This is a genomic window from Pseudonocardia sp., assembly GCF_025465255.1.
Taxonomy (GTDB): domain Bacteria; phylum Actinomycetota; class Actinomycetes; order Mycobacteriales; family Pseudonocardiaceae; genus Pseudonocardia.
Window position 1 is genome coordinate 1 of sequence record NZ_JAODNI010000014.1, and the last position, 53833, is coordinate 53833.

Consider the following 53833-nt stretch of genomic DNA (forward strand, 5'->3'; position numbering starts at 1 on the left):
ATCTGAAGCGGGCCACCGCAGCAGGCATCGTCACCGCCGTAGACCTCGGCGTCGCACCACTCCTGATTCCGACGTCGGAAACCGCTCCTGCCGCGTCGGCGGCCGTCCGAATTCGTACGACCCCTCCGCTCGACCGCCGATCCCTACCCGCTGACGCCACGGGCGACCCTCGGCTCGACGCCTACCTCGACCTCCTGGAAGGCGTGCTGGCCGATCACGTGGTCACCGCGGACGAGGAGCGCCAGCTCGCCGAATTGGTGATCGCGTCCGGCCTCGATCCGAGGCGAGTCGCTGCCTGTCGCCATGCCGTCTCGCTGTCCCCGCACGCAGAACAGCGCCCTGAGAGGCTCGTCCCGCCGACAGGGTCAAGATCGTTGTCACCGAACGTCACACACAGCGCCCTAAAACTGATCAACCGGAGCATTTCGGCAGGTCAGAGGCTTACGAGGGACGAGCCGGCCTGTAAGCCGGATTCTGTTCCCGGGCGCCTTGCGGCGCACCGTTCGGCGACCATCCATCTAGGCCTGCCGTCGCCGGCAGGCTCCAGCGGCCTACCCGCAGGCTCGGGCGGGCAGCCCTCGAACGCCTGCGCAGCGGCCGTGCTGCCGTTGCCGGCAGCGGCGGACGCCTTTTTGCCTTGCTCCGGGTGGGGTTTACCGAGCCACCCCGGTCACCCGGGGTGCTGGTGGTCTCTTACACCACCGTTTCACCCTTACCCCGTGCTCGCGCACGGGGCGGTCTGTTCTCTGTGGCACTGTCCCGCGGGTCGCCCCGGGTTGCCGTTGACAACCACCCTGCCGTATGGAGTCCGGACTTTCCTCGGCGGTGGACCCCGTCGATCACTCGGCAGGGCCACCGACGCGGCCGCCCGGCCGACTCGTCCAGCGGTCATCCTAGCGGTGGCCCCGGGGGCCGGCGCACGGGCCTTCACCCCGCGTTCCCGGCGCCCGGCGGGTTACGGTTCCCGCCGTGGTCGACGCGTCGCCGTGGCAGCTGGTGTTCCTGATCGCCGCGGGGCTGGTCGCGGGCGCGGTCAACGCCGTCGCCGGCGGCGGCTCGCTGCTGGTGTTCCCGGCGCTGCTCGCGGTCGGGTTGCCGCCGCTGTCGGCGAACGTCACGAACTCGGTCGCGCAGTGGCCCGGCTACGTGGGGATCGTCGCCGGGGCGCGTACGGAGCTGCAGGGCCAGCGGCGGCGGATCCTGGTGACGTCCGCGGTGGCGGCCGTCGGGTCGGCCGTCGGCTGTGTGCTGCTCCTGATCCTTCCCGGGACGGTGTTCGACGCCGTCGTGCCGGTCCTGGTCATCCTGGCCAGCCTGATGATGGCGATCGGCCCGTGGCTGAAGAAGTGGATCGGCGACCCGGAGCCGGAGGCGCCGGACCGTCTGCCCTGGCTGCTGCCCGCGGTGTTCCTGGCCGCGGTCTACGGCGGGTACTTCGGTGGGGCGCTGGGTGTCATCCTGGTCTCGACGCTGTCCCTGCTGGCCAACGACAAGCTCGTCCGCCTCAACGCACTCAAGGGTCTGCTGTCGCTGGTCGTGGCCTCGGTGACGGTCGTGATCTTCGCGATCGGCGCGCCCGTCGAGTGGAAGGCGGTCGCGATCCTGGCCCCGACGACGCTGGTCGGCGGCTACCTCGGCGCGAAGATCGCGAAGAAGCTGCCGGAGAACGTGCTGCGCTGGGCGGTCGTGCTGCTGGGTCTCGCGGTCGGCGTCTACCTCATCGTCTCCTGATGGACCTGGCGGTCGCGATCGTCCTGCTGGCGGTCGTCCTCGTCGTCGCGACCGTCCGGCCGAAGGGGCTGCCCGAGGCGGCGGCCGCGGTGCCCGCCGCGCTTCTCGTCGTCGGGCTGGGGGTGTTGCCGTGGCGGGACGCGCTGGCGGAGGTCGGCGAGCTCGGCCCGACCGTCGGGTTCCTGGCCGCGATCCTGTTGCTCGGGCGGCTCGCCGACGCCGAGGGCGTCTTCCGGTGGCTCGGCGGCCGGCTCGCCGGCGCCTCCCGCGGGCGCCCGGACCGCCTCTTCGCGCTCGTGTTCACCGCGGCGACCGCGACGACGGTGGTGCTCAGCCTCGACGCCACGGTCGTCCTGCTCACCCCGGTCGTGCTCGCGACGACGACGCGGCTGCGGCTGCCCGCACCCCCGCACGCCTACGCGTGCGCGCACCTCGCCAACTCCGGGTCCCTGCTGCTGCCGATCTCCAACCTGACGAATCTGCTGGTCCTGAGCGCGTCGGGGCTGTCGTTCCTGGGGTTCGCCGGGCTGATGGCCGTGCCGTGGCTCGCCGCGCTCACCGTCGAGTACCTCGTGCTGCGCCTGTTCTTCCGCGCGGATCTACGGCGCGAGCCCGCGACGGACGTCCCGGAGGAGACCCTCGACATGCCCCGGTTCGCGCTGGCCGTGCTCGCGCTGACGCTGGTGGGGTTCGGGGTCTCGTCGCCGCTCGGGGTGGAGCCGGTGTGGGTCGCGGCGGCGGGTGCCGTGGTGCTGGCGGCCCGGGCGCTGGTGCGGTGGGAGATGACACCGGCCGGGGTGGTCCACGGCGCCGCTCCCCTGTTCTGCGTCTTCGTGCTGGCCCTGGGCGTGGTGGTGGCCGCGGTCAGCGCGAACGGGCTGTCCGCGGGGCTCGCCGCGCTGCTCCCGGGGGAAGCGACGTTCGCCGGGCTGCTGGCCGTCGCGGGGATCGCGGCGGTGCTGGCGAACCTGGTCAACAACCTCCCCGCGGCGTTGGTCCTGCTCGCCGCACTCGGCCCGGCCCCGCAGCCCGCGCTGGTGCTCGCGGTGCTCATCGGGGTGAACATCGGGCCGAACCTCACCTATGTCGGCTCGCTCGCGACCCTGCTGTGGCGGCAGGTGCTGACCGAGCGCGCCGCCCCGCCCGGGTTCGCGCAGTTCACCGCCCTGGGCGCCCTGACCGTCCCGCTCGCGCTGGTCGCGTCGACCGCCGCGTTGTGGATCGCGGTGTAGGACGGCTCCGCCGCTCGTGCGCGATCGTCGCGCTGGCAAGCCTTCCCCTCACGAGCACGTCAGGCCAGATGTGAGGTGTCGTTGACCAGCCGGACCGAGGCTCCGCCGTCCGGGTAGAAGTCCGCGATCCCGATCGACGCGAGGTCCAGGTGCAGCCGGTAGAGGATCGAGGATCCCGCGGCCAGCGCCTCCTGCAGGATCAGCTTGATCGGCGTCACGTGGCTGACCACGACGACCGTCGCGCCGGGGTACTCCGCGGTGATCTTCGCGCGCTCGGCGGTGACCCGTGCGCCGGCGGCGTCGAAGCTCTCGCCGTTCGGCGGCGCGACGTCCGTGGCGCCGAGCCAACGGCCGTGCAGCTCCGGGTCCCGCTCGCGGGCCTCCAGGAACGTCAGGCCCTCCCAGTCCCCGAAGTCCGTCTCGATCAGGCCGTCCCTGACCTGCAGCGGGACCTCCGCCGCGTCGGCGACGGCCGCGGCGGTCTGCCGGGCACGGCGCAGCGGCGACGTCAGGACCGCGGTGATCCCCTCCATCCCGCCCAGCCGCAGCGCGGCGGCCGCGGCCTGGGCCTGCCCGAGCTCGGTGAGCTCGGGGTCGCCGAGGCCGGAGTAGCGCCGGTCCACCGACAGCGCGGTCTGGCCGTGGCGGAGCAGGACCATCCGGGTCGGCCTGCCCGTCTGCCCCGTCCACGCCGCGGAGGCTGAGGCCGTCACAGGGCTGCCTGGGCGTCCATCGCGCGGTTCGCCAGCGCGTCCGCCCGCGCGTTGCGAGCCCGCGGGATCCACTCGAACGTCACCCTGCGCAGCTCGCGCGCCGACGACGCGGCCTCGGCGGCGAGCGGGCGCAGCATCGGGTGCTTGACCTGCCAACGCCCGGACATCTGCTCGACGATGAGCTTGGAGTCCATCCGGACCTCCACCTCGTCCGCGCCGAGCTCGATCGCCGCCCGGAGCCCGGCGATCAGCCCGGCGTACTCGGCGACGTTGTTCGTCGCGACGCCCAGCCCGGCGGACCGCTCGGCGAGCACCTCGCCGGTGGCCGGGTCCAGCACGACGGCGCCGTACCCCGCGTTGCCGGGGTTCCCGCGCGAACCGCCGTCCGCCTCGACGATCGCCTTCACCGACCCGACTCGGACGTCCGCACGAGGATCGCCCCGCACTCCTCGCAGTGGACGACGTCGTCCTTCTCGGCGGTCCGCAGGCGCCCCACGAACGTCCGGTCCAGCTCCAGGCGGCACGCCCCGCAGCGACGCTCGCGCAGCAGCCCGGCGCCCACCTTGCCCTGGTCCACGCGTCGCTGGTAAGCCGCAAGCAGGTCCTCGGGCAGGCCGGGGACGATCGCGTCGCGATCCCGACGGCGACCCGCCTCCGCGGCGTCGAGGTCCGCGATGGCCGTGTCCCGCCGCTCCGTCACCTCGGTCTGCCGCTGCTCGGCCTCGGCCAGGACGCGGCGCGCGTGGTCCAGGCCCATGCCCAGCGCCTCGCGCTGCTCCATGATCTCGAGCTGCTCGTCCTCGAGCACACCCTGCCGGCGCGCGAGGGTGTCCAGCTCGTGCTGCAGGTCCGTGGCCTGCTTGGCACCGATCCCGGAACCCGCCAGCAGGGACCTGTCCTTCTCCGTGCGCGCCCGCACGCCCTCGACGTCCCGCTCGATCCGGCGGATGTCCCGGTCCAGGTCACCGGCGGCCGTCTCGGTCTCGACGAGCTTGTCCTTGCCCGCCCGGACCTGGGCCTCGGCCTCGGCCAGCTCGGCGTGCTCGGGCAGCGTCCGGCGCCGGTGGGCGAGCCGGGAGAGCTCCGCGTCGGCCGCCGCCAGGTCCAGGAGCCGCTGCTGCGCGGCGGGGGTGGCCTTCACGAAGTCCTCCGTGCCGTTCGACGAGAGGTGATCACGCAGGCGTCCTTCCGGTGGTGCTCGAGCTCGTCGTGCCCAGGGTCCAGGGATCCGTGCGGAGCCGGGACACGTGGACGTCGACGCTACCCCCCAGCGCCGCGCGCACGACGCCCGCCGCCTGCTCGCACCACGGCCACTCCGACGCCCAGTGGGCGACGTCGACGAGCGCCGGTGTCGGCCGGCCCGGCAGGCTTCCCGCCAGCAGGTGCTCCGACGCCGGGTGATGCCGCAGGTCCGCGGTCACGTAGACGTCGACGCCCGCCGCGACCGCCGAGGCCAGCGCCGAGTCCCCCGCCCCGCCGCACACCGCGACGCGCCGCACCGTCCGCTCCGGGTCCCCCGCCGCTCGCACGCCCCAGGCCGTCTCCGGCAACGCCGCGGCCACCCGCTCGGTGAAGGCCGCGAGCGGCTCGGCCTCCGGCAGCACGCCGACGCGGCCCAGCCCGAGCGACGACGGCAGCTCCGCCAGCTCGAACACGTCGAACGCCGGTTCCTCGTAGGGGTGCGCCGCCAGCAACGCCTCGACGACCGCGCGCCGCTTCCCGCGCGGCAGCACCATCTCCAGCCGGGTCTCGGCCACCCGCTCCAGCTTGCCGACCTGCCCGATCGTCGGATCGGCGCCGTCGAGCGGGAGGAACTGGCCGGTCCCGGCCGAGGCGAAGGAACAGTGGCTGTAGTTCCCGATGCTGCCGGCACCCGCGGCCGAGAGGGCCTGGTGCACGGCGGTGATCGCCGGGCCGACCGGGACGAACGCGACGATCTTGTCCAGCGGCGGGACGGGGGCGGGCTGCAGCGAGGCCTCGACCACCAGGCCGAGCGCCGCGGCCAGCGCGTCCGACACACCCGGGTCGGCGGAGTCCGCGTTCGTGTGAGCGGTGAACAGGCCGACGCCGCCGCGGATCAGCCGGTGCAGCAGCGCCCCCTTGGGGGTGTCCGCGCCGACGCCGTGGACGCCACGCAGCAGCAGCGGATGGTGCGTGACCAGCAGCTGGGCGCCCGTGTCGAGGGCCTCGTCGACGGTCTCGGCGACGGCATCGACGGCGAGGAGGACGCGGCTCACCGGCTCGGCGGGATCACCGCACACCAGACCGACGGCGTCCCACTCCTGGGCGAGCGCGGGCGGGTAGGCGGCCTCCAGGGCCGCGGTGACATCACCGAGCGTCGCGCCAGTCATGCCGCTACTCCTACCAGCGCCCGCCCGAGCGCCCGGACCAGGCTCGCCACCTGCGCCGGATCCCGGACCGCGATCCGGACGTGGTCCGGCCCGAGGCCGGGGAAGGTGTCCCCGCGGCGCACGGCGATCCCGTCGTCCCGCAGCGACCTGCGCACCCGCACGCCGGTACCGGTGGGCAGCCGGACCAGCAGGTAGGGCGCCCGGCCGGGCAGCACGGTGACCCCCGGGATCGCGCCGATCGCCGCCGCCTGCGCGCGCCGGAGGCCGACGAGGAGCTCCGCGGCCCGCGCCGCCTCGGCCACCGCAGGGGGCTCCGAGCAGGCGATCACGGCCTCCAGCCCGAGCGTCCCGACCGGCCAGTGCGGGCGCGGGGCTGCGAGCCGCCCCAGCAGCCCCGGCTCCCCAAGCGCGTACCCGGCGCGCAGCCCGGCCAGCGCCCACGTCTTCGTCAGGGAGCGGAACACCAGCAGGCCGGGCACGTCCCGGGCGCCGGCGAGGCTCTCCGGCTCCCCCGGGATCGCGTCCTGGAACGCCTCGTCGACGACGAGCACCCGGCCGGGCCGGGCCAGCGACCGCAGGTCGGCGGCGGGGTGCAGCACCCCGGTGGGATTGGTCGGGTTGCCGACGACGACCAGGTCGGCGTCCTCGGGGACGGCCGCCGGGTCGAGCCGGTGCCGGTCCGCGGGGCTCGTGAACACTCGGGTGACGTCCAGCCCGGCGTCCCGCAGCGCGGCCTCCGGCTCGGTGAACCCCGGATGCACGACGACCGGGCGCCGCGGCCGCAGGGCCGGGAGCAGCGCGAACCCCTCCGCGCTGCCCGCCAGGACCAGCACCTCGGCCGGCTCCCGGCCGTGCCGGGCGGCGACGGACGCCCGGGCCCGGGCGTCGTGGGCGGCCGACGGGTAGCGGGCCAGGTCGTCCAGCGCCGCGACGAGCCGGGCCCGGAGCCAGGCCGGGGGCGCCGTCCCCTGCACGTTCACGGCGAAGTCCAGGAGGGCACCACCGACCTCGACGTCCCCGTGGTGACGGAGCGGGTCCGGGACGGAACGGGACGTGGCCGACCTGGCGTCGACCGCCGTGTTCTCGATCTCCTCGGCGGTCTCCGGATCTCCGTCCATGGTCGAGCACCCTACGGTGGCGGGGTGCATGTCAGTTTCGTCTGTACCGGGAACATCTGCCGCTCCCCCATGGCCGAGAAGGTGTTCGCCGCCGCCCTCGCCGAGGCCGGCCTCGACGGTCGCGTGACCGTCTCCAGCGCGGGCACGGGCGGCTGGCACGTGGGTGAGCCGATGGACGAGCGGGCCGCCAAGACATTGCGGGCCAACGGGTACGACGACGCGCACGTGGCTCGGCAGGTGGACTCCGGGATCCTGTCCGCGGACCTGCTGGTCGCGCTGGACACCGGGCACCTCCGCAGCCTGCGCGGCAACGTCCCCGAGCCGGAGCGGGTGCGGCTGCTGCGCTCCTTCGATCCGGCGTCCGCCGACGACGCGGAGGTCCCGGACCCGTACTACGGCGGGCCGGACGGGTTCGACGAGGTCCTGGCGATGATCGAGGCGGCGATGCCGGGGCTGGTCGAGCAGGTCGAGAAGGGCCTGTGAGCAGGGCGTCCGACGCCGCGGCCCGGCTGCTCGGCACCGGCGCCAGGCGCGGTGACCACCGGGGCGGCGGCGGACGGGTCGACCACGTCGAGCTCGACGACGGGCGCACCGTGGTGGTGAAGCGGGACCCGTCGGTCCGCGCCGAGGCCGCGGGCCTGCGCTGGCTGCGGGTCGAGGGCGGGCCGGCCGTGCCGGAGGTCCTGGCCGTGGACGACGAGTGGCTGGTCAGCACCGAGGTCCCGGCCGGGCGCCCCACGTGGGAGACCGCCGTCGAGTTCGGGATCCGGCTGGGCACCCTGCACGCCGCAGGTGCGGACGCGTTCGGGTCTCCGCCCCCCGGAGGGCCCGCCGAGGCGTGGATCGGCGGCGCCGGGATGCGCAACGAGCCCCGGTCGAGCTGGCCGGAGTGGTACGCCGAGCAGCGGATCCTGCCGTATGTGCGGTGCGCGAAGGGCCTGGACACGGGCCTGTTCGACCAGGTCTGCGCCCGGCTCCCCGAGCTCGCGGGCCCGGCGGAGCCGCCCGCGAGGCTGCACGGCGATCTCTGGTCGGGCAACGTGCTCTGGGCCCCGGACAACGCGTGGATCATCGACCCGGCCGCGCACGGCGGGCACCGCGAGACGGACCTCGCGATGCTGGCGCTGTTCGGCTGCCCGCACCTCGGCGCGGTGCTCGGCGCGTACGACGACACCGCCCCGCTGGCCGACGGCTGGCAGGAGCGGGTGCCGCTGCACCAGCTGTTCCCGCTGCTCGTGCACACGGTACTGTTCGGCGGCGGATACGCCGCGCAGGCGACCGAGGCGGCCCGGCGGGCGCTCGCGGCGTGAGCCCTCAGCGCCAGTCGTCGAGGACGTAGGAGTCCGGGCGGTCGTAGCCCGCCGCGTTCCCGTGGTGCATCGTCACGCCCGGGACGTCCGTGCGGAACCCGATCTCGCCGAGGTGCCGGTAGGCCTCGTGCCGGGCGGTGTTGACCCCCACGACCAACAACCGCGCGCCGACTGCCGCCGCGTGCTCGCGGCAGGCCCGGACCAGCGCGACGAACGCGTGGTGGTCCCCCGGACGGGCCGCGCCGAACTTCACGTAGGCCTTGCCGGCACCTGCCTCGGTGCCCGGGCCGTCGTGACAGATCGCGAAGGCGTCCGGGCGGGCCGGGTCGCCGACGAGCACGACGTCGCCCAGCTTCTGCGCCTGCAGCGCGGTGATCTCCGCGGTCAGGTCGAGCCCGGGGTACACCGCGTCGGCGAGCTCCGCGCAGGCCGCGACGGCCGCCCGCCCGTCCGCCTGCGCGGAGAGCACGGACCACCCCGTGCCCCGCGGCAGCTCGGCCGGGACCTCGCTGGACATCAACGCCGTCAGGAACCGCGGCCAGTACCCGAAGTGCTGGTAGAGGGCATGGTGGCGGGGGCTGTGGGCGAAGGTGAACAGGCCTCGGTGGGTGACCCCCCAGCCGTCGAGGATCTCGCCGACGGCGCCGAGCAGCCGCGACCCGACGCCGCGGCCCCACAGGGGCGGCTCCACGGACAGCGGGCCGACGAAGCCGACGCTCCCCCAGCGCGTCACCAGCGCCGAGCCGACGAGCACGCTGCCCAGGAACGCGCCGACGCCGCGGACGTGCCCGGCGGCCAGCCGGGTGCGCAACGGGTCCGTGTCGCCGAGCGTGTCCTCGCCGAGCATCGCCCCGAACGCGTCCCGCAACACCCGGTTCGCGTCCCCGAGATCACCGCGCTCCAGCGGACGGAGGTCGACGTGCATGATCGAGAGGATGCACCCTCTGCCCCGTCCGCCCGACGGCGGTTGGTGCGTTCGCGCGAAACCTTCCTACGGGGAGTCGCGGAGCTCGGCCAGGGACTCGTCGAGCGCCGCCGCGAGCACGCCGACGTCCGGCATCGCGTCCCGGTCCGCGTTGAGCCCGTAGCAGACCGTGCCGTCGTAGGAGGTCACGCCGATCGCGACCGTCTGCCCGTGTGCCAGCGGCACCACCGGGTAGATGTCCCGCATCCGCGCGCCCATCGCGTACAACGGCCGCGGCGGCCCGGGCACGTGCGTGACCAGCACGTCGAACAGCCTGCCGGAGAGCCGGTTGGACAGCCGCGCGCCCATCTCGTGCATCGCGGGCGTGGCGAGCCCGGCGAGACCGACGACCGCGGACGTGCCGGCCGAGCGGCCGCGCTTCTTGCCCGCCGCCATCTCCTCCGAGATCAGCCGCAGCCGCTCCCCGGGGTCCGCCTCGCCGACCGGCAGCTCCACGAAGACCGCCGAGATCCGGTTGCCGGACACCGCCGGGCCGCCTCGGCCGCGCACGCTCACCGGCACCATCGCCCGGACCGTGCTGCCCTCCAGCAGCGGCTCCCCGCGGCTGATCAGCCAGCGCCGCAACGCCCCCGCGACGACGGCGAGGACCACGTCCGTCACCGTCCCGCCCGGTCCGCACTGCTCCCGCCGGATGGTGCGGTGCTCGGCGAGCGACGTCCGGGCCATCCCGAACCGGCGCTGCTCCCCGGTCCTGCCGTGCAGCGGGCCGAGCGGGTCACGCCGGCCGGCCCCACGCACCGCGTCGAAGACCCCGCCGACGCCGCGCACCACGCCGGCCGCGACCTGGCGCATGTCGGAACCCGCCCGGACCATCGCCTCGAACGCGCTGCGCGGCCGGAGCATGTTCTCCACGACGGCGGACGCCGCCAGCCTCAGCCCGCTCGGTTCGCGACGGGGTTGCCAGTCGTCCGCCACCACCGTGCGCGGCTCGGACGTGCGGTCCAGCAGGACGGCGCCGACGTCCATGGAGGCCAGGCCGTCGACCATCGCGTGGTGGGTCTTGGTGACGACCGCGAGCCGGTCGGACTCGAAGCCCTCGACCAGGTAGATCTCCCACAGCGGCCGGGAGCGGTCGAGCTGGCGGGACAGCAGGCGGCCGACCAGCTCGCGCAGCGCCTCGTCCGTCCCGGGCGCGGGCAGCGCGGAGCGCCGGACGTGGAAGTCCAGGTCGAAGTCCTGGTCGTCCACCCAGATCGGGAGGCCGAGCCGCCCCGGCACCTCGCGGACCTTCTGCCGGTAGCGGGGCACGAGGGCGAGGCGTTCACCGATGAGCGCGGTGAACGCCTCGGTGTCGAAGTCCCCGCCGGGCGGCGGGTCGAACGTCATCACCCCGCCGACCGTCATCGCGGTCGTGCGTTCCTCCATGAACAGGAAGGACGCGTCGAGCGGGGAGAGCCGATCCTGGACCACGGAGCCGTGTCTACCAGCCGCCCGGCTACCAGCCCCGCAGCGGCATCCCGGACCGGCCCTGTGCGCCGAGCTTCACGCCGAGCATCTGGTGCAGCTGGATGTTGTCCCGCTCGAAGCCGAGCGCGCACGCGGCCATGTACAGCCGCCACACCCGGGCCCGGCCCAGCCCGACCTCGGCGACGGCCTCGTCCCAGTGCTCCTCGAGGTTGGCGCCCCACGCGTGCAGGGTCAGCGCGTAGTGCTCGCGCAGGTTCTCCTCGTGCCGGATCTCGAACCCGGCGTCGTTCATCTCGGTCATCAGCAGGCCGGGTGACTCCAGCTGGCCGTCCGGGAAGACGTAGCGGCCGATGAACGGGTCGACCTTGCGGTTGCTCGTGGTGCGCGGCTGGGTGATGCAGTGGTTGAGCAGCCGGCCCTCGGCGCGCAGCTTGCCGTGCAGGAACCCGAAGTACGACGGCAGCTGAGACTTGCCGATGTGCTCGGTGAGCCCGATGGAGCTGACGGCGTCGAAGTTCGTCTCCGGGACGTCCCGGTAGTCCAGGTGGCGGACCTCGGCGAGGTCACCGAGGCCGCGCCGCTCGATGGCCGCCTGCGCCCACGCGGCCTGCTCACGGGACAGCGTGACGCCCAGTGCCTTGACGCCGTGCTCGGCGGCGGCGTGCATGACCATGCCGCCCCAGCCGCAGCCGACGTCCAGCAGCCGCATGCCGGGCTGCAGGTCCAGCTTGTTCGCGACCAGCTCGTACTTGGTGGCCTGGGCCTCCTCGAGCGTGGACGTCGCGCTCGGGTAGACCGCGCAGGTGTAGGTCATCGACGGGCCGAGCACCCACTCGTAGAAGGTGTTCGAGACGTCGTAGTGGTGCGAGATGGCCTGGCTGTCCCGGCGCTTGGAGTGCAGCCGCCCTCGCGGGCGGGCCTCCAGGTCCGGTGGGGACGGGCGGTGCTTGAGCCACAGAGGGAGGAGCCGACGGACCATCCTCGCCGCCTCGGCCCTGGAGACCGAGTGCAGCGTGACGTCCGCGAGTGCGGAGAGCGCGACGAACAGGTCGCCCTCGACCTCGATCTCGCCCGTCACGTACGCCCGGGCCAGGCCCAGGGAGCCGGGAGCCGACACCAGCCGGGCCAGCGCCCGCGGCGACTCGACGCGCAGCGCCACCTCGGCGTCGTCCGGCCCGGTCTTGCTGCCGTCGTAGCCGATCACCCGCACGGGCGCGTTCTCGCCGATCACCCCGGCGAACACGTCGGCGACTCTCATCTTCTGACTCATCTGCTCGTTCCCCCCGCCCCGGAGACCTTCGTGTACAGATCCGGCAGCCGACCGTCCGGGTCGTACCGCTGTTTGACGGCACGGTACGCCGCGCCGTTGTACCGTTCCCAGAACTCATGCTGGTCGTAATGCACTGTGGAGTACAGCGACTTGTGCCCGTCGAGGCTCCCGACCAGCTCCTCGACGAACCGGTTGTGCGCGTCCGGCTTCCCGGCGATCGCCACGGACGACCAGAAACCGACGTTGACGTAGAGCCGGTCCGGCTCCATCGGGTAGAGCTGCCAGACCTTCTGCCCGCGCAGCCGCAGCGGGCACAGCCAGACCGGGGAGATCCCGACCTCCCGGTCGAACGCCTCCAGGAACTCCGGCAGCCGCTCCACCGGGATCTCGACGTCCTGGACGACCATCTCCTCCTCGGGACGGCCCAGAGCCCGGCGGACCGCGTTGCTGGCCCCGTGCCTCTGGTCCAGCGCGACGAGCCGGCGGTAGACGTCCGAGCGCCGGTAGCGGCCCGGCCACACCCGGCGGACCAGCGGGTTCTGCACGCCGAAGGCCCGCGAGCACCAGAACCAGTCCGTGTCCCAGCGCCACAGGTAGTCGTGCGTGGTCAGGTGGTCGACCGGGCGGCGCTGCAGCGAGCGGTAGTAGATGTGCCGGCCGGTGTAGTCCGAGACCTGCGCGCCGGGCATCGGCTCGTCGACGAACTCCCCGACGGTCAGGTACTGCTCGCCGGCGTCGAAGACGGTCCCGTCCAGGAAGTCGATCGGGCCTTCGGGGTCCGCGAGGGCGACGATGCCGGCGGTGGTGGCCGCGGAGTCCCCGTAGCGGTGGTGCGTCAGCTTCACGTACGGCGCGACGGGCTGCAGCTCGATCCGCAGCCGCAGCGCGTAGCCGAGGGTGCCGTATGAGTTGGCGAAGGCGTCGTAGAGATCGGCGTGTTCGCCGCCCGGAGCGGCCGTGACCAGCTCGCCCGACGGCGTCAGCACGTCCATCTCCAGGACGGACTCGTGCGGCAGGCCGTGGCGGAACGACGTCGACTCGATGCCGAGCCCGGTCACGGCCCCGCCGAGGGTGATCGTCTTCAGCTGCGGGACGACGAGCGGCATCAGCCCGTGCGCCAGCGTCGCGTCGACGAGGGTCTCGTAGGTGCACATGCCCTGCACGTCCGCGGTCCGGGCCACGGGATCCACCGAGACGACGCCGGTCAGGGCCGAGGTGTCCAGGAGGACGACGTCCGTGGAAGGGGCGTCGCCGAAGCGGAAGAGGTTCGACGTCCGCTTGCCGAGCCGGACGCGGATGCCCCGGGGTACCTCGCGGTAGCGGCGGACCAGGTCCGCCACGACGGCGTCATGGGTAGCCCGAGCACCGTCCTGTCTGTTCGTCACGACCGAGCTCACGGATCAACGCTAGACCTGCGAGCCGCGTCCCGTCAGTCCCTGATGGACAGGCGTACGTCACTCCGTTGCGTCACGAAAAGCGCCTTACCCGGCATTCCGGGCACTCAGGACCGCCGGCGGGCCGCTACCAGCTTGGGGATGGCCGGGAAGCCGGTGACCGGTTGGAACGCCTCCGCGGCGGCCGTCAGGGCGGTCACCTCGTCGTCCGTCAGCCGGATGTCCCCCGCCGCGGCGTTGCTCTCCAGCTGCGCGACGCTCGACGCCCCGGGGATCGCGACGACGTTCGGGAAGCTCACCGTCCAGGCCAGCGCGATCTGCGACGGCGACGCGTCGTGCGCCGAGCCGATGTCCCGCAGGGTGTCCAACATGGGCCTGGCCGCGTCCAGGTTCTCCGGCAGGAACATCGCGTTGGTGGTGCGGACGCCGTTGGTCGGGCGGTGGTCCGCGTCGTAGCGCCCGGACAGCAGGCCCTGGCCGAGCGGGCTGTAGGCGATCACGACGTGGCCGGTCCGCTGCGCCCACGGCAGCATCTCCGCCATCGGCGCGCGGGAGACCATCGAGAACTGCACCTGGTTGGACAGCAGCCGCGAGCCGAGCTTGACCTCGGCCGACTTCCAGCGCTTCAAGGAGTAGTTGGAGACGCCGACCTCCCGGATCAGGCCGACGTCGCGGAGCGCCCGCATGCCGCGCATCGTCGTGCCGTCGGAGACCAGCGGGTTGGGCTGGTGCACCTGGTAGAGGTCGATGGTCCGCACCCCGAGCCGCTGGGCGCTGGCGATCGCCCGCTGCTGCACCACCGCCGCCGTCGGCAGGACCGGGAAGATCTTCGTCGCGACAACGAGCCCGTCCGTCCCGCCGGTCTCCTTCAGGGCCTTGCCGAGGATTCGCTCGCTGCGCCCGAAGCCGTAGATCTCGGCGGTGTCGAACACGGTGACGCCCAGCTCGCGGGCCCGGGCCACGATCCGGCCCGCCTCCGCCTCGAAGTCGTCCCCGTAGCCCCACTCCCGGGACCCGAACTGCCAGGTGCCGAGGCCGATGACGGAGTAGGGGGACGCGGTGCCGAGGTCCTCGAGATGACGCATGGCCCCAGTGTGCCCATCAATGCGAGTCCAGGAACGCGTCCAGCGCGGGCCAGGTCGTCGTGCGGGCCTTCCGGCCGGTCAGGACCCCGAGATGGCCGCCCGGGGCGGTCTCGAACCGGACCTCGGGAGAACCGCTGAGGAGCTCGACGGTCCGGTGCACCGCCTTCAGCGGCGCGATCACGTCGTTCCGCCCCGCGACGACCAGGGCCGGGACGTCGACCGCCGAGAGCTTCACCGTGCGGCCTGCGAGGTCGAGGCTGCCGGCGGCGAGGTCGTTGCTGCGCAGCAGCAGGTGGTACAGCTGCCCGAACACCCGACCCGGGTAACCGTGCATGTTGTTCATCATGTGGTCGACGGCCTCGATCTGGGCGAGGGTGTCCCGGTCGTCCAGGCGGGAGAGCACGACCAGCGGTTTCGTGAACAGCCGGTCGACCGTGGCCAGGTGGAACGCCCAGCTCACGATCGGGGCGGGGAAGCTGCCGGCGGCCTGGTAGAGCGCCGAGACGAGCCGCCCCCCGGCCACCTCGGCGAGCGGGCGCAGCGGCGCCACCAGCGGGACCGCCGCGATGTCGACGGGGCTGCCGATCGTCGTCACCGACCGGACGGGCAGCGGTTCCCCCGCCTCGCTCGCCGCCGCCAGCGCGAGCATCGCGAAGATCCCGCCGAGCGACCACGCGACGACGTGGACCGGCTCTCCCACCTCGTCGGAGACCCGGCGGAGCGTCCGGGGCACCACGCCGTCGACCCAGTGCTCGAGGCCCAGGCCGCGCTCGGCGAAGGAGATGGGACCGTAGTCCACGAGGTACACCCGGCGCCCGCCGAGCAGCAGGTGCTCCACGAGGGAGCAGCCGCGGCGCAGGTCGTAGGCGAAGTCCGGAGCCCCCAGCGGCGGGATCAGGACCACCGGCGGGCCGCGCTCGCCCGCGCCGGGGACCGGGTCGTAGCGGTACAGGACCCCGCCCGGCTCCCGCGCGATCTCGGTGCGCGGCATCCGGCGCAGGTCCGCGACCCCGCCCGCGACGGTGGAGTCCCACACGTTCGCGGCGACCGTGGGGACGCCGCCGAGGACGCGGCCGATCAGAGCTCGGCGCTGCATCGGTGCAGCGTAGCGGCCTGCTCAGGCCACGGCTGGCCCGCGAGTCCCGATCGAAGTTACTCACGGGTATGTGACACTGCGGCCATGCAGCGCGACATCTTCGATGCCGATCACGACGCGTTTCGTGACCTGGCCCGGACCTTCACCGCCAAGGAGATCGTCCCGTTCCACGACCAGTGGGAGGAGGACGGCCAGGTCGACCGTGAGGTCTGGCGCGCGGCCGGGAAGGCGGGCCTCCTGGGGATGGACGTCCCCGAGGAGTTCGGCGGGGGCGGCAGCACGGACTTCCGCTACAACGCGATCCTCACCGAGGAGCTGGTCGCCGCGGGCGCCAGCGGCATCGGCTTCCCGCTGCAGAACGACGTCGTCGCGCCCTACCTCCTGCGGCTCGCGAACGACGAGCAGAAGAAGCGCTGGCTGCCGGGCTTCTGCTCCGGGGACATCGTCACCGCCATCGCGATGACGGAGCCCGGCACCGGCTCGGACCTGCAGGGCATCCAGACCAACGCCCGCCTCGAGGGCGACGAGTGGATCCTCAACGGCGCCAAGACCTTCATCACCAACGGCATCCTCGCGGACCTGGTCGTCGTCGTCGCCCGGACCGACCCGGAGGCGGGCGCACGCGGGTTCAGCCTGCTCGTCGTCGAGCGCGGGATGCCCGGGTTCGAGCGCGGGCGCCGGCTGAAGAAGGTCGGGATGAAGGCGCAGGACACGGCGGAGCTCAGCTTCACCGACGTCCGGGTCCCGGCCGCCAACGTCCTCGGTGACATCGGCCAGGGCTTCATCTACCTGATGCAGAACCTCGCCCAGGAACGGCTCTCGATCGCCGTGGCGTCCGTGGCCGGCGCCGAGGCGGCCCTGCGGCACACCCTGGAGTACACGAAGGAGCGCACGGCGTTCGGCCGCAGCGTGGCGAAGTTCCAGAACACCCGCTTCGAGCTGGCCGAGATGGACACCGAGATCACGATCGCCCGGGTGTTCGTCGACCGCTGCCTCACCGAGCACGTCGCCGGGGAGCTCTCCGTACCGGACGCCGCCAAGGCCAAGTGGTGGACGTCGGACCTGCTCAAGCGGGTCGTCGACCGCTGCGTGCAGCTGCACGGCGGCTACGGCTACATGCTCGAGTACCCGATCGCCAAGGCCTTCGTGGACTCGCGCGTGCAGGCGATCTACGGCGGCACCAACGAGATCATGAAGGAGATCATCGGCCGGTCGCTCATCGGATGACGCCCGCTGCGCGCGGCGGAACGGTGAACGGGTAGAAACTCCCGCATGGCCTTCAGGTTGACGCCGCACGAACGTGGCTTCTACCCGCTCTTCACCCGCGCCGCCGAGAACATCGTCGTCGCCGCGGACGAGCTGGCGAAGCTCGTCGCCGCCGAACCGGAGGCGCGCGTCGAGCTCGCGCGCCGGATCAAGGACGCCGAGAACGCGGGTGACGACGTCACCCACGAGATCATGGTGAAGCTGAACTCGGTGTTCGTGACGCCCTTCGACCGGGAGGACATCTACCGTCTCGCCTCTTCCCTCGACGACGTCATCGACGCGATCGAGGAGGCCGCGGACCGGATCGTGCTCTACCGGCTCGGGGCCCTCCCGCCGGGCATGGCCACCCAGGTCGACGTGCTGCAGCGCGCCGCCGCGGCCACGGCCGAGGCGATGCCCAAGCTGGAGAAGGTGGACCAGCTGCACGAGTACACGATCCACGTCAACTCCCTGGAGGACGAGGGGGACCGGGCCTACCACCAGGTCCTCTCCGCCCTGCTCTCCCCCGAGCAGCCGATCACCGACCCGTCGGCGGTGCTCGAGGTGATCAAGCTCAAGGAGGTCGTGGACACCCTCGAGGACGCGGCGGACGCGTTCGAGACGGTGGCCAATACGGTCGAGAGCATCGCCGTCAAGGAAGCGTGATGAGTGGAGAGCTCATCGCCGTCCTGGTGGTGATCGTCGTCGCCGTCGGGTTCGACTACACCAACGGCTTCCACGACGCCGCGAACGCGATCGCCACCTCCGTTTCCACCCGGGCGCTGTCCCCCAAGGCCGCGCTGCTGATGGCGGCGGTGATGAACCTGTTCGGCGCGTTCCTCGGGACGTCGGTCGCGTCGACGGTCGGCAGCGGGATCATCCAGGCCCCACAGGGCCTCTCCGGCCTGATCGTGGTGCTCTGCGCGCTGATCGGGGCGATCATCTGGAACCTGATCACCTGGTACTTCGGGCTGCCCTCCTCCTCGTCGCACGCGCTCATCGGCGGCCTGGTCGGCGCGGCGCTGGCCTCGGCCAACACCGTGAAGTGGGGCGGGGTGCTGGAGAAGGTGATCATCCCGATGCTGGTCTCCCCCGTCGTCGGCTTCCTGCTGGCGGGCATCGTGATGATCGCGCTGCTCTGGATCTTCAAGGACAGCCGGCCGACGAAGGTCAACCGCGGCTTCCGGACCGCGCAGACGGTCTCCGCCGCCGCGATGGCGCTGGGCCACGGCCTGCAGGACGCCCAGAAGACGATGGGCGTGATCGTGCTGGCGCTCGTCGTGGGCGGTTTCCACCAGGGCACCGACGTGCCGTGGTGGGTCATCCTGATCTCCGCCGGCGCCCTGTCCGCGGGCACCTACTCGGGCGGCTGGCGGATCATGCGGACGCTGGGCCGGCGGATCATCGACCTGGACCCGCCGCGCGGGTTCGCGGCCGAGGCGACGGCGTCGTCCATCCTGTACACGACGGCGTTCGTCTTCGCGGCGCCGATCTCCACGACCCAGACGATCACCTCCGCGATCCTCGGCGTGGGGGCCACCAAGCGGCTCTCGGCGGTGCGCTGGGGCGTCGCGGGGAACATCGCCGTCGCCTGGGTACTGACGCTGCCGGCCGCCGGGCTCTGCGCCGCCGTCTCGTTCTGGATCCTGCACCCGCTCCTGACGTAGGGCCTACCTCCCGGCGCACGCCGCGTCGGCGGCGTCGAGGGCCGCGATGGTCCGGGTCGGGTCCAGGGCGACCTTGCTCGTCGCGACGTCCCCGCCGGGCGGGAGCTTCGCGTGTCCCTGCCGGTCCAGGTCGTCGATGGCGGCCCCGACCTCCTGCAGCGCCGCGGTGAGCGAGGGGTCCGTCGAACCGGGTGTCCCGTAGCCGGACCGGCTGCCCACCAGGATGATCGCGACCCCCGCCGGCAGCACGGGGCCCTTCTCGATCTCGGCGACGACCCGGCGGACCAGGGCGCCGGACTCGGCGTGCCGGGCGCAGGCGACCCTGTCGGGATCGGCGTCGGCCGGGCCGGCCACGGTCGTGGGCGGCAGCGGGGCGACCGGAGCGGATTCACCGCTCGAGCACCCCGCGAGAACGACTACGAGCGCAGCACCGGACAGGAGGACCGCGACCCGACGGGGGAGGCGCCGCGGCTCGCGGGCGTGGGAGATCACGACCCAGGGTTCGTGAGCCGGAGCAGTCGGGTTCGTTCCGTCGCCACGTCGTAGTCCGGGGGCGGGGAGACGGGCGCCATCTCGTCCAGGGTCTCGGCGAGGATCGCCGCGACCGCCCAGTTGCGGTACCACTTGCGGTCCGACGGCACGACGTACCAGGGGGCGACGTCGGAGTCGCACAGTTCCAGGGCCGCGGCGTACGCCTCCTGGTACGCCGGCCACTTCGCGCGGGCGTCGAGGTCCCCCGGGTTGTACTTCCAGCGCTTCTGCGGGTCCTCCAGGCGGGCCAGCAGCCGCTCGGCCTGCTCCTCCGGCGAGATGTGCAGCATGCACTTCACGATCCTGACGCCCGTGGCCGCCAGCTCGGCCTCGAACTCGCGGATCTCGGCGTAGCGGGCCTGCCACACGTCCTCGGGGACCAGCCCGTCCACCCGCACGACCAGCACGTCCTCGTAGTGGGAGCGGTCGAAGACGCCGATCCGGCCGGGTTCGGGGACCTGCTTGCGGATCCGCCAGAGGAAGTGGTGGCGGCGCTCCTCCGGCGTCGGCTTCTTGAACGACGCGATGCGCACACCCTGCGGGTTCATCAGGCCGACGACGTGGCTGATCACGCCGCCCTTGCCGGAGGTGTCCATGCCCTGCAGCACGAGCAGCAGGGAGCGCGTCCCGCCGCCGACGCCCTCGGCGAAGAGGGTCTCCTGCCGCGTGTCGAGCCGGCTGCCCAGCTCGGCCATGGCCTTCGCCGCGGCGGCCTTGTCCTTCGGCCCGATCGGTCGACCGCGGGGGTCGATCGCCGCGAGGTCGACCGGGCCCTGCGGAACCCGAAACCGGTCACGCACGCTCGCCATGCGCGAACCCTACCGACCGTGGATCATAGGCGCCCCGGCTCCGCGCGTTCAGGCGGTGGTGCGGGTGCCGATCGGGACGACGAGCGGGGTTCCGGCCACCGGGTCCGGGATGACCCGGGCGTCGAGCCCGAAGACCTCGGAGAGCAGCGGCTCGGTGAGGACGTCGCCGGGTTCCCCGGCCTTGACGATCCGCCCGTCCTTCATCGCCACGAGCCGGTCGGAGTAGCGCGCGGCGAGGTTCAGGTCGTGCAGGACCATGACGACGGTGCGGCCCGCCTCGTCGTGCAGCCGGCGCACCAGCTCCAGCACCTCGACCTGGTGGGCGAGGTCGAGGAACGTCGTCGGCTCGTCCAGCAGCAGCACGTCCGTGCCCTGCGCCAGCGCCATCGAGATCCAGGCGCGCTGCCGCTGTCCGCCGGACAGCTCGTCCAGGGGGCGCTCGGCGAGGTCCGCGATCCCCGTCCACTCCAGGGCCTCGGCGACGGCGTCCTCGTCGTCGGACGACCACTGGCGGTACCAGGTCTGGTGCGGGTGCCGGCCGCGGGCGACGAGGTCCCCGACGGTCAGCCCCTCGGGGGCGCTCGGGGCCTGGGGCAGGATGCCCAGGATCGTGGCGACCTCCTTGGTGGGCATCCGGTCGATGCGCCTGCCATCGAGCAGGACGTGCCCCTTCGACGGCGCCAGCAGCCGGCCGAGCGCGCGCAGCATCGTGGACTTCCCGCAGCCGTTGGGCCCGATCACCGCCGTGATCGTCCCGTGCAGGACCTCGAGGTCGAGATGGTCCACGACCACGCGGTCGCCGTAGCCCAGGCGGAGGCCCTCGGCCCGGAGCCGGGCCGTGCCGGCGAGCGGGTGGGGCGCGGTGTCCACGTCGGGGGCGGTGGTGGAGCTGGTCATGCGCGTGCCTCCCGGCCTTGGCGAACGAGCAGGTAGAGCAGGTACGGGGCACCGAGGACGGCGGTGACGATGCCGACCGGGAGCTCCACCCCACCGAACGCGGTCCGCGCCACGACGTCCGCGACGACGGTCAGCGCGGCGCCGATCACCAGCGACGCGCCGAGCGGCGGCCGGGCCGAGCGGACCAGCCGTTGCGCGATCTGCGGCGAGACCAGCGCGACGAACGCGATCGGCCCGGCGGACGCCGTCGCGATCCCGGCCAGCCCGACGGCCACGAGCAGCAGCCCGGTCCGGGTCAGGTCGACCCGGATGCCCAGGCCGCGGGCGGTGTCGTCGCCGAACTGGAGGCCGCCGAGCACGAAGCCGAGGATCAGCGCCGCGGGCACCAGGATCGCCAGCGCGACGCCGACCGGGAGCACGTGCTCCCAGCCCCGCGCGTTGAGGCTGCCGTTGAGCCACACCTGCGCGCGGGCCGCCTCGTAGATCTGGGCGACGATCAGCAGCCAGTTGACCAGCGCGACGAGCGCGGCGTTGATCCCGATGCCGACCAGCACCAGCCGGAAGCCCTGCACGCCCTTGCGCCAGGCCAGGCCGAAGATCAGGGCCGCCGAGACGAGGCCGCCGAGCAGGGCGGCGATCGGCAGCCCGGTGGTCGCGAGCAGCCCCACGACCGAGCCCGCGGACCCGCCGAGCACGATCACCGCCACGGCCGCGGCGCTCGCGCCCCAGGTGATGCCGATGATGTCCGGGCTGGCCAACGGGTTGCGCGCAATCGCCTGCGTGATCGCGCCCGAGACCGCCAGGGCCGCCCCGACCAGCGCCCCGGTGAGCGAGCGGGGCAGCCGCAGCTCCAGCACGATGAACCGCTGGCCGGGATCGCCGCCGCCGGCCAGGACCGCGAGGACCTCGGGGATGCTGATCGGGAACTCGCCGCGGCCGATGTTCACGGCCATCGCGAGGACGAGCACGACCAGCCCGACGGCGATCACCAGCGCGGTGCGGGGGCGCCACACGGCGGAGAACCCGGCGGCGCGGAAGGGCACGCGGCCCGGGACCCGGGGCGGGTCGCGGCGGACCGCCGTGCTCACACCGCCACCATCTTCCGGAGGCGGACCAGGGCGATGAAGAACGGCGCCCCGACCAGCGCGAGGACGATGCCCACCTGCAGCTCGCCGGGTCTCGCGACGACCCGGCCGAGGACGTCCGCGGCCAGCAGCAGCACCGCGCCGAGCAGCCCGGACGCGGGCAGCAGCCAGCGGTGGTCCGGGCCGGTGAACGCGCGGACGACATGCGGCACCACCAGCCCGACGAACGCGATCGGCCCGCAGGCGGCGGTCGCGCCGCCGGCCAGCAGGGTGATCGCGACGATGCCGAGCACCCGGGTGCGGCGCACGGAGAGCCCGAGCGAGCGCGCCACGTCGTCCCCCAGGGACAGGGCGTTGAGCCCCGGGGCGCTCGCGAGGCCGAGGACCGCGCCCACCGCGAGGAACCCGACGACCTGGCCGGCGATCGACCCGTCCCGCCCGGCGAGCGAACCGACGTTCCAGAAGCGGTAGGCGTCGAGGGTGTCCGTGTCGATCAGGACGACCGCCGACACCAGCGCGTTGAGGAGGAACGTCAGCGCCGCGCCCGCGAGGGCCAGCGTCACCGGCGTCGAGCCGCCCCGACCCATCGAGCCCAGGGTGAACACCACGACGCTCGCGACGAGGGCGCCCGCGAAGGCGAACCAGACGTAGCCGAGGAGGCTGGTCACGCCGAACAGGTAGATGCCCAGGACCACGAAGAACGCCGACCCCGCGTTCACCCCGAGCAGGCCGGGGTCCGCGAGCGGGTTGCGGGTGTGGCCCTGGATCAGCGCACCCGCCAGGCCCAGGGCGATTCCGACGAGGACGCCGAGGACCGTCCGCGGGATCCGCAGCGCGCGGACGACGATGTCGTCCTCGGTGCCGGTGGGGGCGAACAGCGCGCTCCACACCTGCGGGAACGGGATGATCTTGGTCCCGAGAGCGACGCTGGCGAAGCAGGCCGCCACCAGCAGGACGAGCAGCACGAGCAGGCCGACGAGCCGGCGGCGGCGCAGCGGGCTCCGCCGGACGGGCCTCGCCCGGGGCTGCCCCGGGGGCGTCGCCGCGATGGTCGTCACTCCGGAACCTCCTCTGGCTCTCCCGCCCGACGCCCTGACGGCGCCGTGCAACCCACCCTAAGTGAGGTAAGCCTCCAACTAAAGAAGGACACCCTGCTCGGCTGAGATGAAGTGAGGGTAGCCTTACCCGCGATGAGCGTCGCCCAGGTCTCCCCCACCCCGTTGACGCGCACCGCCGCGGTCGTGATGCAGCGTCCGGCCGGCGTCCCCGTCGGGATGCACAGCACCTCGGGGCCGGGCTGGACGGTGTGCGCCGACGTCGACGTGCCGGCCTGGGAGTCGGCCACCTTCGAGGCGCTGCCCGGCTGGTACGGCACGGCCCACCCGGCGACCGCGAGCGCGTACGTCCTGCACTGGTACGCCGGGGTCGTCGGGACCGTGGGCGCGGCCTTCTTCCGGCACGCCCGCCGGGTCCCGCGGCTCGATCCGTCCTCGCTCGCGTTCCACCGCGAGCCCGGCAACCCGATCCCGGACGCCTACGCCCTGCTCGACGAGCGGTTCCGGTGCCTGCCCGACGACCCGGAGGCCGCACATCCGCTCGCGACCGTCGTCCCGGACGTCGACGCGCTGGCAGCGACGCTGCGCGCCGAGGTCCGCGCGCACGCGGACGCCTTCCTGGCCGGCTACCGCCCGGCCTCGCCGCTCCCCCGGCGCGCGCTGCTCGGCGCCTTCTTCGATGGGCTGGACACCGGCCTGTGGCGCGCGGCGGACGGGACGACCCGCCCCACGGACCCCGCGACGGCGATCCTCGAGGGAGGGCAGGTGCTGCCGGGCGGCGCCGTGGAGTTCGCGGAGCGGAGCGCGCTGCGCAGGATCGTCGACGGGCACGACCGGGAGTGGCTCACCCGCCGCCGGCTCTCCTGCTGCTTCTACTACCGGGTGTGCCCGGAGGGCCCGGCGGACCCCGAGGCGTCGTGCTCGACCTGCCCGCGGACGTCGGACGAGGAGCGCCTGCGCCGCTACACGGCACTGCCCTGACCCGTCGGCCCCGCGCCGACGGGCCCGGCCGTCCGATCCGCCCGCCGCACCCTTGCCCTGCGCACACCCACGCACCGCGGCGCGGGGATCGGGCGTGAGAGGAACATGAGCGCTGCTCAGAAGTGATGCGGCAGCGCTCATTTCCCTCTCACATGCGTTGCAGGCAATCGGTTGCGTGGGTGTGCGCAGAGCAAAGGTCCGACGACAGGACCCCGGCGCGCCTGCGGCACGGGCGCACTCGCAGGGCCCGGCCGTGCTGGGATGGCCTCGTGCGGAACCTGACCGACGGCACCCCCGTCGATGCCTGCGCCCTCCCCGGCCTCTACGCCTATCCCGCCGAGCTCGCGCGGCCCTGGGTGCGGGTCAACTTCGTGTCGAGCCTCGACGGCGCGGTGTCCGTCGACGGGCTGTCCGGTGGCCTGGGCTCCCCCGCGGACAAGCGGGTGTTCGGGACGTTGCGGCGGCTCGCCGACGTCATCCTCGTGGGGGCGGGGACGGTCCGGGCGGAGAACTATCGCGGGGCCCGCAAGCCGGGGTTCGGCCGGGACGCACCGCCGCCGATCGCCGTCGTCACCGGCTCCGCGGACCTCGACCCCGCGAGTCCGCTGTTCACCGACACCGCCGTCGCGCCGATCGTCCTCACCACCGCGGCCGCCGACCCCGGGCGCCGGGCGGCGATCACGGCGGCGGGCGGGGACGTCGCGGTGCTCGACGACCTGACCCCGCCCACCCTGCTCGCCGAGCTGGACCGGCGCGGGCTGCGGAAGGTCCTCTGCGAGGGCGGTCCCGGCCTGCACGGCGACCTGATCGCCGCGGACGCCGTCGACGAGCTGTGTCTCACCGCCGCTCCCCTGCTGGTCGGCGGCGGCGCGGGCCGGATCTCCCACGGGCCGGGCGGGCCGCCGCGCGCCATGCGGCCCGTCGCCCTTCTCGAGGACGACGGCGTGCTCCTGCTCCGCTATGTCCGCGCCCGTGACCAGGAGTAGGGGCACCGGTGACCCTCCGATCGGGTGACTTGGCGTGAGCCGGGTGCGGGTAGGAACGTCAGACGTGGGAAAGGCCGGGTCACCGACCGGGCCGGACACGCCCAGGACGACGAGGAGCGCAGCATGAGCAGCACCACCGGCACCGCAGCAGCCGCGACCACGACCACCGCGACACCGACCGGAGCGGCGGGCTCGCCCAGCCGGCTGGCGGAGGACACCGCCCAGGGCCGCACCACGATCGCCGCCTCCGTCGTCCAGAAGATCGCCGGTATCGCGGCGCGCGAGATCTCCGGCGTGCACTCGATGGGCGGCGGCATCTCCCGCACCTTCGGCGCCCTCCGCGAGCGCATCCCCGGCGGCGGCACCGGCGCGTCGAACGTCGCGGGCGTGCAGGTCGAGGTCGGCGAGAAGCAGGCGGCCGTGGACCTGGACATCGTCGTCGAGTACGGCGCGTCGATCGTCGAGCTGGCCCGCGCCGTGCGCCGTAACGTGATCAGCGCCGTCGAGCGGATGACCGGCCTCGAGGTCATCGAGGTCAACATCGCGGTCAACGACATCCACCTGCCGAACGAGGACAACGGCGGCGAGGAGCTCCCGGCCGTGGCCGTCCCGTCCCGCGTCGAGTGACGGGACCCGGCCAACGAGGAGCCGGCCCGGAAGGAGTCAGCACGGTGTCCGCATCCCTCCCCACTGCCCCGCCCGACCCGGCCGAGCTGGCCCGGCAGGTGGCGGCCGTGGTCGCCGCCAACCCGGCGGTCGCGCGCCTCGACGGCGGCGTGTTCGGTGCGGTCGCCACCTACCTGCCCGGCAGGCGCCTCGTCGGCGTCCGGATCGGGCAGGGCGACGAGCCGGTCGAGGTGGCGGTCGTGCTCTACGCCGACCACCCGTTCCCGGAGATCGTGCGCGGCATCCGCCGTGACGTCGCGACGCTGTGCGGCGGGGCGGCGGTCGACATCACCGTCTCCGACGTCGTCCTGCGCGGCGACACCGGTCCCGGCGCCGTCGTCGAGATCGGACCCTGACCGCCGTGCGCGAGCCGGAGGGCATGAACGAGGAGGAGCGGGCGGCCTACCGGGCGTTCGTCCGCGACCACCACCCGGACCGCGGCGGCGACCCCGGCTTCTTCGTGGCCGGGCTCGCGCGGCTGCGCGCGCAGGCCCGGGAGAACAGGAAGAACGAGAACAGGCGCTACGACGCCCCCATCGAGGTCGTCCGCGGCCTCCCCTTCCCCGTCCGGGTCGCCGTGGCCGCGATCCGGACCGTCAAGCGCCGGAACCGCACCCGCGTCGACCGGCCCCCTCATTCCCAGGAGAGCTAGATGAACGCGACCCAGACCGGCCTGCTGGCGGGTCTCATCCTCGGTGCCGCCGGCGCCTTCGGCGGATTCGGCGCCTTCCTCATCGTGCTGGTGCTCGGGGCCCTCGGCCTGGTCGTCGGCCGGATCCTCGACGGCGAGCTGGACGTCTCGGGCGTCCTCGGCCGGGGCCGGGACCGGTGACCCTCCCGGCGGCGGTGCCAGTGCCCTCCTGGGCGCCGGACGCGGACGAGCGCGGCGTCCTGGACATCGCGCCGACGGTGTTGCGCAAGATCGTCGAGCACGCCGCGGACCAGGTCCCCGGCACGCTGCACCGCGAGCGCCGGCTCGCGGGCCTGGAGGTCGGGGACTCGGGTCCGAAGGCCCGGGTCAGCGCGAAGGGCGAGACCGTGGACGTCCGGCTCGAGCTCACGCTCAGCTACCCCGGTCCCGTGCGGTCGACGGTCGAGGCCATCCGCTCCACCGTCACGTCCGAGCTGGAGCGGATCGCCGGCTACCGGGTCGGGTCGCTCGCGGTGGTCGTGTCCGGGCTGCGCGGCGAGAAGGTTCCCGAATCCCGCCTGCAGTGACCGCGGTCCGCCTGCAGTGACCCCTTCACCACGCCGGACGCAGGTCCGGCCCTCTCACGCAAAGGAGGAGCGCCGTGCGGATCCTGCTCCGCCTGCTCGCCCCGCTGCTGGGCCTGGCGATCGCCGCGGCCGGCGTCCTCGGGATCATCGAGGTCGTCGCCGCCTGGGTGCGGCCCGGCAGCACCGGCGTCGTGGTGCCCTGGTCGGCCTGGCGGTCCACGCTCGCCCGCCTGACCTGGGCGGACAACCCCGTCCCGATCATCGGCATCGTCGTCGCGGTGCTCGGCCTGCTGCTCCTGCTGCTCGTCGCGCTCGCCCGCCGGCACGACGTCCCGCTGTCCTCGCCGAGCCCGGAGATGACGGTCTCGACCAGCCCGCGGGTGCTCGCCCGGCTCGTCGGGCGGCACGTCCGCGCGACCGACGAGGTCGCCGGTGCCACGGTCAGCGCCTCCGCCCGCAAGGTGACCGTCATGGCCGAGGGCTTCACCAGCCCGGACCCGAGCGACGGTGGCCATCTCCGGTCGACCGTCCGCGAGCGCGTCGACGACCTCCTCGACGAGCTCCCCCTCGTCCGGCGGCCCCGCGTCGCCGTCTCCACCCGCACCCGGAAGGAGCTCCGGTGAGCGCCCCCACCTCCCCCGTCCCTGCCCCGGACGGCCCCACGGCCCTCGCCCCGGCTCCGCACGCCGTCCGCAAGCGGTCCCGCAAGGCGATCGCGCGCTCGGCCGCCGGGGACCGCTGGGTCGCCGGGCTGATCGGGCTGGTCCTGCTGCTCGCCGGTGTCGGTACCGCGCTGCTGGCCTACGGGGTCTTCGGCGAGTTCCGCGCGTCCCGGCCGCTGCTCGATCCGATGATCGTCGACGCGTTGCGCGCGCGGCCGCTGCTCTGGCGGATCGTCGCGATCGCCGCCGGTGTGGTGTTGCTGGTCATCGGGCTCGGATGGGCGGTGCGCTCGCTGCGTCCCGAGAAGCGCCCGGACCTGGTCCTCGACGGCGGTCCGGACACCGCGATCGTCGTCGGTGCGGGTGCGGCGGCGGAGGCCGTGGCCGAGCGCGCCGCCATGCTGCCCGGCGTCGGGCGGGCGAAAGCCCGGGTGGTCGGCTCCGCGGGTGCGCCCGCGCTGCGCGTGACGGTGTGGATCACGGATGAGGCGGACGTGGCGGACGTCTGTCGGCGGCTGGAGACGGACGTCCTCGCCGAAGCTCGGGACTCGCTCGGGCTCGAGCACCTGCCCGTGGCCGTCCGGCTGGAGCTCGACGTCGCGGCGAGCGCGCCGCGGGTGGCCTGACCCACGGCGTGGGGGTGACCGGCCGGTAGCCGCGTAGCGTCAGCGCAATGACTGCGCCAGCACTCCTCTCCGGCAAGAAAGCACTGGTCACAGGGGCAGGCAGCGGGATCGGCGCCGCCGTCGCCCGCCGCCTCGCCGCCGACGGCGCCCAGGTCTACGCGGTGGACATCGCGCCGGACCCCGTCAAGGCGCTCGCCGACGAGGTGTCCGGCATCGAGGCCGTGACCTGCGACCTCTCGGACCTCGACGCCGTCGACGAGCTGCCGTCGGACATCGACGTACTGGTCAACAACGCCGGCCGGCAGCACGTCTCGCCGATCCAGGACTTCGACCCGGCGATCTTCCACCAGATCCTCACGATCATGCTCGAGGCCCCGTTCCGGCTGATCCGCGCGTCGCTGCCGCACATGTACGAGGCCGGCTGGGGCCGGGTCGTCAACATCTCCAGCGCGCACGGGCTGCGGGCCAGCCCGTTCAAGTCGGCGTACGTCGCGTCGAAGCACGGACTCGAGGGGCTGTCCAAGGTGACCGCGCTCGAGGGCGCGGAGCACGGCGTGACCAGCAACTGCATCAACCCCGCGTACGTGCGCACCCCGCTGGTCGAGAAGCAGATCGCGGACCAGGCGCGGGTGCACGGGATCAGCGAGGACGAGGTCGTCACCAAGATCATGCTGACGCCCGTCGCCGTGAAGCGGTTGATCGAGCCCTCGGAGGTCGCCGAGCTGGCGGCGGTCCTCTGGGGCCCGGCGTCCCCGTCGATCACCGGGAGCTCGTTCACCCAGGACGGCGGCTGGACGGCCCACTAGCCACGTCCCGCGGGGCGATCGGCCCCCGCTCACGGCGTGTTCACCGTCCGCAGGCGAAGATGGACCCGTCGGTGGAACGGTGGCGGGGAGGGGCTGACGCGTGTCTTCGGTTCGGCGACGCGCGGGCCGTGCTCTCGTCACCGCGTCACTGCTGGTGGGGAGCCTGGTGGCGTGCACCGTCGGGCCGTCGGAGCGGCCGCCGGTCGCCGTCCGGGGCACGGACATGCCCGCCGCCCCCGCCCCGACGGCCACCGTTCCTCCGGACCCGGACGTCCTGCCGAACCTCGAGGACCAGCGGCCCACGATCGCCTACACGGACTGCACGCCGGACATCCTGCAGGGCCTCGCCGGCGCTGTTCCAGCCGGCCGGAACCTCGCCGCCGGGTGCGGCCTGCTCGAGGTGCCGGTGGACCGGGACCAGCCGACCCTCGGGGACACCCGGGTCGGGGTGCTGCGGGTCGGCGCGGCGGATGCGCCGGACACCCGGCCGCCGCTCGTCGTCGTCGGGGACAGCGCCACGGACCCCTCGGCCCGGCACGCCGGGCGGCTCGCCGCGCAGGTCCCCGACGACATCCTCGCCACCTTCGCGCTGATCGGCCTGGACCGGCGCGGCGCCGGGAACGACCTGCTGGACTGCTCCCCGCCGGACGCCCGCGCGGCGATCGTCGACGCCAGCCCGTCCGCCTCCGACGAGGCGCGGCTCTCCGGGCTGCTCGAGCAGTCCCGTTCCGTCGTGCAGGACTGCTACCTGCTGCTCTCCGGCGCGCTGTCCTCCTACCGGACCGCGGCGTCGGCCGGTGACCTCGAGCAGCTCCGCGTGGCGCTCGGCGTCGCCCGGCTGAACGTGCTCGGCGTCGGGGACGGGGCGGCGGCCGTCGCGAGCTGGGCGTCCGCCCACCCGACGTCCGTGGGGCGCGTCGTGCTCGACGACCCGGCCGGTCTCGCGGCGGACCAGCCCGATCTCGCCGAGTCCAGGGCCGCGGCCGCCGAGGCGGCCTTCGACGCGTTCGCAGCCGGCTGCACGTCCGCACCCGGCTGCCCGCTCGGCCCGGACCCCCGCGGGACGGTGAGCGCGCTGCTCACGAAGCTCGGCACCCAGCCGATGGCCTCGGCGGACGGGGACCGGCTCACCGCCGGCGCGGCCCTGGCCGCGGTCCGCGCGGGGCTGTCCGAGCCGTCGACATGGCCCGCCCTCGCCCAGGCGATCGCGACCGCCGCTGCCGGGGACCCGTCGGGGCTGCTGGCCCGGCTCGCGCCCGCGCTCGGCCCGCAGGGCAGCTTCGACGGCGCGCTGGCCACGTCCTGCAACGACACCGCGCGGCGGCTCACCCCGCCCGAGGTCTCCCGGCTCGCGCAGACCTGGCGGACGGACCATCCCCTGTTCGGCACGGCCGCCGCCCAGCAGCTGCTCGCCTGCGGCCCGTGGCCGGTGGTGGCGGCGCCGGCGCCGCCCGCCGCTCTCCCGGCGGACGCCCCGCCGGTGCTCGTGCTGGGCACCGCGGCGGACCCGCGCGCCTCCCAGGAGGGCGCGCGGAAGACGGCGCAGCTGCTGGGCCGCGGCCTGTTCGTCGGCTGGCAGGGCGCCGGAACGGGCGCGTTCCCGCGCAGCGCGTGTATCACGGCGGTGGTGACCGGGGCGCTGGTCGGCGCCACGCTCCCCCGCGACGGGACGGTCTGCCCGGCCTGACCCCGTCGGGTCACGCCGGGCAGCGTCCCCTCAGCGCGTGTCCGGGCTGATGAAGCCCTTCGACACCATCCAGTCCTTGGCGACGGTCGCCGCGTCGTCGCCGTCGACGTCGACCTTCTTACCCAGCTCGATCATCTGCTGGTTGTCGATCGTGTCTGCGATCGGCTGCAGGACGCCCGCGGCCTGCGGATGCTCCTTCAGCCACTGGTCGCGGATCACCACCGAGGCGTTGTACTGCGGGAAGAACTTCTTGTCGTCCTCCAGCACCGCGAGGTTCAGGCCCGCGATCCGGCCGTCCGTCGTGAAGATCTCACCGAAGTTGCAGGTGCCGTTGGCGATGCCCGCGTAGATAGCGCCGGTGCCGAACGTCTTGACCTCGGTCGTCGGGAACCCGTAGGTGCGCTGCGCCCCCGGCAGGCCGTCCTGGCGGCTGGCGAACTCGGTCTCCACGCAGAAGACCGCCTCCGCCGGGTTCTGCGTCAGGAACTCGGTCATGTCCGAGTTGCTCGTCAGGCCGTGCTGCTGCGCGTAGGCCTGCGTGGTGCCGAACGCGTAGGTGTTGTTCAGCGACGAGTAGGGCAGCCAGGCGATCCCGTTGAGGTTCAGGTCCTCGCCCCGCACCGCCTCGTACTGGCCCCGCTCGTCGGGGATCGGCTCGGTGTGGCCGAGGTAGTTGATCCAGCCGGTGCCGGAGTACTCCCAGGTCACGTCGATGTCTCCGGTCCTGAGCGCGAGCCGGGAGTTCGACGAGCCCTGGATGTTCGTCAGGTCCACGACGTTCATCCCGGCCGCGGACAGCGCCAGCTCGGCCATGTAGCCGAGCAGGATCTGCTCCGTGAAGTCCTTCGAACCGACGGTGACCGTGAGCCCCTCGAGCCCCGGGACCGGCGTGATCGAACCGGGCACGACGTCGAACGGGACGGCCGAGTTCGTGCTGAGCCCGCAGCCGCTGACCGCGACGGCCACCGCCGCCACGACCGTGGCGAGCGCGGTCCGGGTGCGCCTCACGAGACCCCCCTCGGTCCGAGCACGCGCTCGGCGATGCCGCCGAGCCAGTCGACGAGCAGCGCCAGCCCGATCGCGAGCACCGCGCCGACGTACATCACCGAGTTGAGCTGCAGCTTGTAGCCGGTGTCGATGAGCTCACCGAGACCGCCGCCGTTGACGAAGAACGCCAGGGTGGCGGTGCCGACCGCCAGCACGAGCGACGTGCGCAGGCCGGCCAGGATGAGCGGGACGGCCAGCGGCAGCTCCACCCGGCGCAGCACTCCCCCGGACGACATGCCGATGCCGCGGGCGGCGTCGATCAGCATGGGGTCGACCTGCCGGATGCCCACCATGGTGTTCCGCAGGACCGGCAGCAGCGTGTAGAAGACCAGCGGGATCGTCACCGCCCAGAGGCCCTCGATGTTCGTCCAGAGGAAGAACAGCACGATCACGCCGAGGGCGGGCGCGGCCTGGCCGATGTTGGCGACGACCAGGAAGACCGGTGCCGCGATCCGGAATCCGGGCCTGGTCAGCGCGATCCCGAGCGGCACCCCGATGAGCACCACGAGCACCGTGACGGCGAGGGTGATCAGGATGTGCTGCCCGGTCAGGGTCAGGATCGTCGAGAGGTTGAGCGTCTCGCGCTCGTTGGCGTTCAGATCGCTGGTCAGGGCCCAGATCACGACGGCCGCGACGATCACGACGACCAGCGCGGGCTGGGCGAAGAGCCGCACCTGGTCCGAGCGGGAGGTGACGTTCCCCCGTCGCTCCAGCGCGCTCGAGCTGCTGACCCCGGGGAGCCCGTGGTTGAGGGCGGCCGTCATGAGGCACCGTCCTCGACACCGTGTTCGGACCGCAGCGAGGCGATGACGTCGGTGACGGTGGTGATGTCGATCGTCCCGACGACCTCGCCCTTCGAGCCGGTCACCACCGCGCGCCCGCCCTCGGTGAGGATCGCCTCCAGGGCGTCCTGCAGCGTGGACTGGGTGCTCACCGAGTCCCCGACGGGCTTGCCGGTGTCCGCGAGCGAGCTGCGCCCGCCGAGCTCCCGCACGTGCACCCAGCGCTGCGGGCGGCTGCGGTCGTCGACGACGAGCGCGTAGGTCCGTCCCGACTGCTGGAGCTGCGAGGCCACCGAGGAGGGCGTGTCCCCCAGGCTGACGGTCAGCACGTCGTCGGCGGTGCCGTACTCGACGTCCCGGACCCGCATCAGCGTGAGCTGCTTGAGCGAGGCACCGGCCCCGACGAAGCCCGCGACGGTGTCGTTGGCGGGGTTGGCGAGGATCGCGTCGGGGGTGTCGTACTGCTGGATCGAGGACCGGTCCCCCAGCACCGCGATCTTGTCGCCGAGCTTCACGGCCTCGTCGAAGTCGTGGGTGACGAAGACGATCGTCTTGCCCAGCTCGGCCTGCAGGCGCAGCAGCTCGTCCTGGAGGTTGCCGCGGGTGATCGGGTCGACCGCGCCGAACGGCTCGTCCATGAGCAGCACCGGCGGGTCCGCGGCGAGCGCGCGGGCCACCCCGACGCGCTGCTGCTGGCCGCCGGAGAGCTGGCGCGGCAGCCGGTCCCGGTACAGCTTGGGGTCCAGCCCGACGAGGTCCATCATCTCGTCGACCCGTTCGTCGATCCGCTTCCTGTCCCACTTCAGCAGGCCCGGCACCACCGCAATGTTCTGGGCGACGGTGAAGTGCGGGAACAGCCCGGCCTGCTGGATGGCGTAGCCGATGCCGCGGCGCAGCTGGTCCGCGTCGAGCTTGAGGGCGTCCTCGCCGCCGATGGTGATGATCCCGGAGGTCGGCTCGACCATCCGGTTGATCATCCGCATCGTCGTGGTCTTGCCACAGCCGGACGGGCCGACGAAGACGACGATCTGGCCGGCGGGGATGGTCATGGTGAACTCGTCGACCGCGGGGGCCTTCGTGTTCGGATAGCGCTTGGTGACGTTCTCGAGGCGGATCTCCGCCCCGGACACGCTCTGCGCGGTGGGTTCTGCGGCGGCGGTCTCAGTCACGGGCACCCCTCGAGACGGTCAGGCGGGTGATCAGGACGTACACACCGTCCAGGACCAGGGCCAGGACGACCACGCCGAGCGTCCCGGCGAGGGCCTGGTTGAGCGAGTTGGCCGAGCCCGCACGGGTCAGGCCGGAGAAGATCTCGGAGCCGAGGCCGAAGCCCTTGGCGTAGGCGGCGATCACGGCGATGCCCATCAGCATCTGCGTCGAGACGCGCATGCCGGTGAGGATCGCGGGCCAGGCGAGCTTCAGCTCCACCCTCGTGAGCACGCCGAAGCGGCTCATCCCGATGCCCTTGGCCGCGTCCGTCACCGCCGGGTCCACCCCGTTCAGCCCGACGATGGTGTTCCGCAGGATCGGCAGCAGGCCGTAGAGCACGAGCGCCACGACGCTCGGGGCGACGCCGAGCCCGAGGAACGGGATCAGCAGGCCCAGCAGCGCGAACGACGGCACGGTCAGGATGGTGCTGGCCAGCGCGGTGGCGATGGCGGAGCCGGCGGAGCTGCGGTAGACGAGCACCCCCACCACCACGCCGATGATCGCGGCGATCACCGTGCACTGCACGACCCCGCTGACGTGCAGCAATGCCTGCAGGGACAGCCTGTCCCAGCGTTCGGAGACGTACTGGAACAGGTTCATCGACGATCACCGCCGCGGACGGGGGGTCCCCCGAGCCGGGCGGGACGCCGTCGACGCTCGCGCATCTGGTCCCCCTCGTCCTGGCGCAGCGCGACCCGGGTGGCCCCACGCGGTGCGGGGACATTAGCCCGACCGGGGGGATTCCGCGGAGCAGAAGGTGCACGGGGGCGGAGCCGGGCGCGTTCTGCAGACGAATGAGGGCGCGCCCACCTGGGTACATCACGACCTCATCACTTCAGATGAAGTGTGCGCGTCGGAGTCACGTTCTCCCGGTTCGCCGCGACGAACGGTGTGACGCCGCAATCACCAGGAGGTCGGGGATCACGATGACAGGCAGCACGGGGACGAGCGGGACGACGACGACCACGCCGGAGGCCTTCATCCCGGCCCAGCGCACGGCGCCGGAGCCCGCCGGCACGTCCGCCGGCCCCGCTTCGCAGCAGTGCACCGTCCCGGCCACCCCGGTGATCCCCGTCGCCGCGGGCGCGCCGTGCCGCTGCGGCCACGGATCCGAGGCCCACGAGCACTTCCGGGCGGGCACGGACTGCGCGCAGTGCGGCTGCGGCCGGTTCCGCAACGCCACGGGCCTCAAGGCGCGGATCGCCGCGCTGCTCGGCCGGCGCTGACGGACCGGATCAGGCCTTCCGCGCCCGGCTCGGCTGCACCCGCATCGGCTCGTCCGGCATCTTCGGGTACTCCGGCGGGTAGGGCAGCTCGCCCAGCCCGTCCTCTGTGTACCACTTCAGCGCCGTCTCGCAGCCGCCCACCGCGGCGTCCATCTCCGCGTGCGGGTCCCCGTGCTCGCGCAGCAGGTCCGGGACGGTGCGCAGGGTGAACTCCGCGGGATCGACCTCGGTCAGGGCGTCCCAGGTCAGCGGCATCGAGACCGTCGCGCCCGGGAGCCCGCGGACCGACCAGGCGGACGCGATGGTGCGGTCCCGCGCGGCCTGGTTGTAGTCCAGGAAGACCCGCTCGCCGCGCTCCTCCTTCCACCAGTCCACCGTCGCCCTCTCCGGGATCCGCGCCGCGACCCGGCGGGCGATCGAGATGACCGCGCGGCGGACCTCGATGAAGTCCCACTCGGGGCGGATCCTGCAGAACACGTGGATGCCGCGCCCGCCGGACGTCTTGGGCCAGCCGACGAGCCCCGCTTCCGCGAGCACCTCCTTCAGCGTGCCGGCGACGACCGCCGCGTCCGCGAAGTCCGTGCCGGGCTGGGGGTCCAGGTCGATCCGCAGCTCGTCCGGCCGGTCCGTGTCCGCGGCGCGGACGGGCCAGGGGTGGAAGTCCAGGGTGCCCAGATTGGCCGCCCAGGCGATCACCGCGGGCTCGGACGGCGCCACCGAGTCCGCCTTGCGGCCGCTCGGGAAGGTGACCTGCGCGGTCCTGACCCAGGACGGCGCGCCCTTCGGCACGCGCTTGGCGAAGAACGGCTCGCCCTCGACGCCGTCCGGGAACCGTTTCAGGTTCGTCGGCCGGTCCTTCAGCACGCGCAGCATCGGTTCCGCGACCGCAAGGTAGTACTCGACCACCTCCCGCTTGGTGATCCCGAGCTGCGGGAAGTAGACCTTGTCCGGGCTCGAGAGCCGCACGTCCCGCTCGCCCTCGGGTCCGGGGACCTTGAGCTGAATGACCGTCCTGGCCGCCATGCGGGGGAACCTACCGCGCTCCCCCGACGATCCGGCCTGACCATCGCGGCCCCGGGCGGCGCTGCCCTCCCGATCCCGCCGCTACCCTGTACGGAATGGCCCGCCGCAAGCGCAGCGACTCCCCGCCCCCGTGGGTGCGCCGTTTCGACGACGAGCTGATCGGCCTGGATCCGGACGACCCGGAGGCCCGCGCCTTCGCCCAGCACCTGGACCGGATGCAGCGCCAGCGACCGGGTTACACCGTCGAGGGCTACCTGGACGGGATGAAGGACTTCGCGGAGTCCGCCAACCGCGCCCAGGGCCTGCGCTGGTGGTTCGCCCTGCTGATGGTCCTGCTGCTGCTGCTCGGCGCGGTGTGGGCCGTCTGGCAGGCCCTGCTCTTCGTTCTCACCACCTGGCTGTAGCCGGCGGTAGCGGGATCCCCCGGCCGTGGGCGCGGGCGCGACGGACGGGTTAGCGTGGACGCATGGGATCGTTCGACCGAGGTCAGCAGACGACGTCCGCCACAGAGCCACCGGCGAAGGTCGGGAAGACCGACGCGGAGTGGCGCGAGCAGCTGACCCGCGAGGAGTACCAGGTGCTCCGCCAGGCCGGCACCGAGCGGCCGTTCGTCGGTGAGTACACGGACACCAAGACGGAGGGGGTCTACGAGTGCCGCGCGTGCGGCGCCGAGATCTTCCGCAGCGACACCAAGTTCGAGTCGCACTGCGGCTGGCCGTCGTTCTTCAGCCCGAGCGACTCGGACGCGGTGATCGAGCGCGTCGACACCTCGCTGGGGATGCGCCGGGTCGAGGTGGTGTGCGCGAACTGCCACAGCCACCTCGGCCACGTCTTCGAGGGTGAGGGCTATCCGACGCCCACGGACCTGCGCTACTGCATCAACTCGATCTCGATGAGGCTCGCACCGAAGGCGTGACCGCCGAGCGGACGGGCGCGCACGGCGTCTTCCGGGCGCCGATGCGCTCCCGTCTCGACGGTGTGCCGCCGGGCGTGACCCGCGGGTTGGCGGTCGGCGTCTGCGGGGTCGGCGGGGCGCTCACGCCGGCTCCGGACGACCTCGACGACGCCGTCGCGCGGGTCTCGGTCGGGTACGACGAGCGCACCGCCGCCCGGCTCCGCCGGTTCGCCGAGGTCCCGGACGGCGCGTTCGTCTGGACGCGCAGCGAGGGTGGCGTCCACCACCTGGGCCGGTTGACCGGGCCGTGGCGCTACGACGACTCCGCGGCCGCCGCGGCCCTCGACCTCGTGCACGTGCGGCCCTGCGTCTGGACCCCGGTCCCGCACGCGCTCGTACCCCCCGGTGTGCTGCGCACCTTCGGCCGCGGGGGCCACAACTTCCAGCGGACGCACGACGAGGGCCTGCCGGAGCAGACCCTCGCGGTGTGGGAGCGGCGGGACCCCGGCTACGGGAGCGTCGCCAGCAGGTCCCCGACCTCGACCCGCGGCCCGGTGTAGAACGGGACCTCCTCGCGGACGTGCCGGCGGGCCTCGGTCGCGCGCAGGTCTCGCATGAGATCGACGATCCGGTGCAGCTCGTCCGCCTCGAACGCCAGGATCCACTCGTAGTCGCCCAGGGCGAACGAGGGCACCGTGTTGGCCCGGACGTCCGGGAAGCCCCGGGCCGCCTTGCCGTGGTCCGCGAGCATGGTGCGGCGCTCGTCGTCCGGGAGCAGGTACCAGTCGAGCGAGCGGACGAACGGGTAGACGCAGACGTAGCGCTTCGGGTCCTCACCGGCCAGGAACGCCGGGATGTGGCTCTTGTTGAACTCCGCCGGGCGGTGCAGCGCGACCTGGCTCCACACCGGCACCGAGGCCCGGCCGAGGCTCGTGGTGCGGCGCAGGTCCGCGTAGGCGCCCTGCAGCGCCTCCAGGTTGTCCGCGTGCCACCAGATCATGTAGTCCGCGTCGGCCCGCACGCCCGCCAGGTCGTAGACGCCGCGCACGACGACGCCCTTGCCGGCCAGCGCCTCCACGAACTCCGCGGCCTGGGTGGCGGCCGCCGCGCGGTCGTCATCGAGGCGGCCGGGTTCGACCCGGAAGACGGACCACATGGTGTAGCGGATCGTCGCGTTGAGCTCGGTGTAGTCGAGGCGGGCCATGGCGTCCATGTTGCCATCCACCTCGCCTCGCCCGCGACGTGCCCGGCCCCACTTCGCCCGGCCCCACTGCTCTACGGCGCCGTCACCTGCACGACGGCCGCGATCGTCTCGGCCGCGGCCCGCGCCGTCGCGACGCAGGCGGGTACCCCGACGCCGTGCAGCGCCGACCCCGCGACGGCCAGCCCGGGGACGGCCGCGACCGCCTGCTCGATCCGGCGGACCCGGTCCAGGTGCCCGACCGCGTACTGCGGCAGCCCCCCGCCCCACCGCTGCACGACCGCCTCGACCGGCGCCGCGGTGATGCCGTGCAACGTTGCCAGGTCCACCCGCGCGCGGGCGACGAGCTCGTCGTCGTCGACCTGCAGGGTGGCGGCCTCGCCGAACCGGCCGGTCGAGACGCGGAGCCGGACCAGGCCGTCCGCGCCCAGGTGCGCCCACTTGTTCGAGGAGTGCGTGGCGGCCTTGATGCCCAGGGGCTCGTCCGCGGCGATCAGCACCCCGGACGTCGGGGGCAGCGCCGCCGCGTCGGCGGGCCGGTAGGCCAGCGCCACGACGACCGACGACGCCAGCTCCACCTCCCCCGCCGCCGCGGCGGCGGCGGGTACGGGGCCGGTGAGCAACTTCCGGACCGCCGGCGCGGGGACGGCGAGCACCACGGCGTCGACGTCCAGGGCCTCCGGTCGCGTGGTCGGCCCGAGGACCAGCCGCCAGCCGGCCCCCCGGCGCTCCAGCGAGCGCACGGTGGTGCCGAACCGGACGGTGGCGGCGGAGGCGGACTCGAGGCCGTCGAGCAGGACCCGGTAGCCGCCGCGGATGCCGCCGAAGACCGGACCCGCAGACCCCGGCTCGGGCGCCGCCGAACCCCGGCCCGCGGGGGGCGAGGTGGCGGAGGTGGCGGCGGCGGTGAGGGAGGAAGCGCCCGCATCGAGGGCGGCGGCGAGGGCGGGGACGGTGGCCCGCAGGCCCAGGGCGTCGACCCGGCCCGCGTAGACGCCACCGAGCAGCGGGTCCGTCAGCCGTTCGGGGACCTCCGGGCCGAAGCGCTCGCGGAGCAGGCCGCCGAGGCTCACGTCCGTGCCGGGCTCCCAGACCAGGGGCCGGTCCGGCTCGGCGGCGACGGCGGCGAGACCGGCCGGGGACAGCACGTCGTCGAGGCGGGCCCGGGAGGTCGGGACGCCCATCATCGTCCCCGGCGGGAGCCCCACCGTGCGTCCGCCCGCGCGGATCGACGGGCTCGCCCCGGTGGGATGGACGATCCGGTCCGCCAGGCCCAGCTCTTCGAGCAGGGCGGGGACCTCGGGGCGGCGGGTGAGGAAGGCCTCGGCGCCGACGTCGAACGGCGTCCCGGCCAGCTCGACGGTGTGCAGGACGCCACCGGTGCGGTCCCGCTGTTCCAGGACGACGATCTCGGCCTCCGGGCCGAGCAGGGTGCGCAGGCGGTGCGCGGCGGCGAGACCGGAGATCCCCCCGCCGACGACCGCGATCCGGGCTGCGCTCACCGGGTCAGACGGGCTGCGCGTGGACGAGCTCGATCGTGCGCGTGATCACGTCCGGGTCCGTGTGCGGCAGCACGCCGTGCCCCAGGTTGAACACGTGCCCGGGGGTGCGGGCGCCCTCGGCGGCGATCCGCCGGACCTCGGCCTCGATCGAGGCGTGGTCCGCGAACAGCACGGCCGGGTCGAGATTGCCCTGCACCGGCAGGCCGCGGCCGACGCGGCGGGCAGCTACGTCCAGCGGGGTCCGCCAGTCCACGCCGAGGACGTCCGTGCCCGCGTCCGCCATCGCGGGCAGCAGCTCCCCCGTGCCGACGCCGAAGTGGATGCGCGGGACGCCCGCCCCGGCCAGGCGGCCCAGGACGACCGCGGAGTGCGGGAGGACGTAGGTGCGGTAGTCCCGCTCGGAGAGCGCGCCCGCCCAGGAGTCGAACAGCTGGACGGCGTCGACCCCGGCGGCGACCTGGAGCTCCAGGAACGTCGCGGTGATCCCGGACAGCTTGCTCATCAGCGCGTGCCACACGTCCGGCGCGGTGCGCATGAGCGCCTTGGTGCGTTCGTGGTTCTTGCTGGGCCCGCCCTCGACCAGGTACGACGCGAGGGTGAAGGGCGCGCCCGCGAACCCGATGAGCGGCGTGTCGCCCAGCTCGCGCAGCAGCAGCCCGATCGCGTCCGTGACGGGGGCGACCTGCTCCGGCCGCAGGCGCGGGATGCGCTCGACGTCCGCCGCGGTCCGCACGGGCTCCGCGACGACGGGACCGGTCCCGGCCACGATGTCCACCCCGATCCCGGCGGCGTACAGCGGCACCACGATGTCGCTGAACAGGATCGCGGCGTCCACCCCGTGCCGGCGCACCGGCTGCAGGGTGATCTCGCAGGTCAGCTCCGGGGTCATGCAGGACTGCAGCATGCCCGTGCCCGCGCGCAGGGCCCGGTACTCGGGCAGCGACCGCCCGGCCTGGCGCATGAACCACACGGGCAGGTGCGTGGGCCGCTCACCGCGGGTGGCGGCGAGGAAGGCGGAGTCCGGCAGCGACCGGCGGGCCCCGGGGGTGACGGGGACGACGGAGGCGGCGGGGGCGGCCGTGAGGGTGGGATTCGCAGACGTCATGACGTCAGGAGTGTCCCACAGGGTGGGCCACGTCCAGGGCCCGGCCCGGCGCGCCTGCGCCCTGGGTCCGGGCCCCAGACCTAGAGTTCCCGCTCGTGCCTGACGCGCCCGCCCCACCCGAGGTCTTCCGTCATGCGGTCGCGACGCTCTCCGCCGTCCGACCGCGCCCGGATCTCGTGCTCCGCCCGCTCGACGCGCCACCCCGGCTCGCCCCGTTCACGTGGGCGTTCAGTGTCGAGGCGGACATCGGCCACCGCGGCGACGGCACCGACGACCTCGACGAGCCGGACACCTCCGGGCGGCTGATCCTGCTGCACGACCCGGCCGGGCAGGACGCCTGGGAGGGCACCTTCCGGATCGTCTGCTTCGTCCAGGCACGGCTGGAACGCGAGCAGCTCGGCGACGAGATGCTGCCCGTCGTCGCGTGGTCGTGGCTGACCGAGGCCCTGGAGGAGGCCGGCGCGAAGCACGTCGCGCTCGGCGGGACCGTGACCCAGACGTCGTCCGTCCGGTTCGGGGACATCGCCGGCCCGCGCCGCGATGATGACGTGGAGTTACGGGCCTCCTGGACGCCCACGGACGACGCGGGCGAGCTGACCGCCCACGCCGACGCCTTCTGCGCCCTGGTCGCGACGGCTGCGGGACTACCCCCGGTCGGGGTGGCGACGCTTGCGAAGCGAAGCGTTTAAAGTGGACGACGACTTCGGTGGAGAATTGGCTGGTCACAGCCCGTGCACAGCAAGTGGATCACCCATTCGGGTGCACCCTGACGTACAACGCTGTAACTTTCACCCGGAGAAGTTCGAACGGATACACGACGTTAGACCGCTTGGGGGGCTACAGTTCCTCCACGACACCTCCTCGGGCGGTCGGGCGCAACTCTCCGTCCCCCGAGGTCCCGGTGTTGGTCGGGGGGCAAACGACCGACTCCAGGGAGGTAGTGACGTGGCCGTAGTAGGCCAAGGCACACCCTTGCGCGGCACCCCAGGTGCCGTGCTCACACCCGCGATGGTTCCCCATCCGCGGGAAGAGCTTTTCTCGGTGCTGGTGGTGGACGATCATCCACTACTGCGCGAGGCGATCGCGGCGCGTCTGCGCTCGATGGGGGCCGGCACCGTGTACGAAGCGGCCTCGGTCGCCGAGGCGCGTGCGCGCGCCCAGGCGAACGGACCGTGCGACCTGGCGATCCTCGACCTCGGCCTGCCGGACGGCAGCGGGCTCGACCTCGTCACGGAGCTGCGTCAGCTGGGCTGGACCCGGCTCGTCGTGCTCGCCTCGTCGGACGACCCGTACGCGGTCCGTTCGGCGTTCCAGGCGGGTGCGCAGGCCTACCTGCTCAAGTCTGCGTCCCCGGCGGTGGTGACCGACGGTGTGAAGCGGGTCCTGGACGGCGGCGTCTACGCCGACCCGACGGTGGCTCCGCTGCTCGCCACGGGCACCCGCGTGCCGGGTACCGACAACACCCCGCGCGAGCTCTCGGCGCGCGAGGTCGAGGTGCTCCAGCTGGTCGCGGACGGCCAGTCCAACAAGGAGATCGGCGAGGCCCTGAGCCTGTCGGCGCTCACCGTGAAGAGCCACCTCTCCCGGATCGGGCGCAAGCTCGGCACGGGTGACCGCGCTCAGATGGTGGCGCTGGCGATGAGAGCCGGGGTCATCCGCTGACGTCGCACGGCTCGGGGGGTGGGTCGGCCGCGCGTATCGCGTCGGCGGACGATGTCGTCATGCCCGCCACCGAGTCGGGGCCGCACGCACCGGCCCCCGTCCCGCTCCTCCGGCCCGCGGACGGCCTCCCTGACGTCGTCGCGGACCGGGCGGCACTGGACCGGACGGCGGAGTCCCTGGCCGCCGGTACGGGCCCTCTCGCCGTGGACGCGGAACGGGCGTCCGGCTTCCGCTACTCGCAGCGTGCCTACCTCGTCCAGCTTCGCCGGGAGGGATCCGGGACGGCGCTGATCGACCCGACCCCGATGGGCGGGGACCTCTCGCCGCTCGCCCCCGCGCTGGACGGGCCGGAGTGGGTGCTGCACGCCGCGTCCCAGGATCTCCCCTGCCTGGCCGAGGCCGGGCTGCGGCCCGCGAGGCTCTTCGACACCGAGCTCGCGGGCCGGCTCGCCGGCGTCCCCCGGGTCGGGCTGGGGCCGCTGGTGGAGAATCTGCTCGGGCTCGCGCTCGAGAAGGGCCACGGCGCCGCGGACTGGTCCCGGCGCCCACTACCCGAGGACTGGCTCGTCTACGCCGCGCTGGACGTCGAGGTGCTCGTCGAGCTCCGCAACGTCCTCGCGGACCTGCTGGAGCGCCAGGGCAAGCTCGAGTGGGCGCTGGAGGAGTTCGAGGCCGTCCGCACCGCCGGGCCGCCCGCCCCGCGCGCCGAACCCTGGCGCCGCACGTCGGGCATCCACAAGATCCGCAAGCCCCGGCCGCTCGCCCTGGTCAAGGGCCTGTGGGAGGCCCGGGACACACTCGCCGCGGAGCGGGACATCGCGCCCGGACGCGTGCTGCCGGACGCCGCGATCGTCGAGGCGGCCGTCGCCGCGCCGGAGAACCCGCACGCCCTCGCGGCGCTGCCGGTGTTCCGGGGCCGCGCCCAGCGCCGTCTCACCTCGTACTGGTTCTCCGCGATCTCGGCGGCCTCCCGGCTGCCGAACGAGGAGCTCCCCCGCCCGTCGCCGCCGAACGACGGGCCACCGCCCGTCTCCCGCTGGGCGGACCGGGACCCGGACGCCGCAGCCCGGCTCTCCGCCGCCCGCGCCGCCCTCGCCGGGATCGGCGAGCGGTGGACGATTCCGGTGGAGAACCTGCTGCAGCCCGACCTGCTCCGCCGCCTCTGCTGGACCCCGCCGGAGGACGGTGAAGTCGACGCCTTCCTCGCCGCCGGAGGCGCCCGGAGCTGGCAGCGCACCCTCCTCCGCGAGCCCCTCGAGCAGGCTCTGCAGTCCCGCGCGACCACCACCTGACAGCGCTCACGCCCACGTTCACGGTCCGCGCACCCGTTCCGGCATGGGCGTCGGCACGCGAACCTGGGCGTGAGCGGGGTGTCAGGAGGTGGCGGCGGGCAGGATCACGGTGATCGTCAGGCCGCCGCCGGGGACGGGGTCGGCCCGCACCTCGCCCCCGTGGGCCGTCACCACCGCCCGCACGATCGACAGGCCGAGGCCGGAGCCGGGGGCGCTCCCGGTGCGCGCGACCGGACCGCGGCGGAACGGCTCGAACAGCTCCGCCACCCGCTCCGCCGGGATCTCCGCGCCGCTCGAGGACACGCACAGCTCCGCGTCCGCGCCGCGCACGCCGGTGCGGACCTCGATCCAGCCGCCCTCCACGTTGTGCCGCACCGCGTTCTCCAGCAGGTTCCCGGCGACCCGCTCCAGGAGCACGGGATCCCCGGAGACCGGCGCCGGACCACCGTCGACCCGGACCCGGACGCCCTTCGCCCGCGCCTCCCTCGCCACGACGGCCAGGGCCCGCTTCGCAACGCCCCGGAGGTCCGCGGGCCGGCGGGCCGGCGCCTGCACGGCCCCCATCGCCTCGGTCCGGGCCAGCAGGAGCAGGCCGCCCACCAGGTCGTCCGCGCGGCGGGTGGCGTCCCGCACGACGTCGCCCATCCGGCGGAGCTCCGCGACGTCCGCAGCCGGGTCGGCCAGCGTCACGTCGACCTCGGTGCGAAGAACGGACAGCGGGGTGCGCAGCTCGTGGCTGGCGTTGGCGACGAACCGGCGCTGGGCGTCGAAGGCGGCCTGCAGCCGGTCCAGCATCGCGTCGAACGTGGCGGCGAGCTCGGCGACCTCGCCGCGGGCGTCCCGCAGCGCGATCCGCTCGTCCAGCGACTCCGCGGACAGCCGTCGCGCCGCGGACGTGACGGCGTGCAGCGGCGCCAGGATCCGGCCCGCCAGCACCCACGCCACGAGCCCGGCCGCGGCCACCACCAGCGGGAACGCGATCAGCCCGGCCCGGAGCACCTCGGCCCGGGCGGCCGCGCCGACCGCGCTCGTCACCTCCGAGGCGGGGACGTCCAGGTCCCCGACCCGCACGGTCGTCCCCGGCGGCAGCGACGGTACCGACGCCGCGACGTCGCCGACCAGGAGCCAGCCGAGGTAGAGCAGCAGGGCGCTGACCATCGCGACCAGCAGGGTGCTGAGCAGCGTCAGCCGGAGTCGGAGGCCCGGACCCCGTAGCGGCATGTCAGCCCGCGGCCGGCACCCGGTAGCCCGCGCCGACGACGGTCTCGATCACGCCGGGCTCGCCGAGCTTCTTGCGCAGGGTCATCACGGTGACCCGGACGGTCGTCGTGAAGGGGTCCGCGTTCTCGTCCCAGACCCGTTCCAGCAGTTCCTCGCTGCTGACCACGGCCCCGCCGGCGCCGAGCAGCACCTCGAGGACGCCGAACTCCTTGCGGGTCAGCTCCACCGGCCGGTCCGCGCGGGTCACGGTCCGCCGGGCCGGGTCCAGGGCGACGTCCCCGGCGACGAGCAGGGGCGGCACGGCCGGGGTGGCGCGGCGACCCAGCGCGCGGACGCGGGCGACCAGCTCGGGGAAGTCGAAGGGCTTGGCGAGGTAGTCGTCCGCGCCCTTGGACAGGCCGTCGACCTTGTCCTCCAGGGTGCCGCTCGCCGTCAGCATCAGCACGCGCGTGGTGGCCCCCGACTCGACGATCGCGGCACACAGCGCGTCCCCGGACATCCCGGGCAGATCCCGGTCCAGCACGACGACGTCGTAGCGGGTCACGGCGGACTTCTCGTGCCCGCCGTCCCCGTCCAGGGCGACGTCCACGGCCATGCCCTCGCGCCGCAGCCCGCGGGCGACCGCCTCGGCGAGCACCGCCTCGTCCTCGACCACGAGAACCCTCATCGGTGTCTCTGCTCCTCCTGTGCCTGCTCCGCCGGGAGGACGACCTCCGCCGGCATCGACGGCAGGCAGCCGGGCAGCGCCGACGCCCACTCGGTGACCCGGCGGGCCACGTCCTGCGCGGTCAGCCCGACCGCGGCCAGCACGTCACCCCGGCTGCCGTGCTCCAGGAACTCCTGCGGGAGCGCGACGTCCCGCTGCGGCACGTCGACCTCGTTCGAGCGCAGCACGTCCGCCAGCGCGGAACCGAAGCCACCGTGCCGCCCGGCGTCCGACACCGTGACGACGAGCCGGTGCTGCTGCGCGAGCCCCACCAGCACCTCCGGCACCGGGAGCACCCAGCGCGGGTCCACGACGGTGACGCCGATCCCCTGCCGCGCGAGCCGCTCGGCCGCGGCCACACCCAGCTCGCCGAAGGCGCCGACGCAGACCATCAGCACGGACGGCACCGTGGTGTGCCCGGAACCGTTGACCCTGCCGTTCGAGACCGACGGCTCGTGCAGCACGTCCACCTCGCCGACCCGCCGCACCGCCGGCACGGACTCGATGACCGCGCCCTTCGGGAACCGCAGCGCGGTGGGCCCGTCGGCCACGGCGACCGCCTCGGCCAGCTCCTCGCGCAACGTCCCGGCGTCCCGCGGGGCGGCGACCCGGATCCCCGGCACCACACCGAGGATCGACAGGTCCCACATCCCGTTGTGCGACGGGCCGTCGTTGCCGGTCACCCCGGAACGGTCCAGCACCAGCGTCACGGCCTCGCCGTGCAGCGCCACGTCCATCATGAGCTGGTCGAACGCCCGGTTGAGGAACGTCGAGTACAGCGCGACGACGGGGTGCATGCCGCCGCGCGAGAGCCCGGCCGCGGAGGTCAGCGCGTGCTGCTCGGCGATGCCGACGTCGATGCAGCGCTCCGGGAAGGCCTTCGCGAACGGCGCCAGCCCGGTGGGCCCGAGCATCGCCGCCGTGATCCCGACGACGTCCGGCCGCCGCGCCCCGAGCGCCACCATCTCCTCGGCGAACACGCTGGTCCAGCCGGTGGTCTTGGGTCCGGTGGGCAGCCCGGTGAGCGGGTCGAACGCGGCCGGGCTGTGCATCTGCTCGGCCTCGTCGTTCTCGGCCGGCGGGTAGCCGTTCCCCTTGCGCGTGACCGCGTGCACGACGACCGGGCCGCCGAAGTGCCGGGCGCGGCGCAGCGCGGACTCCATGGCCGCGACGTCGTGCCCGTCGACGGGGCCGAAGTACTTCAGGCCGAGGTCCCCGAACAGCTCCTGGGGGCTGATGGCGTCCTTCATACCGGCCTTCAGCGCGTGCAGGCCCGCGTAGAGCGCCGGGCCGATCACGGGGGTGCCGCGCAGCGTCTGCTTGCCGGCCTCGAGGACCCGCTCGTAGCCCGGCTGCAGGCGCAGCGTGGCGAGCCGGTCCGCGAGCCCGCCGATGGTCGGCGCGTAGGACCGCCCGTTGTCGTTGACGACCACGACGACGTTGCGGTCCTTGCCTGCGGCGATGTTGTTCAGCGCCTCCCAGGCCATGCCGCCGGTGAGCGCGCCGTCCCCGATCACCGCGACGACGTGCCGCTGCTGGCCGGTCAGCGAGTAGGCGCGGGCCAGCCCGTCCGCCCAGGACAGCGACGACGACGCGTGGCTGGACTCCACGATGTCGTGCACGCTCTCGGAGCGGCTCGGGTAGCCGGAGAGCCCACCCGTCTTCTTGAGCTGGTCCCAGCCCTCCTGACGGCCGGTGAGCAGCTTGTGGACGTAGGCCTGGTGGCCCGTGTCCCAGATCAGCGCGTCCCGCGGCGAGTCGAAGACCCGGTGCAGGGCGATCGTCAGCTCGACGACGCCGAGATTGGGCCCGAGGTGCCCGCCGGTGCGGGACACCGAGCTCACCAGGAACTCCCTGATCTCGGCCGCGAGCGCGGTCAGCGATTCGGGTCCGAGCCTCTTCAGGTCGGCCGGGCCCCTGACGGATGCCAGCACGGTCACGGGCCCACTGTACGGACGAGGCCGATCACCGCGCGGTCACGACCCGGTGACGGGCGTCCCCACGGCGCTCTCAGCGGGCCGGCCGGGTGTGTAGACCTGCCTGGGCTGCATGTCCAACAGGTCCCTGACGTGCGCGACCTCGTTCACCGTGCGGACCTTCCGCAGCCCGTCCCGGCTCGCCACGATCCTCGTCACTCCCGTGTAGTCCAGCGGGAAGGGCAGCGACAGCGTGATGCCGAGGACGTGTGCCAGGTAGACGTTGATGACCCCCGCGTGGGCGAACACCACCGCGGTGCCCCGGCCCGGATGCGCCTCGACGACCTGTTCCATCGCCGCGACGACCCGGCCGCGGAACGCCTCGACGTCGACGTGCGCGGGCAGGTGCCCGTTCAGCATCTGCTGCCAGACCTCGGGGTTGCTCCGCGCGAGCTCGTGCACGGGGACGTACTGGCGGTCGTCGGAGTCGTACTCGCGCAGGTCGTGCACGAGGCGCGGCTCCAGGCCGCGGGCGGCGGCCAGCGGCACCGCGGTGCTCCGCGCGCGCCGCATCGTGCTGGCGTAGACGGCGTCGACCGGATCGCCCTCGAGCGCGCCGACGACCCGCCCGGCCTGCTCGTGGCCGAGCGGGGTCAGGTCGGGGTCGGCCCCGCCGCCGTCGGTGTGGACCCGCTCCGGCAACCCGTGCCGGACGAGGACGAGCCGCACGTCAGGCGTCCGGGACGTGCTCGCCGTGCCCGGCGTCCCGCAGGGCGGCGCGCAGCTGCTCCGCGTACCCCTCCTGCTCCTCGGCATCCACGGACTTCGCCGCGTTCCCGAAGTCGAACGCCGCCATGTCCCAGGCCGGGAAGACGTGCAGGTGCATGTGCGGGACCTCGAAACCGGCCACCAGGAACCCGACGCGCGGCGGCTTCCAGACCGCGTCCACCGCCTTGGCGATCGTGTGCGAGACGCCCGTCAGGTGCGCGACCAGCCCCGGGTCGGCGTCGACCCAGTGGTCGACCTCCTCGCGCGGCACGACCAGCGTGTGCCCCGGGCCGAGCGGGTTGATCGAGAGGAAGCCGACGCAGCGGTCGTCCGACCAGACGAACCGGGCCGGCAGCTCGCCGTCGATGATCTTCGTGAACAAGGTGCTCATCGTCCCGCACCCTATCCGGTACCCGGCGGCTGTCGGACCCTTCTCCTAAGGTCGTCCCCATGCCCCGCACGATCGCCACCATTACCTCCGTCGAACGCGACGAGCTCCTCGAGTTCCTCCGCCCGCGGCACAAGGTCGTCCTGCTCACCACCCGTGCGGACGGCAGCGTCCAGGGCTCGCCCGTCACCTCCGGGGTCGACGCGGCGGGCCGGATCGTGATCTCCACCTACCCCGAACGCGCGAAGGCGGCCAACGTCGCGCGCACCCCGAAGGCCTCCGTGGTCGTGCTCTCGGACGAGTTCAACGGGGCGTGGGTGCAGGTGGACGGGGACGCCGAGCTGATCACGCTGCCCGACGCGCTCGAACCGCTCGTCGAGTACTTCCGGTCCATCTCCGGTGAGCACCCGGACTGGGACGAGTACCGGGAGGCGATGACGGCACAGGGCAAGGCGCTCATCCGGATCACCCCCACGCGCTGGAGCCCGATCGCGACCGGCGGCTTCCCGGCCCGGCTCGCGGATGCCTGAGCTGCGGGGACCGTCACACCCCGAGGTCGGCCGACCACGGGCGCCGGCGCAGCCCGGTAGATTCGTCTCCCACGGGTCGACGGTGCCCCGCCCGGGGCCCCGTGGCTCGACAGGACCGGGACCCAGCAAATGGTTCGACACGGCAGCCGGACTTCTCCGATGCCGGGATGAGGGGAACAAGCATGCGTCCGTGGCCGGGCAACCCGTACCCGTTGGGTGCGAGCTACGACGGGGCCGGGACGAACTTCGCGCTCTTCTCGGAGGCCGCCGAGAAGGTGGAGCTCTGCCTCTTCTCGCCGCGCGGCAAGGAGACCCGGATCCGGCTCACCGAGGTCGACGGGTTCGTGTGGCACGCGTACCTGCCGGCGGTCGAGCCGGGACAGCGTTACGGCTACCGGGTCCACGGTCCGTACGACCCCGCGCAGGGGCTGCGCTGCAACCCCAACAAGCTGCTGATCGACCCGTACGCGAAGGCCGTCGACGCGGCGGTCAAGTGGGACGAGGCCGTCTTCGGCTACAACTTCGGAGACCCGGACAGCCGCAACGACCGGGACTCCGCGCCGTTCGTGCCCAAGTCCGTGGTGGTCAACCCGTACTTCGACTGGGGCTCGGACCGCCCGCCGAAGATCCCCTACCACGAGTCGGTGATCTACGAGGCGCACGTCCGCGGCCTCACGGTCGCGCACCCGGAGATCCCGGAGGAGCTGCGCGGCACCTACGCCGGGCTCGCGCACCCCGCGATGATCGAGCACCTGCAGGGGCTCGGGATCACCGCCGTCGAACTCATGCCCGTGCACGAGTTCCTCAACGACCACCACCTACAGGAGAAGGGCCTCTCCAACTACTGGGGCTACAACACGATCGCCTTCCTGGCGCCGCACCACGCCTACGCCACCCGCGGCAGCCGGCCCGGCAGCCAGGTCCACGAGTTCAAGGCCATGGTCCGGGACCTGCACGAGGCGGGCATCGAGGTCATCCTCGACGTGGTCTACAACCACACCGCCGAGGGCTCGGAGATGGGCCCCACGCTGTCCATGCGCGGCATCGACAACCACGCGTACTACCGCCTGGTCGAGGACGACCCGCGCTACTACATGGACTACACCGGCACCGGGAACTCGCTGAACGTGCGCAACCCGCACACCCTGCAGCTGATCATGGACTCGCTGCGGTACTGGGTCACCGAGATGCACGTCGACGGGTTCCGGTTCGACCTCGCGTCCACCCTGGCCCGCGAGTTCTACGACGTGGACCGCCTGTCGGTGTTCTTCGACCTCGTGCAGCAGGACCCGGTGATCAGCCAGGTCAAGCTGATCGCGGAGCCCTGGGACGTCGGCCCCGGCGGATACCAGGTCGGTAACTTCCCGCCGCTGTGGACGGAGTGGAACGGCAAGTACCGGGACACCGTCCGGGACTTCTGGCGCGGCGAGCCCGGCACGCTGGGCGAGTTCGCGTCCCGGATCACCGGCAGCTCGGACCTCTACCAGGACGACGGCCGGCGGCCCTACGCGTCGATCAACTTCGCCACCGCGCACGACGGTTTCACCCTGGCGGACCTGGTCTCGTACAACGACAAGCACAACGACGCCAACGGCGAGGGCGGCAACGACGGCGAGAGCCACAACCGCTCCTGGAACTGCGGCGTCGAGGGCCCCACCGACGATGCGGCGGTGCTGGAGCTGCGCGCCCGCCAGGAGCGCAACTTCATCACCACGGTCCTGCTCAGCCAGGGCACGCCGATGCTGCTGCACGGCGACGAGCTGGGCCGCACGCAGGGCGGCAACAACAACGTCTACTGCCAGGACAACGACATCGCCTGGGTGGACTGGTCGCTCGCAGGCAAGAACGCCGGGCTGATCGGCTTCACCTCCGGCGTCGCGGCCCTGCGCGCCGCCCACCCCGTCTTCCGCCGGCGCCGGTTCTTCGCCGGCCGGCCCATCGCGCCGCGGCGTCGGGACTCGCTCGCGGACATCGCCTGGTTCACCCCGGCCGGCGAGGAGATGACCGAGCAGGACTGGGACTCGGGCTTCGGCAAGTCCGTCATCGCGTTCCTGAACGGCGAGGGCATCACGGACGTGGACCAGCGCGGCGAGCGCGTCACGGACGACTCGTTCCTGCTCGCGTTCAACGCCCATTGGGAGGACATCGAGATGACGTTGCCACCGGCCGAGTACGGCAAGGAGTGGGCGATCGTCGTGGACACGGCAGCGGGTGAGGTGACCACGCTGACCACCGCCCCCGGCGTCGTCGCCGCGGAGCCGCCCACCGTGACGGCCGCGGCCACGCACACGGTGCCCGCGCGGTCCCTGCTCGTGCTGCAGCGGACGAACTAAGGCCATGGCCCCCTCCTCGACCTACCGCCTGCAGTTCTCCCGGGACCTCACGTTCACCGACGCCGTCGAGCTCGTGCCGTACCTGAACGCCCTGGGCGTCGGCGCGCTGTACGCGTCGCCGCTGCTGGAGTCCGGCGCCGGGTCCAACCACGGCTACGACGTCGTGGACCCCACTCGGGTCTCAGCCGAGCGCGGGGGTGAGGAGGGGCGCAAGGCCCTGGTCGCCGCCGTCCGCGAGGCCGAGCTCGGGTTCGTGCTCGACATCGTGCCCAACCACGTCGGCGTCGAGGTGGCGAAGGCGAACCCGTGGTGGTGGGACGTGCTCGAGCACGGCCGCGGCTCGCGGTGGGCGGGGCACTTCGACATCGACTGGGACGCCGGCCCGGTGCTGCTCCCGATCCTCGACGCGGACGAGGAGAAGGCGCTCGGCGAGCTGTCGCTCTCCGAGGACCGCACCGAGCTCCGCTACTACGAGCACGCCTTCCCCGTGGCCCCCGGCACCGAGGGCGCGGGCACCCCGCAGGAGGTCCACGAGCGGCAGCACTACCGCCTCTGCTCGTGGAAGCGGGGGGCGGCGGAGCTCACCTACCGGCGCTTCTTCGACGTCTCGACGCTCGCAGCCGTCCGCGTCGAGCTGCCCGAGGTGTTCGCGGACGCCCACCGCGAGATCCTGCGCTGGGTCGAGGCCGGGGACGTCGACGGCATCCGCGTGGACCACCCGGACGGCCTCTCGGACCCGGGTGCGTACCTGCGCCGGCTGCGCGCGGCGATCGGGCCGGAGCGCTGGCTGCTGGCGGAGAAGATCCTGGGCGTCGTCGAGGACCTCCCCGTCTCCTGGCCCATCGACGGCACCACCGGCTACGAGGCGCTGCGCGAGGTCTGCGGGGTGTTCGTGGACCCGGACGGCGCCGGCCTGATCACGCAGTTCGCCGCCGAGCACACCGGCGTCAAGGAGTCCTCGCACGCCGCCGAAAGGCGCGGACGGCGCGAGGTCGCGGACACCATCCTGGCCGCGGAGGTCCGGCGGATCGCCGCCCTCGTCCCGGTCCCGGAGGCCGCGCCGAGCACGGACGAGGACCCCGGGCCGGCCGCGGACCGCGTCCGCGAAGCGGTCGCGGAGTTCCTCTGCGGGTTCCCGGTGTACCGGAGCTACCTGCCCGAGGGCCGGGACTCCCTGGACACCGCGGTGGCCGTGGCGCGGGCGAACCGGCCGGATCTCGCGGACGTCCTGGTCGCCATCCACACCGCGATGCTCGCGGACCCGGAGGGGGCGCTGGCCACCCGTGTGCAGCAGACGTCCGGCATGGTCATGGCGAAGGGCGTCGAGGACACGGCGTTCTACCGCTACAACCGGTTCGTCGCGCTGAACGAGGTCGGCGGAGACCCCGGCCGCTTCGGCGTCTCCCCCGCCGAGTTCCACACCGCGCTGGCCCGGCGCGAGGTCACCGTGCCCCGCACCATGACCACGCTCTCCACGCACGACACGAAGCGGTCCGAGGACGTGCGCGCCCGCCTCGCCGTGCTCGCCGAGATCCCCCGCGAGTGGACGGACCTGGTGCGCGACTGGGCCGTCCGGCATCCGCTACCGGACCCCTCGCTGGACCTGCTGGCCTGGCAGAGCCTGGTCGGCGCCTGGCCCATCTCGGCCGAGCGGCTCTCGTCGTACCTGGGCAAGGCCTCGAAGGAGGCCAAGCTCGTGACCAGCCACGTGGAGGCGGCGCCCGAGGTCGACGAGGCGATCGCGGCCTGGCCGAAGCAGGTCCTCGCGGACGCGGAGCTCGTGTCGGAGATCGAGCGGTTCGTCTCCCGGATCGCCGAGCCGGGCTGGGCGAACTCACTGGGGCAGAAGCTCCTGCAGCTCGCGGGCCCGGGTGTCCCGGACGTCTACCAGGGCACCGAACTCTTCGAGTACTCCCTCGTGGACCCGGACAACCGCCGGCCGGTCGACTTCGCCGCGCGCCGCGCCCTGCTCGCCCGCCTCGACGAGGGCTGGCTCCCCGAGGTCGACGCCGAGGGAGCCGTGAAGCTGTTGGTCACGGCCAGCGCCGCGCGGCTCCGCCGGTACCGCCCGGAGCTGTTCACCGGCTACCGGGCCGTGCCCGCGCAGGGTCCGGCGGCGGAGCACGCCATCGCGTTCGCCCGGAGCGACTCGCTGGTGGCCGTCACGACGCGCCTCCCCGTCGGCCTGGCGGCGCGCGGCGGCTGGGGGGACGCCGTCCTTCCCCTGCCCGGCGGCACCACGGACTGGCACGACATCCTCACGGACGCCCCGGTCGACGGTGCCGCCCCCCGCCTGGAGCGGCTCCTCGCGCGGTACCCCGTGGCGCTGCTCGTCCGTCCGGCCTGATCCGGGTCGGCCCGCCGGGGGCTCGACGACCGGCGGGCCGCCCCCACATCCGCCCGGCAACAGTTGC

At 73.5% G+C, this 53833-nt stretch carries 56 protein-coding genes, 1 other RNA gene and 1 pseudogene; 28 read left to right on the forward strand and 30 right to left on the reverse strand.

Features of this window, described 5'->3' with window-relative positions; translation table 11 throughout:
* Positions 1–143 precede the first annotated feature (143 nt).
* The gene (locus JWP64_RS01260) at positions 144–305 is read right to left on the reverse strand and encodes a hypothetical protein (RefSeq protein ID WP_297491200.1); all 162 of its coding nucleotides are present in this window, start codon (positions 303–305) and stop codon (positions 144–146) included.
* 142 nt (positions 306–447) lie between these two features.
* Positions 448–880, reverse strand: an RNA gene (rnpB, locus tag JWP64_RS01265) — RNase P RNA component class A.
* 89 nt (positions 881–969) lie between these two features.
* Between rnpB and JWP64_RS01270 the strand changes: the two genes are divergently transcribed.
* Together JWP64_RS01270 and JWP64_RS01275 are read left to right on the forward strand one after the other, a co-directional pair.
* Entirely contained in the window at positions 970–1731 is a 762-nt protein-coding gene (locus tag JWP64_RS01270; RefSeq protein ID WP_297491202.1) for a sulfite exporter TauE/SafE family protein, read from the forward strand.
* Positions 1731–2963 (forward strand): ArsB/NhaD family transporter, encoded by a 1233-nt coding sequence (locus tag JWP64_RS01275; protein ID WP_297491204.1) that lies wholly within the window; start codon positions 1731–1733, stop codon positions 2961–2963. The genes JWP64_RS01270 and JWP64_RS01275 overlap by 1 nt, the downstream gene beginning before the upstream one ends.
* Before the next feature lie 59 nt (positions 2964–3022).
* Here JWP64_RS01275 and JWP64_RS01280 read toward each other — a convergent pair.
* From JWP64_RS01280 to cobC, 4 genes and pseudogenes are all read right to left on the reverse strand, one after another.
* A pseudogene (locus JWP64_RS01280) lies at positions 3023–4083 on the reverse strand (bifunctional RNase H/acid phosphatase).
* Positions 4080–4817 carry a C4-type zinc ribbon domain-containing protein gene (locus JWP64_RS01285; protein WP_297491207.1) on the reverse strand — a complete coding sequence of 246 codons (738 nt, stop codon included), beginning with the start codon at positions 4815–4817 and terminating at the stop codon, positions 4080–4082. Before JWP64_RS01285 ends, JWP64_RS01280 begins: the two are co-directional and overlap by 4 nt.
* Before the next feature lie 31 nt (positions 4818–4848).
* Positions 4849–6027: a Nif3-like dinuclear metal center hexameric protein gene (locus JWP64_RS01290; protein ID WP_297491209.1), complete on the reverse strand. Its 1179-nt coding sequence runs from the start codon at positions 6025–6027 to the stop codon at positions 4849–4851.
* Positions 6024–7145 carry an Rv2231c family pyridoxal phosphate-dependent protein CobC gene (gene cobC / locus JWP64_RS01295; RefSeq protein ID WP_297491212.1) on the reverse strand — a complete coding sequence of 374 codons (1122 nt, stop codon included), beginning with the start codon at positions 7143–7145 and terminating at the stop codon, positions 6024–6026. Before cobC ends, JWP64_RS01290 begins: the two co-directional genes overlap by 4 nt.
* A 24-nt stretch (positions 7146–7169) precedes the next feature.
* On the opposite strand from cobC, the gene JWP64_RS01300 reads away from it, so the two are divergent.
* Positions 7170–7628, forward strand: coding sequence for a low molecular weight protein-tyrosine-phosphatase (locus JWP64_RS01300; RefSeq protein WP_297491213.1), 459 nt, complete (start codon positions 7170–7172; stop codon positions 7626–7628).
* A 26-nt stretch (positions 7629–7654) separates the two neighbouring features.
* Entirely contained in the window at positions 7655–8455 is an 801-nt protein-coding gene (locus tag JWP64_RS01305; RefSeq protein WP_297491313.1) for a fructosamine kinase family protein, read from the forward strand.
* 4 nt (positions 8456–8459) lie between these two features.
* Here JWP64_RS01305 and JWP64_RS01310 read toward each other — a convergent pair whose 3' ends face one another.
* The 6 genes from JWP64_RS01310 to JWP64_RS01335 form a co-directional block, all read right to left on the reverse strand.
* On the reverse strand, positions 8460–9380 hold the full coding sequence (locus JWP64_RS01310) for a GNAT family N-acetyltransferase (protein WP_297491216.1): 921 nt from the start codon (positions 9378–9380) through the stop codon (positions 8460–8462).
* Positions 9381–9446: 66 nt separating this feature from the next.
* The gene (locus JWP64_RS01315; RefSeq protein ID WP_297491218.1) at positions 9447–10850 is read right to left on the reverse strand and encodes a wax ester/triacylglycerol synthase family O-acyltransferase; all 1404 of its coding nucleotides are present in this window, start codon (positions 10848–10850) and stop codon (positions 9447–9449) included.
* A gap of 25 nt (positions 10851–10875) precedes the next feature.
* Positions 10876–12105, reverse strand: coding sequence for a class I SAM-dependent methyltransferase (locus JWP64_RS01320; protein ID WP_297491220.1), 1230 nt, complete (start codon positions 12103–12105; stop codon positions 10876–10878).
* 8 nt (positions 12106–12113) lie between these two features.
* Positions 12114–13457 (reverse strand): FAD-binding oxidoreductase, encoded by a 1344-nt coding sequence (locus JWP64_RS01325; protein WP_297491315.1) that lies wholly within the window; start codon positions 13455–13457, stop codon positions 12114–12116.
* A gap of 161 nt (positions 13458–13618) precedes the next feature.
* Positions 13619–14596 (reverse strand): aldo/keto reductase, encoded by a 978-nt coding sequence (locus JWP64_RS01330; protein ID WP_297491222.1) that lies wholly within the window; start codon positions 14594–14596, stop codon positions 13619–13621.
* Positions 14597–14612: 16 nt separating this feature from the next.
* The gene (locus tag JWP64_RS01335; protein WP_297491224.1) at positions 14613–15692 is read right to left on the reverse strand and encodes an alpha/beta fold hydrolase; all 1080 of its coding nucleotides are present in this window, start codon (positions 15690–15692) and stop codon (positions 14613–14615) included.
* 84 nt (positions 15693–15776) lie between these two features.
* On the opposite strand from JWP64_RS01335, the gene JWP64_RS01340 reads away from it, so the two are divergent.
* Genes JWP64_RS01340 through JWP64_RS01350 form a run of 3 tightly spaced genes read left to right on the forward strand, consistent with a single transcriptional unit; the run spans position 15777 to position 18604 of the window.
* Complete coding sequence (locus JWP64_RS01340) at positions 15777–16919, forward strand: acyl-CoA dehydrogenase family protein (RefSeq protein ID WP_297491227.1); 1143 nt, start codon at positions 15777–15779, stop codon at positions 16917–16919.
* A 45-nt stretch (positions 16920–16964) separates the two neighbouring features.
* Positions 16965–17603, forward strand: coding sequence for a DUF47 family protein (locus tag JWP64_RS01345; protein WP_297491229.1), 639 nt, complete (start codon positions 16965–16967; stop codon positions 17601–17603).
* Positions 17603–18604 carry an inorganic phosphate transporter gene (locus tag JWP64_RS01350; protein WP_297491230.1) on the forward strand — a complete coding sequence of 334 codons (1002 nt, stop codon included), beginning with the start codon at positions 17603–17605 and terminating at the stop codon, positions 18602–18604. Before JWP64_RS01345 ends, JWP64_RS01350 begins: the two co-directional genes overlap by 1 nt.
* 3 nt (positions 18605–18607) lie before the next feature.
* Here the strand turns inward: JWP64_RS01350 and JWP64_RS01355 are convergent, their stop codons facing one another.
* From JWP64_RS01355 to JWP64_RS01375, 5 genes are all read right to left on the reverse strand, one after another.
* Entirely contained in the window at positions 18608–18958 is a 351-nt protein-coding gene (locus tag JWP64_RS01355) for a hypothetical protein (RefSeq protein ID WP_297491232.1), read from the reverse strand.
* A gap of 134 nt (positions 18959–19092) precedes the next feature.
* Positions 19093–19944 (reverse strand): PPK2 family polyphosphate kinase, encoded by an 852-nt coding sequence (locus JWP64_RS01360; RefSeq protein ID WP_297491235.1) that lies wholly within the window; start codon positions 19942–19944, stop codon positions 19093–19095.
* A gap of 48 nt (positions 19945–19992) precedes the next feature.
* Positions 19993–20841 (reverse strand): ABC transporter ATP-binding protein, encoded by an 849-nt coding sequence (locus JWP64_RS01365; protein ID WP_297491237.1) that lies wholly within the window; start codon positions 20839–20841, stop codon positions 19993–19995.
* Entirely contained in the window at positions 20838–21929 is a 1092-nt protein-coding gene (locus tag JWP64_RS01370) for an iron chelate uptake ABC transporter family permease subunit (protein WP_297491240.1), read from the reverse strand. Before JWP64_RS01370 ends, JWP64_RS01365 begins: the two co-directional genes overlap by 4 nt.
* Entirely contained in the window at positions 21926–22975 is a 1050-nt protein-coding gene (locus JWP64_RS01375; RefSeq protein ID WP_297491317.1) for an iron chelate uptake ABC transporter family permease subunit, read from the reverse strand. Before JWP64_RS01375 ends, JWP64_RS01370 begins: the two co-directional genes overlap by 4 nt.
* 141 nt (positions 22976–23116) lie before the next feature.
* Between JWP64_RS01375 and JWP64_RS01380 the strand changes: the two genes are divergently transcribed.
* The 11 genes from JWP64_RS01380 to JWP64_RS01430 all read left to right on the forward strand — a co-directional run bounded on the left by JWP64_RS01380 (position 23117) and on the right by JWP64_RS01430 (position 30613).
* The gene (locus JWP64_RS01380; RefSeq protein ID WP_297491241.1) at positions 23117–23962 is read left to right on the forward strand and encodes a (2Fe-2S)-binding protein; all 846 of its coding nucleotides are present in this window, start codon (positions 23117–23119) and stop codon (positions 23960–23962) included.
* 269 nt (positions 23963–24231) lie between these two features.
* On the forward strand, positions 24232–24948 hold the full coding sequence (locus JWP64_RS01385) for a pyrimidine reductase family protein (RefSeq protein WP_297491243.1): 717 nt from the start codon (positions 24232–24234) through the stop codon (positions 24946–24948).
* 123 nt (positions 24949–25071) lie between these two features.
* Positions 25072–25575, forward strand: coding sequence for an Asp23/Gls24 family envelope stress response protein (locus JWP64_RS01390; protein ID WP_297491245.1), 504 nt, complete (start codon positions 25072–25074; stop codon positions 25573–25575).
* Positions 25576–25619: 44 nt separating this feature from the next.
* Entirely contained in the window at positions 25620–25970 is a 351-nt protein-coding gene (locus JWP64_RS01395) for a hypothetical protein (RefSeq protein ID WP_297491246.1), read from the forward strand.
* A gap of 5 nt (positions 25971–25975) precedes the next feature.
* On the forward strand, positions 25976–26266 hold the full coding sequence (locus tag JWP64_RS01400; protein ID WP_297491247.1) for a hypothetical protein: 291 nt from the start codon (positions 25976–25978) through the stop codon (positions 26264–26266).
* Positions 26267–26446, forward strand: a complete 180-nt coding sequence (locus JWP64_RS01405) for a hypothetical protein (RefSeq protein WP_297491249.1) — start codon at positions 26267–26269, stop codon at positions 26444–26446.
* A gap of 14 nt (positions 26447–26460) precedes the next feature.
* Positions 26461–26832: an Asp23/Gls24 family envelope stress response protein gene (locus JWP64_RS01410; RefSeq protein WP_297491251.1), complete on the forward strand. Its 372-nt coding sequence runs from the start codon at positions 26461–26463 to the stop codon at positions 26830–26832.
* 74 nt (positions 26833–26906) lie between these two features.
* On the forward strand, positions 26907–27455 hold the full coding sequence (locus tag JWP64_RS01415) for a DUF6286 domain-containing protein (RefSeq protein WP_297491253.1): 549 nt from the start codon (positions 26907–26909) through the stop codon (positions 27453–27455).
* Positions 27452–28120, forward strand: a complete 669-nt coding sequence (locus tag JWP64_RS01420) for an alkaline shock response membrane anchor protein AmaP (RefSeq protein ID WP_297491255.1) — start codon at positions 27452–27454, stop codon at positions 28118–28120. Before JWP64_RS01415 ends, JWP64_RS01420 begins: the two co-directional genes overlap by 4 nt.
* Positions 28121–28167: 47 nt before the next feature.
* Positions 28168–28926 (forward strand): 3-hydroxybutyrate dehydrogenase, encoded by a 759-nt coding sequence (locus tag JWP64_RS01425; protein ID WP_297491257.1) that lies wholly within the window; start codon positions 28168–28170, stop codon positions 28924–28926.
* A gap of 100 nt (positions 28927–29026) precedes the next feature.
* A complete protein-coding gene (locus JWP64_RS01430; RefSeq protein WP_297491259.1) occupies positions 29027–30613 on the forward strand; it encodes an alpha/beta fold hydrolase in 1587 nt (528 codons plus the stop codon).
* Positions 30614–30643: 30 nt separating this feature from the next.
* Here JWP64_RS01430 and JWP64_RS01435 read toward each other — a convergent pair whose 3' ends face one another.
* Genes JWP64_RS01435 through JWP64_RS01450 form a run of 4 tightly spaced genes read right to left on the reverse strand, consistent with a single transcriptional unit; the run spans position 30644 to position 34251 of the window.
* Complete coding sequence (locus JWP64_RS01435) at positions 30644–31621, reverse strand: glycine betaine ABC transporter substrate-binding protein (RefSeq protein ID WP_297491261.1); 978 nt, start codon at positions 31619–31621, stop codon at positions 30644–30646.
* A complete protein-coding gene (locus tag JWP64_RS01440; protein ID WP_297491263.1) occupies positions 31618–32424 on the reverse strand; it encodes an ABC transporter permease in 807 nt (268 codons plus the stop codon). Before JWP64_RS01440 ends, JWP64_RS01435 begins: the two co-directional genes overlap by 4 nt.
* Positions 32421–33572, reverse strand: coding sequence for an ABC transporter ATP-binding protein (locus JWP64_RS01445; RefSeq protein ID WP_297491319.1), 1152 nt, complete (start codon positions 33570–33572; stop codon positions 32421–32423). Before JWP64_RS01445 ends, JWP64_RS01440 begins: the two co-directional genes overlap by 4 nt.
* A 31-nt stretch (positions 33573–33603) precedes the next feature.
* Entirely contained in the window at positions 33604–34251 is a 648-nt protein-coding gene (locus JWP64_RS01450) for an ABC transporter permease (protein ID WP_297491265.1), read from the reverse strand.
* Between the two features lie 326 nt (positions 34252–34577).
* Here JWP64_RS01450 and JWP64_RS01455 point away from each other — a divergent pair, with 326 nt between their 5' ends.
* Positions 34578–34877, forward strand: a complete 300-nt coding sequence (locus tag JWP64_RS01455; RefSeq protein ID WP_297491268.1) for a hypothetical protein — start codon at positions 34578–34580, stop codon at positions 34875–34877.
* A gap of 9 nt (positions 34878–34886) precedes the next feature.
* On the opposite strand, the gene ligD is transcribed toward JWP64_RS01455, so the two are convergent.
* On the reverse strand, positions 34887–35900 hold the full coding sequence (gene ligD, locus JWP64_RS01460; protein ID WP_297491271.1) for a non-homologous end-joining DNA ligase: 1014 nt from the start codon (positions 35898–35900) through the stop codon (positions 34887–34889).
* A gap of 95 nt (positions 35901–35995) precedes the next feature.
* On the opposite strand from ligD, the gene JWP64_RS01465 reads away from it, so the two are divergent.
* From JWP64_RS01465 to JWP64_RS01475, 3 genes are all read left to right on the forward strand, one after another.
* A complete protein-coding gene (locus tag JWP64_RS01465; RefSeq protein ID WP_297491273.1) occupies positions 35996–36304 on the forward strand; it encodes a hypothetical protein in 309 nt (102 codons plus the stop codon).
* Positions 36305–36366: 62 nt separating this feature from the next.
* On the forward strand, positions 36367–36816 hold the full coding sequence (msrB, locus tag JWP64_RS01470; protein WP_297491276.1) for a peptide-methionine (R)-S-oxide reductase MsrB: 450 nt from the start codon (positions 36367–36369) through the stop codon (positions 36814–36816).
* Complete coding sequence (locus tag JWP64_RS01475) at positions 36813–37355, forward strand: hypothetical protein (protein WP_297491279.1); 543 nt, start codon at positions 36813–36815, stop codon at positions 37353–37355. The genes msrB and JWP64_RS01475 overlap by 4 nt, the downstream gene beginning before the upstream one ends.
* Here the strand turns inward: JWP64_RS01475 and hemQ are convergent.
* The 3 genes from hemQ to hemE form a co-directional block, all read right to left on the reverse strand.
* Positions 37304–37999: a hydrogen peroxide-dependent heme synthase gene (hemQ, locus tag JWP64_RS01480; RefSeq protein WP_297491322.1), complete on the reverse strand. Its 696-nt coding sequence runs from the start codon at positions 37997–37999 to the stop codon at positions 37304–37306. The two genes, JWP64_RS01475 and hemQ, sit on opposite strands and share 52 nt — an antisense overlap.
* Before the next feature lie 71 nt (positions 38000–38070).
* Positions 38071–39498, reverse strand: coding sequence for a protoporphyrinogen oxidase (hemG, locus tag JWP64_RS01485; protein WP_297491282.1), 1428 nt, complete (start codon positions 39496–39498; stop codon positions 38071–38073).
* A 4-nt stretch (positions 39499–39502) separates the two neighbouring features.
* Complete coding sequence (hemE, locus tag JWP64_RS01490) at positions 39503–40603, reverse strand: uroporphyrinogen decarboxylase (protein WP_297491285.1); 1101 nt, start codon at positions 40601–40603, stop codon at positions 39503–39505.
* A gap of 95 nt (positions 40604–40698) precedes the next feature.
* Here hemE and JWP64_RS01495 point away from each other — a divergent pair, with 95 nt between their 5' ends.
* The 3 genes from JWP64_RS01495 (at position 40699) to JWP64_RS01505 (ending at position 43557) form a co-directional block, all read left to right on the forward strand.
* A complete protein-coding gene (locus tag JWP64_RS01495; RefSeq protein ID WP_297491288.1) occupies positions 40699–41292 on the forward strand; it encodes a DUF3000 domain-containing protein in 594 nt (197 codons plus the stop codon).
* Between the two features lie 319 nt (positions 41293–41611).
* A complete protein-coding gene (locus tag JWP64_RS01500; RefSeq protein WP_297491325.1) occupies positions 41612–42265 on the forward strand; it encodes a response regulator transcription factor in 654 nt (217 codons plus the stop codon).
* A 59-nt stretch (positions 42266–42324) separates the two neighbouring features.
* Positions 42325–43557 carry an HRDC domain-containing protein gene (locus JWP64_RS01505; protein WP_297491291.1) on the forward strand — a complete coding sequence of 411 codons (1233 nt, stop codon included), beginning with the start codon at positions 42325–42327 and terminating at the stop codon, positions 43555–43557.
* An 81-nt stretch (positions 43558–43638) separates the two neighbouring features.
* Here JWP64_RS01505 and JWP64_RS01510 read toward each other — a convergent pair whose 3' ends face one another.
* Genes JWP64_RS01510 through JWP64_RS01530 form a run of 5 tightly spaced genes read right to left on the reverse strand, consistent with a single transcriptional unit; the run spans position 43639 to position 48559 of the window.
* Entirely contained in the window at positions 43639–44778 is a 1140-nt protein-coding gene (locus tag JWP64_RS01510) for a HAMP domain-containing sensor histidine kinase (protein WP_297491294.1), read from the reverse strand.
* Position 44779: 1 nt separating this feature from the next.
* A complete protein-coding gene (locus tag JWP64_RS01515; RefSeq protein ID WP_297491296.1) occupies positions 44780–45445 on the reverse strand; it encodes a response regulator transcription factor in 666 nt (221 codons plus the stop codon).
* The gene (gene dxs, locus JWP64_RS01520) at positions 45442–47424 is read right to left on the reverse strand and encodes a 1-deoxy-D-xylulose-5-phosphate synthase (RefSeq protein ID WP_297491298.1); all 1983 of its coding nucleotides are present in this window, start codon (positions 47422–47424) and stop codon (positions 45442–45444) included. The genes JWP64_RS01515 and dxs overlap by 4 nt, the downstream gene beginning before the upstream one ends.
* Before the next feature lie 36 nt (positions 47425–47460).
* Positions 47461–48129, reverse strand: coding sequence for a histidine phosphatase family protein (locus tag JWP64_RS01525; protein ID WP_297491300.1), 669 nt, complete (start codon positions 48127–48129; stop codon positions 47461–47463).
* Between the two features lies 1 nt (position 48130).
* Entirely contained in the window at positions 48131–48559 is a 429-nt protein-coding gene (locus JWP64_RS01530) for an HIT family protein (RefSeq protein WP_297491302.1), read from the reverse strand.
* A 59-nt stretch (positions 48560–48618) separates the two neighbouring features.
* Here JWP64_RS01530 and JWP64_RS01535 point away from each other — a divergent pair, with 59 nt between their 5' ends.
* The 3 genes from JWP64_RS01535 (at position 48619) to treY (ending at position 53766) form a co-directional block, all read left to right on the forward strand.
* A complete protein-coding gene (locus tag JWP64_RS01535) occupies positions 48619–49086 on the forward strand; it encodes a PPOX class F420-dependent oxidoreductase (RefSeq protein WP_297491305.1) in 468 nt (155 codons plus the stop codon).
* Between the two features lie 182 nt (positions 49087–49268).
* The gene (gene glgX / locus JWP64_RS01540; RefSeq protein ID WP_297491307.1) at positions 49269–51419 is read left to right on the forward strand and encodes a glycogen debranching protein GlgX; all 2151 of its coding nucleotides are present in this window, start codon (positions 49269–49271) and stop codon (positions 51417–51419) included.
* A 4-nt stretch (positions 51420–51423) separates the two neighbouring features.
* Positions 51424–53766 carry a malto-oligosyltrehalose synthase gene (gene treY / locus JWP64_RS01545; RefSeq protein ID WP_297491310.1) on the forward strand — a complete coding sequence of 781 codons (2343 nt, stop codon included), beginning with the start codon at positions 51424–51426 and terminating at the stop codon, positions 53764–53766.
* Positions 53767–53833: the final 67 nt, after the last annotated feature.

Coding starts and splice junctions, on each gene's coding strand:
- JWP64_RS01335 (WP_297491224.1), bottom strand. CDS start 15,692: ATGCAGCGCCGAGCTCTGATCGGCCGCGTCCTCGGCGGCGTCCCCACG.
- JWP64_RS01380 (WP_297491241.1), top strand. CDS start 23,117: ATGAGCGTCGCCCAGGTCTCCCCCACCCCGTTGACGCGCACCGCCGCG.
- JWP64_RS01260 (WP_297491200.1), bottom strand. CDS start 305: ATGGCGACAGGCAGCGACTCGCCTCGGATCGAGGCCGGACGCGATCAC.
- JWP64_RS01455 (WP_297491268.1), top strand. CDS start 34,578: ATGACAGGCAGCACGGGGACGAGCGGGACGACGACGACCACGCCGGAG.
- JWP64_RS01465 (WP_297491273.1), top strand. CDS start 35,996: ATGGCCCGCCGCAAGCGCAGCGACTCCCCGCCCCCGTGGGTGCGCCGT.
- hemQ (WP_297491322.1), bottom strand. CDS start 37,999: ATGGCCCGCCTCGACTACACCGAGCTCAACGCGACGATCCGCTACACC.
- glgX (WP_297491307.1), top strand. CDS start 49,269: ATGCGTCCGTGGCCGGGCAACCCGTACCCGTTGGGTGCGAGCTACGAC.
- JWP64_RS01310 (WP_297491216.1), bottom strand. CDS start 9,380: ATGCACGTCGACCTCCGTCCGCTGGAGCGCGGTGATCTCGGGGACGCG.
- JWP64_RS01405 (WP_297491249.1), top strand. CDS start 26,267: ATGAACGCGACCCAGACCGGCCTGCTGGCGGGTCTCATCCTCGGTGCC.
- JWP64_RS01510 (WP_297491294.1), bottom strand. CDS start 44,778: ATGCCGCTACGGGGTCCGGGCCTCCGACTCCGGCTGACGCTGCTCAGC.
- JWP64_RS01290 (WP_297491209.1), bottom strand. CDS start 6,027: ATGACTGGCGCGACGCTCGGTGATGTCACCGCGGCCCTGGAGGCCGCC.
- hemE (WP_297491285.1), bottom strand. CDS start 40,603: ATGACGTCTGCGAATCCCACCCTCACGGCCGCCCCCGCCGCCTCCGTC.
- JWP64_RS01350 (WP_297491230.1), top strand. CDS start 17,603: ATGAGTGGAGAGCTCATCGCCGTCCTGGTGGTGATCGTCGTCGCCGTC.
- JWP64_RS01500 (WP_297491325.1), top strand. CDS start 41,612: ATGGTTCCCCATCCGCGGGAAGAGCTTTTCTCGGTGCTGGTGGTGGAC.
- JWP64_RS01340 (WP_297491227.1), top strand. CDS start 15,777: ATGCAGCGCGACATCTTCGATGCCGATCACGACGCGTTTCGTGACCTG.
- JWP64_RS01345 (WP_297491229.1), top strand. CDS start 16,965: ATGGCCTTCAGGTTGACGCCGCACGAACGTGGCTTCTACCCGCTCTTC.
- cobC (WP_297491212.1), bottom strand. CDS start 7,145: ATGGACGGAGATCCGGAGACCGCCGAGGAGATCGAGAACACGGCGGTC.
- JWP64_RS01365 (WP_297491237.1), bottom strand. CDS start 20,841: ATGACCAGCTCCACCACCGCCCCCGACGTGGACACCGCGCCCCACCCG.
- ligD (WP_297491271.1), bottom strand. CDS start 35,900: ATGGCGGCCAGGACGGTCATTCAGCTCAAGGTCCCCGGACCCGAGGGC.
- JWP64_RS01425 (WP_297491257.1), top strand. CDS start 28,168: ATGACTGCGCCAGCACTCCTCTCCGGCAAGAAAGCACTGGTCACAGGG.
- JWP64_RS01275 (WP_297491204.1), top strand. CDS start 1,731: ATGGACCTGGCGGTCGCGATCGTCCTGCTGGCGGTCGTCCTCGTCGTC.
- JWP64_RS01360 (WP_297491235.1), bottom strand. CDS start 19,944: ATGGCGAGCGTGCGTGACCGGTTTCGGGTTCCGCAGGGCCCGGTCGAC.
- JWP64_RS01320 (WP_297491220.1), bottom strand. CDS start 12,105: ATGAGAGTCGCCGACGTGTTCGCCGGGGTGATCGGCGAGAACGCGCCC.
- JWP64_RS01390 (WP_297491245.1), top strand. CDS start 25,072: ATGAGCAGCACCACCGGCACCGCAGCAGCCGCGACCACGACCACCGCG.
- treY (WP_297491310.1), top strand. CDS start 51,424: ATGGCCCCCTCCTCGACCTACCGCCTGCAGTTCTCCCGGGACCTCACG.
- JWP64_RS01515 (WP_297491296.1), bottom strand. CDS start 45,445: ATGAGGGTTCTCGTGGTCGAGGACGAGGCGGTGCTCGCCGAGGCGGTC.
- JWP64_RS01440 (WP_297491263.1), bottom strand. CDS start 32,424: ATGACGGCCGCCCTCAACCACGGGCTCCCCGGGGTCAGCAGCTCGAGC.
- JWP64_RS01530 (WP_297491302.1), bottom strand. CDS start 48,559: ATGAGCACCTTGTTCACGAAGATCATCGACGGCGAGCTGCCGGCCCGG.
- JWP64_RS01450 (WP_297491265.1), bottom strand. CDS start 34,251: ATGAACCTGTTCCAGTACGTCTCCGAACGCTGGGACAGGCTGTCCCTG.
- JWP64_RS01535 (WP_297491305.1), top strand. CDS start 48,619: ATGCCCCGCACGATCGCCACCATTACCTCCGTCGAACGCGACGAGCTC.
- JWP64_RS01505 (WP_297491291.1), top strand. CDS start 42,325: ATGCCCGCCACCGAGTCGGGGCCGCACGCACCGGCCCCCGTCCCGCTC.
- msrB (WP_297491276.1), top strand. CDS start 36,367: ATGGGATCGTTCGACCGAGGTCAGCAGACGACGTCCGCCACAGAGCCA.
- JWP64_RS01330 (WP_297491222.1), bottom strand. CDS start 14,596: ATGCGTCATCTCGAGGACCTCGGCACCGCGTCCCCCTACTCCGTCATC.